At 59.0% G+C, this 54,779-nt stretch carries 59 protein-coding genes and 1 pseudogene; 35 read left to right on the plus strand and 25 right to left on the minus strand.

Annotated elements, in window-relative coordinates; genetic code table 11:
- A pseudogene (locus tag PMI01S_RS31825) lies at positions 1-265 on the plus strand (hypothetical protein); the annotation flags it as partial.
- Between the two features lie 211 nt (positions 266-476).
- Here the strand turns inward: PMI01S_RS31825 and PMI01S_RS00010 are convergent.
- Together PMI01S_RS00010 and PMI01S_RS00015 are read right to left on the minus strand one after the other, a co-directional pair.
- Positions 477-1,697: a CaiB/BaiF CoA transferase family protein gene (locus PMI01S_RS00010; protein ID WP_084317471.1), complete on the minus strand. Its 1,221-nt coding sequence runs from the start codon at positions 1,695-1,697 to the stop codon at positions 477-479.
- Positions 1,698-1,710: 13 nt separating this feature from the next.
- Positions 1,711-2,892, minus strand: coding sequence for an acyl-CoA dehydrogenase (locus tag PMI01S_RS00015; RefSeq protein ID WP_017335809.1), 1,182 nt, complete (start codon positions 2,890-2,892; stop codon positions 1,711-1,713).
- A 157-nt stretch (positions 2,893-3,049) separates the two neighbouring features.
- Here PMI01S_RS00015 and PMI01S_RS00020 point away from each other — a divergent pair, with 157 nt between their 5' ends.
- From PMI01S_RS00020 to PMI01S_RS00070, 11 genes are all read left to right on the plus strand, one after another.
- Positions 3,050-3,949, plus strand: a complete 900-nt coding sequence (locus PMI01S_RS00020) for a LysR family transcriptional regulator (protein ID WP_084317472.1) — start codon at positions 3,050-3,052, stop codon at positions 3,947-3,949.
- A 435-nt stretch (positions 3,950-4,384) separates the two neighbouring features.
- Positions 4,385-5,506 (plus strand): Re/Si-specific NAD(P)(+) transhydrogenase subunit alpha, encoded by a 1,122-nt coding sequence (locus tag PMI01S_RS00025; protein WP_084317473.1) that lies wholly within the window; start codon positions 4,385-4,387, stop codon positions 5,504-5,506.
- Between the two features lie 15 nt (positions 5,507-5,521).
- The gene (locus PMI01S_RS00030) at positions 5,522-5,845 is read left to right on the plus strand and encodes an NAD(P) transhydrogenase subunit alpha part 2 (RefSeq protein WP_017335806.1); all 324 of its coding nucleotides are present in this window, start codon (positions 5,522-5,524) and stop codon (positions 5,843-5,845) included.
- On the plus strand, positions 5,845-7,278 hold the full coding sequence (locus PMI01S_RS00035; protein WP_084317474.1) for an NAD(P)(+) transhydrogenase (Re/Si-specific) subunit beta: 1,434 nt from the start codon (positions 5,845-5,847) through the stop codon (positions 7,276-7,278). The genes PMI01S_RS00030 and PMI01S_RS00035 overlap by 1 nt, the downstream gene beginning before the upstream one ends.
- A gap of 180 nt (positions 7,279-7,458) precedes the next feature.
- Entirely contained in the window at positions 7,459-8,952 is a 1,494-nt protein-coding gene (gene scpC / locus PMI01S_RS00040) for a succinyl-CoA:acetate CoA-transferase ScpC (protein WP_084317475.1), read from the plus strand.
- Positions 8,953-9,271: 319 nt separating this feature from the next.
- Positions 9,272-9,487: a DUF1127 domain-containing protein gene (locus PMI01S_RS00045; RefSeq protein WP_007947887.1), complete on the plus strand. Its 216-nt coding sequence runs from the start codon at positions 9,272-9,274 to the stop codon at positions 9,485-9,487.
- Positions 9,488-9,743: 256 nt separating this feature from the next.
- On the plus strand, positions 9,744-9,953 hold the full coding sequence (locus tag PMI01S_RS00050; protein WP_084317476.1) for a DUF1127 domain-containing protein: 210 nt from the start codon (positions 9,744-9,746) through the stop codon (positions 9,951-9,953).
- 144 nt (positions 9,954-10,097) lie between these two features.
- Positions 10,098-10,415 carry a DUF2388 domain-containing protein gene (locus tag PMI01S_RS00055; RefSeq protein WP_017335802.1) on the plus strand — a complete coding sequence of 106 codons (318 nt, stop codon included), beginning with the start codon at positions 10,098-10,100 and terminating at the stop codon, positions 10,413-10,415.
- 107 nt (positions 10,416-10,522) lie between these two features.
- Positions 10,523-10,831 carry a DUF2388 domain-containing protein gene (locus PMI01S_RS00060; RefSeq protein WP_084317477.1) on the plus strand — a complete coding sequence of 103 codons (309 nt, stop codon included), beginning with the start codon at positions 10,523-10,525 and terminating at the stop codon, positions 10,829-10,831.
- A 27-nt stretch (positions 10,832-10,858) separates the two neighbouring features.
- Positions 10,859-11,179, plus strand: a complete 321-nt coding sequence (locus tag PMI01S_RS00065) for a DUF2388 domain-containing protein (RefSeq protein ID WP_084317478.1) — start codon at positions 10,859-10,861, stop codon at positions 11,177-11,179.
- Positions 11,176-13,137 (plus strand): DUF7844 domain-containing protein, encoded by a 1,962-nt coding sequence (locus PMI01S_RS00070; protein ID WP_084317479.1) that lies wholly within the window; start codon positions 11,176-11,178, stop codon positions 13,135-13,137. Before PMI01S_RS00065 ends, PMI01S_RS00070 begins: the two co-directional genes overlap by 4 nt.
- 122 nt (positions 13,138-13,259) lie before the next feature.
- Here PMI01S_RS00070 and PMI01S_RS00075 read toward each other — a convergent pair whose 3' ends face one another.
- From PMI01S_RS00075 to trpB, 3 genes are all read right to left on the minus strand, one after another.
- Positions 13,260-13,703, minus strand: coding sequence for an anti-virulence regulator CigR family protein (locus tag PMI01S_RS00075; RefSeq protein ID WP_084317480.1), 444 nt, complete (start codon positions 13,701-13,703; stop codon positions 13,260-13,262).
- Between the two features lie 121 nt (positions 13,704-13,824).
- Positions 13,825-14,637, minus strand: a complete 813-nt coding sequence (trpA, locus tag PMI01S_RS00080) for a tryptophan synthase subunit alpha (RefSeq protein WP_084317481.1) — start codon at positions 14,635-14,637, stop codon at positions 13,825-13,827.
- Positions 14,637-15,872: a tryptophan synthase subunit beta gene (gene trpB / locus PMI01S_RS00085; RefSeq protein WP_084317482.1), complete on the minus strand. Its 1,236-nt coding sequence runs from the start codon at positions 15,870-15,872 to the stop codon at positions 14,637-14,639. The genes trpA and trpB overlap by 1 nt, the downstream gene beginning before the upstream one ends.
- A gap of 112 nt (positions 15,873-15,984) precedes the next feature.
- Here trpB and PMI01S_RS00090 point away from each other — a divergent pair, with 112 nt between their 5' ends.
- Entirely contained in the window at positions 15,985-16,878 is an 894-nt protein-coding gene (locus PMI01S_RS00090; RefSeq protein ID WP_084317483.1) for a LysR family transcriptional regulator, read from the plus strand.
- On the opposite strand, the gene PMI01S_RS00095 is transcribed toward PMI01S_RS00090, so the two are convergent.
- Positions 16,875-17,201, minus strand: a complete 327-nt coding sequence (locus PMI01S_RS00095) for an ElaB/YgaM/YqjD family protein (protein WP_084317484.1) — start codon at positions 17,199-17,201, stop codon at positions 16,875-16,877. The genes PMI01S_RS00090 and PMI01S_RS00095 overlap by 4 nt on opposite strands.
- Before the next feature lie 158 nt (positions 17,202-17,359).
- Between PMI01S_RS00095 and PMI01S_RS00100 the strand changes: the two genes are divergently transcribed.
- Both PMI01S_RS00100 and PMI01S_RS00105 read left to right on the plus strand, forming a co-directional pair.
- Positions 17,360-17,575 (plus strand): dodecin, encoded by a 216-nt coding sequence (locus PMI01S_RS00100; protein ID WP_008027736.1) that lies wholly within the window; start codon positions 17,360-17,362, stop codon positions 17,573-17,575.
- Positions 17,576-17,697: 122 nt separating this feature from the next.
- On the plus strand, positions 17,698-17,919 hold the full coding sequence (locus tag PMI01S_RS00105) for a DUF1161 domain-containing protein (protein ID WP_084317485.1): 222 nt from the start codon (positions 17,698-17,700) through the stop codon (positions 17,917-17,919).
- A 64-nt stretch (positions 17,920-17,983) separates the two neighbouring features.
- Here the strand turns inward: PMI01S_RS00105 and PMI01S_RS00110 are convergent, their stop codons facing one another.
- The gene (locus tag PMI01S_RS00110; protein ID WP_084317486.1) at positions 17,984-18,985 is read right to left on the minus strand and encodes an LLM class flavin-dependent oxidoreductase; all 1,002 of its coding nucleotides are present in this window, start codon (positions 18,983-18,985) and stop codon (positions 17,984-17,986) included.
- Positions 18,986-19,229: 244 nt separating this feature from the next.
- Here PMI01S_RS00110 and PMI01S_RS00115 point away from each other — a divergent pair, with 244 nt between their 5' ends.
- Entirely contained in the window at positions 19,230-19,661 is a 432-nt protein-coding gene (locus PMI01S_RS00115; protein WP_008152515.1) for an OsmC family protein, read from the plus strand.
- 189 nt (positions 19,662-19,850) lie between these two features.
- Positions 19,851-20,090 (plus strand): DUF1161 domain-containing protein, encoded by a 240-nt coding sequence (locus PMI01S_RS00120; RefSeq protein ID WP_084317487.1) that lies wholly within the window; start codon positions 19,851-19,853, stop codon positions 20,088-20,090.
- A gap of 6 nt (positions 20,091-20,096) precedes the next feature.
- Here PMI01S_RS00120 and PMI01S_RS00125 read toward each other — a convergent pair whose 3' ends face one another.
- Together PMI01S_RS00125 and PMI01S_RS00130 are read right to left on the minus strand one after the other, a co-directional pair.
- A complete protein-coding gene (locus PMI01S_RS00125; protein WP_084317488.1) occupies positions 20,097-20,519 on the minus strand; it encodes a PA0061/PA0062 family lipoprotein in 423 nt (140 codons plus the stop codon).
- Between the two features lie 41 nt (positions 20,520-20,560).
- Positions 20,561-20,983: a PA0061/PA0062 family lipoprotein gene (locus PMI01S_RS00130; protein ID WP_084317489.1), complete on the minus strand. Its 423-nt coding sequence runs from the start codon at positions 20,981-20,983 to the stop codon at positions 20,561-20,563.
- A 60-nt stretch (positions 20,984-21,043) separates the two neighbouring features.
- Between PMI01S_RS00130 and PMI01S_RS00135 the strand changes: the two genes are divergently transcribed.
- A complete protein-coding gene (locus tag PMI01S_RS00135; protein WP_084317490.1) occupies positions 21,044-22,135 on the plus strand; it encodes an aminopeptidase in 1,092 nt (363 codons plus the stop codon).
- Positions 22,136-22,228: 93 nt separating this feature from the next.
- Here PMI01S_RS00135 and PMI01S_RS00140 read toward each other — a convergent pair whose 3' ends face one another.
- Together PMI01S_RS00140 and PMI01S_RS00145 are read right to left on the minus strand one after the other, a co-directional pair.
- Positions 22,229-22,879 (minus strand): HAD family hydrolase, encoded by a 651-nt coding sequence (locus tag PMI01S_RS00140; protein ID WP_084317491.1) that lies wholly within the window; start codon positions 22,877-22,879, stop codon positions 22,229-22,231.
- Positions 22,880-22,905: 26 nt separating this feature from the next.
- On the minus strand, positions 22,906-23,451 hold the full coding sequence (locus PMI01S_RS00145; protein WP_084317492.1) for a gamma carbonic anhydrase family protein: 546 nt from the start codon (positions 23,449-23,451) through the stop codon (positions 22,906-22,908).
- Between the two features lie 62 nt (positions 23,452-23,513).
- On the opposite strand from PMI01S_RS00145, the gene prlC reads away from it, so the two are divergent.
- Both prlC and PMI01S_RS00155 read left to right on the plus strand, forming a co-directional pair.
- Positions 23,514-25,592, plus strand: a complete 2,079-nt coding sequence (prlC, locus tag PMI01S_RS00150; RefSeq protein WP_167362946.1) for an oligopeptidase A — start codon at positions 23,514-23,516, stop codon at positions 25,590-25,592.
- A complete protein-coding gene (locus tag PMI01S_RS00155) occupies positions 25,589-25,876 on the plus strand; it encodes a YheV family putative zinc ribbon protein (RefSeq protein ID WP_084317493.1) in 288 nt (95 codons plus the stop codon). Before prlC ends, PMI01S_RS00155 begins: the two co-directional genes overlap by 4 nt.
- A gap of 43 nt (positions 25,877-25,919) precedes the next feature.
- Here the strand turns inward: PMI01S_RS00155 and PMI01S_RS00160 are convergent, their stop codons facing one another.
- Together PMI01S_RS00160 and PMI01S_RS00165 are read right to left on the minus strand one after the other, a co-directional pair.
- The gene (locus PMI01S_RS00160; RefSeq protein WP_084317494.1) at positions 25,920-26,561 is read right to left on the minus strand and encodes a phosphatase domain-containing protein; all 642 of its coding nucleotides are present in this window, start codon (positions 26,559-26,561) and stop codon (positions 25,920-25,922) included.
- A gap of 188 nt (positions 26,562-26,749) precedes the next feature.
- Positions 26,750-27,052 (minus strand): hypothetical protein, encoded by a 303-nt coding sequence (locus PMI01S_RS00165; protein WP_084317495.1) that lies wholly within the window; start codon positions 27,050-27,052, stop codon positions 26,750-26,752.
- A 232-nt stretch (positions 27,053-27,284) separates the two neighbouring features.
- On the opposite strand from PMI01S_RS00165, the gene PMI01S_RS00170 reads away from it, so the two are divergent.
- The 3 genes from PMI01S_RS00170 (at position 27,285) to PMI01S_RS00180 (ending at position 30,936) form a co-directional block, all read left to right on the plus strand.
- Positions 27,285-28,343, plus strand: a complete 1,059-nt coding sequence (locus tag PMI01S_RS00170) for a PA0069 family radical SAM protein (protein WP_084317496.1) — start codon at positions 27,285-27,287, stop codon at positions 28,341-28,343.
- Between the two features lie 244 nt (positions 28,344-28,587).
- On the plus strand, positions 28,588-29,319 hold the full coding sequence (locus PMI01S_RS00175) for a carbonic anhydrase (RefSeq protein ID WP_084317497.1): 732 nt from the start codon (positions 28,588-28,590) through the stop codon (positions 29,317-29,319).
- 90 nt (positions 29,320-29,409) lie between these two features.
- Positions 29,410-30,936 carry a SulP family inorganic anion transporter gene (locus PMI01S_RS00180; RefSeq protein ID WP_084317498.1) on the plus strand — a complete coding sequence of 509 codons (1,527 nt, stop codon included), beginning with the start codon at positions 29,410-29,412 and terminating at the stop codon, positions 30,934-30,936.
- A 38-nt stretch (positions 30,937-30,974) separates the two neighbouring features.
- Here the strand turns inward: PMI01S_RS00180 and PMI01S_RS00185 are convergent, their stop codons facing one another.
- Entirely contained in the window at positions 30,975-31,625 is a 651-nt protein-coding gene (locus tag PMI01S_RS00185; protein ID WP_084317499.1) for a hypothetical protein, read from the minus strand.
- A 370-nt stretch (positions 31,626-31,995) separates the two neighbouring features.
- Here PMI01S_RS00185 and coxB point away from each other — a divergent pair, with 370 nt between their 5' ends.
- The 4 genes from coxB (at position 31,996) to PMI01S_RS00205 (ending at position 36,386) form a co-directional block, all read left to right on the plus strand.
- The gene (gene coxB, locus PMI01S_RS00190; RefSeq protein WP_084317500.1) at positions 31,996-33,123 is read left to right on the plus strand and encodes a cytochrome c oxidase subunit II; all 1,128 of its coding nucleotides are present in this window, start codon (positions 31,996-31,998) and stop codon (positions 33,121-33,123) included.
- An 82-nt stretch (positions 33,124-33,205) separates the two neighbouring features.
- Positions 33,206-34,798, plus strand: a complete 1,593-nt coding sequence (gene ctaD, locus PMI01S_RS00195; protein ID WP_084317501.1) for a cytochrome c oxidase subunit I — start codon at positions 33,206-33,208, stop codon at positions 34,796-34,798.
- Between the two features lie 123 nt (positions 34,799-34,921).
- A complete protein-coding gene (locus tag PMI01S_RS00200) occupies positions 34,922-35,473 on the plus strand; it encodes a cytochrome c oxidase assembly protein (protein WP_084317502.1) in 552 nt (183 codons plus the stop codon).
- A gap of 25 nt (positions 35,474-35,498) precedes the next feature.
- The gene (locus PMI01S_RS00205; protein ID WP_084317503.1) at positions 35,499-36,386 is read left to right on the plus strand and encodes a cytochrome c oxidase subunit 3; all 888 of its coding nucleotides are present in this window, start codon (positions 35,499-35,501) and stop codon (positions 36,384-36,386) included.
- A gap of 3 nt (positions 36,387-36,389) precedes the next feature.
- On the opposite strand, the gene PMI01S_RS00210 is transcribed toward PMI01S_RS00205, so the two are convergent.
- Positions 36,390-36,593, minus strand: coding sequence for a twin transmembrane helix small protein (locus PMI01S_RS00210; RefSeq protein ID WP_008064738.1), 204 nt, complete (start codon positions 36,591-36,593; stop codon positions 36,390-36,392).
- A 70-nt stretch (positions 36,594-36,663) separates the two neighbouring features.
- Here PMI01S_RS00210 and PMI01S_RS00215 point away from each other — a divergent pair, with 70 nt between their 5' ends.
- The 5 genes from PMI01S_RS00215 to PMI01S_RS00235 are packed head-to-tail and all read left to right on the plus strand — an operon-like array spanning position 36,664 to position 40,566.
- Complete coding sequence (locus tag PMI01S_RS00215; RefSeq protein WP_084317504.1) at positions 36,664-37,404, plus strand: SURF1 family protein; 741 nt, start codon at positions 36,664-36,666, stop codon at positions 37,402-37,404.
- On the plus strand, positions 37,370-37,963 hold the full coding sequence (locus tag PMI01S_RS00220; RefSeq protein ID WP_084317805.1) for a PA_0111/PP_0108 family redox-active disulfide protein: 594 nt from the start codon (positions 37,370-37,372) through the stop codon (positions 37,961-37,963). The genes PMI01S_RS00215 and PMI01S_RS00220 overlap by 35 nt, the downstream gene beginning before the upstream one ends.
- A 10-nt stretch (positions 37,964-37,973) precedes the next feature.
- Entirely contained in the window at positions 37,974-39,047 is a 1,074-nt protein-coding gene (locus tag PMI01S_RS00225; RefSeq protein ID WP_084317505.1) for a COX15/CtaA family protein, read from the plus strand.
- Positions 39,035-39,934, plus strand: a complete 900-nt coding sequence (cyoE, locus tag PMI01S_RS00230) for a heme o synthase (protein WP_084317506.1) — start codon at positions 39,035-39,037, stop codon at positions 39,932-39,934. The genes PMI01S_RS00225 and cyoE overlap by 13 nt, the downstream gene beginning before the upstream one ends.
- On the plus strand, positions 39,931-40,566 hold the full coding sequence (locus tag PMI01S_RS00235) for an SCO family protein (protein WP_084317507.1): 636 nt from the start codon (positions 39,931-39,933) through the stop codon (positions 40,564-40,566). The genes cyoE and PMI01S_RS00235 overlap by 4 nt, the downstream gene beginning before the upstream one ends.
- A gap of 145 nt (positions 40,567-40,711) precedes the next feature.
- Here PMI01S_RS00235 and PMI01S_RS00240 read toward each other — a convergent pair whose 3' ends face one another.
- Genes PMI01S_RS00240 through PMI01S_RS00250 form a run of 3 tightly spaced genes read right to left on the minus strand, consistent with a single transcriptional unit; the run spans position 40,712 to position 43,220 of the window.
- The gene (locus PMI01S_RS00240; protein WP_084317508.1) at positions 40,712-41,482 is read right to left on the minus strand and encodes a MetQ/NlpA family ABC transporter substrate-binding protein; all 771 of its coding nucleotides are present in this window, start codon (positions 41,480-41,482) and stop codon (positions 40,712-40,714) included.
- 56 nt (positions 41,483-41,538) lie between these two features.
- Positions 41,539-42,213, minus strand: coding sequence for a methionine ABC transporter permease (locus tag PMI01S_RS00245; protein WP_008002212.1), 675 nt, complete (start codon positions 42,211-42,213; stop codon positions 41,539-41,541).
- Positions 42,213-43,220 (minus strand): methionine ABC transporter ATP-binding protein, encoded by a 1,008-nt coding sequence (locus PMI01S_RS00250; protein ID WP_017341768.1) that lies wholly within the window; start codon positions 43,218-43,220, stop codon positions 42,213-42,215. The genes PMI01S_RS00245 and PMI01S_RS00250 overlap by 1 nt, the downstream gene beginning before the upstream one ends.
- A gap of 264 nt (positions 43,221-43,484) precedes the next feature.
- Between PMI01S_RS00250 and katE the strand changes: the two genes are divergently transcribed.
- Positions 43,485-45,623, plus strand: coding sequence for a catalase HPII (gene katE, locus PMI01S_RS00255; RefSeq protein WP_084317509.1), 2,139 nt, complete (start codon positions 43,485-43,487; stop codon positions 45,621-45,623).
- Between the two features lie 119 nt (positions 45,624-45,742).
- Here katE and PMI01S_RS00260 read toward each other — a convergent pair whose 3' ends face one another.
- From PMI01S_RS00260 to zur, 4 genes are read right to left on the minus strand one after another with little or no spacing between them, the layout of a single operon-like run.
- Positions 45,743-46,459 (minus strand): PA5502 family lipoprotein, encoded by a 717-nt coding sequence (locus PMI01S_RS00260; protein ID WP_084317510.1) that lies wholly within the window; start codon positions 46,457-46,459, stop codon positions 45,743-45,745.
- Between the two features lie 37 nt (positions 46,460-46,496).
- Entirely contained in the window at positions 46,497-47,285 is a 789-nt protein-coding gene (gene znuB, locus PMI01S_RS00265) for a zinc ABC transporter permease subunit ZnuB (protein WP_084317511.1), read from the minus strand.
- Positions 47,278-48,063, minus strand: coding sequence for a zinc ABC transporter ATP-binding protein ZnuC (gene znuC / locus PMI01S_RS00270; protein ID WP_084317512.1), 786 nt, complete (start codon positions 48,061-48,063; stop codon positions 47,278-47,280). The genes znuB and znuC overlap by 8 nt, the downstream gene beginning before the upstream one ends.
- Entirely contained in the window at positions 48,063-48,545 is a 483-nt protein-coding gene (gene zur, locus PMI01S_RS00275; protein ID WP_017341763.1) for a zinc uptake transcriptional repressor Zur, read from the minus strand. The genes znuC and zur overlap by 1 nt, the downstream gene beginning before the upstream one ends.
- Positions 48,546-48,611: 66 nt before the next feature.
- Between zur and PMI01S_RS00280 the strand changes: the two genes are divergently transcribed.
- Positions 48,612-49,532 (plus strand): zinc ABC transporter substrate-binding protein, encoded by a 921-nt coding sequence (locus tag PMI01S_RS00280; protein ID WP_084317806.1) that lies wholly within the window; start codon positions 48,612-48,614, stop codon positions 49,530-49,532.
- 80 nt (positions 49,533-49,612) lie between these two features.
- Here PMI01S_RS00280 and PMI01S_RS00285 read toward each other — a convergent pair whose 3' ends face one another.
- Complete coding sequence (locus PMI01S_RS00285; RefSeq protein WP_084317513.1) at positions 49,613-50,563, minus strand: homoserine kinase; 951 nt, start codon at positions 50,561-50,563, stop codon at positions 49,613-49,615.
- 60 nt (positions 50,564-50,623) lie between these two features.
- Positions 50,624-50,911: a DUF2782 domain-containing protein gene (locus PMI01S_RS00290; protein WP_084317514.1), complete on the minus strand. Its 288-nt coding sequence runs from the start codon at positions 50,909-50,911 to the stop codon at positions 50,624-50,626.
- 74 nt (positions 50,912-50,985) lie between these two features.
- Between PMI01S_RS00290 and polA the strand changes: the two genes are divergently transcribed.
- Positions 50,986-53,757 (plus strand): DNA polymerase I, encoded by a 2,772-nt coding sequence (gene polA / locus PMI01S_RS00295; protein ID WP_084317515.1) that lies wholly within the window; start codon positions 50,986-50,988, stop codon positions 53,755-53,757.
- Positions 53,758-54,080: 323 nt separating this feature from the next.
- Here polA and yihA read toward each other — a convergent pair whose 3' ends face one another.
- On the minus strand, positions 54,081-54,722 hold the full coding sequence (yihA, locus tag PMI01S_RS00300; RefSeq protein WP_017341758.1) for a ribosome biogenesis GTP-binding protein YihA/YsxC: 642 nt from the start codon (positions 54,720-54,722) through the stop codon (positions 54,081-54,083).
- Between the last annotated feature and the right edge of the window lie 57 nt (positions 54,723-54,779).

The following is a 54,779-nucleotide window of genomic DNA, read 5'->3' on the forward strand; positions in this document are numbered from 1 at the left end:
GGTTAAGATCTTTCGTCTCAACCGAGGCGCGCATTCTACAGCGTCCTCTGTATCTGTCAAGCGGTTATTTTCAGAAGTTTTCAAAGTTTCCTTTGCAACTTCAACCACTTGCGCTTCCGATCTCTCGTTAGCGGGAGGCGAATTCTACAGCGTTGTTCGCTGCTGTCAACACCTCTTTTTCTCCGCTTTCGACCGAGAAGATCGAACCGTCAATCAAGCGAAAACACACTGCCTGACCAACTCCTTCTGGGCTTCGATGAACTGAAGCAACTCGCTGCCTAAAACTGCGTAACTCTTTGTTTACCAAGGAGTTTTCCGTTTCGACTGCGCCGGAAGTGGGGCGAATTATAGACTTCCAGAATCTGCCGTCAACCCCTGATTTGGCTTTTCTATCAATAACTTGCAGAAAGCCAGAAAACAGCCTGTTTTCCTCTATATAGGATAGGGAAACCACTCCTTCTATATAGAGGAAATCCTCAGAGCACCCCAGCCTCTCTGAGAGCAGCTACCGCACCAGCGTCCAGACCCAACACCCGCAGCAATACCTCCGACGTATGCTCGCCCAGCAAAGGAGGCGCATTGCGGTACTCCACCGGCGTCTCGGACAGACGAATCGGGCTTGCAACCTGCGGCACCCTCCCCGCCAGGGCATGAGGCAGCTCGATCGCCAAACCGCGCGCCTTTACCTGAGGGTCGGCAAACACCTGAGCCAGATCATTGATCGGACCACACGGCACCCCTGCCTGCTCCAGCTGCGACACCCACTCAGCAGTGGTCTTGAACACCGTAGCCTGGCGGATCAACGGAATCAGCAACGCCCGATTCGCCACCCGCAACTTGTTGGTCGCAAATCGCGGATCATCCGCCCACTGCGGCTGCCCGGCCACTTCCGCAAATTTGCGGAACTGCCCGTCGTTACCCACCGTAAGGATGAAATCGCCATCTGCCGTAGGAAAGTCCTGATAAGGCACGATGTTCGGATGCGCATTGCCAAGACGCTTAGGCGCATTGCCCGTCGTCAGGTAATTCATCGCCTGGTTAGCCAGACAGGCCACCTGAACATCCAACAACGCCATATCAATATGTTGACCGCCACCGTCATGATCCCGGTGCGCAAGCGCAGCGAGAATAGCCACTGTCGAATAGAGCCCGGTCAAAATATCCGTCAGCGCCACGCCGACTTTCACCGGCCCGGCCCCCTCATCTCCTTCCGGCCGACCTGTAAGGCTCATCAGGCCGCCCAAGCCTTGGATCATGAAGTCATAACCCGCGCGCTTGGCGTAAGGGCCGGTCTGACCAAACCCCGTGATCGAGCAGTAGATCAGATTCGGATTGGCATCCTTGAGTGATTCATAATCCAGCCCATAAGCCGCCAAGCCACCGACCTTGAAGTTCTCGATCAGAATGTCCGACTTGGCCGCCAGCTCACGCACCAGCTTCTGCCCCTCCGGGCGCGTGAAGTCGATGGTTACGGATTGCTTGTTGCGATTGGCTGACAAGTAATAGGCAGCCTCGCTGGTGTTCTCGCCATAGGCGTCTTTAAGGAACGGAGGCCCCCAGGCGCGCGTGTCATCGCCATTGCCGGGACGCTCGACCTTGATCACCTCGGCGCCAAGGTCCGCCAATATCTGCCCGGACCAGGGCCCGGCCAGCACCCGCGATAAATCCAGTACCCGTAGATGCGAAAGCGCGCCCATGGCCGTTCTCCTATTAATAGAACGCTTGAAGACCGGTCTGCGCACGACCGAGGATCAGCGCGTGAACGTCATGCGTACCTTCATAGGTATTCACCACTTCCAGGTTGACCAGGTGACGAGCCACGCCGAACTCGTCGGAGATACCATTGCCACCCAGCATGTCGCGCGCCATACGAGCAATGTCCAAGGACTTGCCGCAGGAGTTGCGCTTCATCATCGAAGTGATCTCTACCGCCGCCGTGCCTTCATCTTTCATGCGACCCAAACGCAGGCAACCTTGCAGCGCCATGGTGATTTCGGTCTGCATGTCGGCCAGTTTCTTCTGGATCAATTGAGTAGCAGCCAACGGGCGACCGAACTGCTGACGATCCAGGGTGTATTGGCGAGCGGTGTGCCAGCAGAATTCCGCAGCACCCAAGGCGCCCCAGGAAATGCCGTAACGCGCAGAGTTGAGGCAAGTGAAAGGGCCTTTCAATCCGCGGACGTCAGGGAAGATGTTTTCTTCAGGGACAAACACGTTGTCCATGACGATCTCACCGGTGATGGACGCACGCAGGCCGACCTTGCCGTGGATCGCCGGAGCGCTCAGGCCTTTCCAGCCTTTTTCCAGGACGAAGCCACGGATGTCGCCCGCATCGTCCTTGCCCCAAACCACAAACACGTCAGCGATCGGGCTGTTGGTGATCCACATCTTGCTGCCGGTCAGGCTGTAGCCGCCTTCCACCTTGCGTGCACGAGTAATCATCGAGCCCGGGTCAGAACCGTGGTCAGGCTCGGTCAGACCGAAGCAACCGATCCACTCGCCCGTTGCAAGTTTTGGCAGGTACTTCTGCTTTTGCGCTTCAGTACCGAACTCATTGATCGGCACCATCACCAAAGAGGACTGCACGCTCATCATCGAGCGATAACCTGAGTCGACGCGCTCGACTTCACGGGCGATCAAGCCGTAGCTGACGTAGTTCAGGCCGCTGCCGCCGTACTGTTCAGGAATGGTTGCGCCCAGCAGGCCGACTTCACCCATCTCGCGGAAGATTGCCGGATCGGTTTTCTCATGACGGAATGCTTCAAGAACACGCGGCGCGAGCTTTTGCTGAGCGAATTGCTCGGCGGTGTCGCGGATCATGCGTTCTTCTTCAGTGAGCTGTTGATCCAGCAGCAGGGGATCGATCCAGTTGAAGCTAGCTTTACCGCCCATGAGTGTGTCCTCTCGAATCGGGTCAAATAACGTGGACTGATCCTAGGCCCGGTTCGGCGTGACGGCAAACGAGGATTTTGCATACTGTTGTGCTAATTTCTCACTCCGAAACGTTGCGATACAGCTTTAATGCGATGCATTAGTGAGGTTGACGTACATGCGCAGAAAGATTCCCAGCACAACGGCCCTGATCAGCTTTGAAGCAGCCGCTCGCCACGAGAGTTTTACCAAGGCAGCCCAGGAACTTTCACTCACCCAGGGAGCGATTTGCCGACAGATCGCCAGCCTCGAGGAGTTCCTCGGTGTGGAACTGTTCCGACGCTCCCGGCGCGGGGTCAAGCTGACGGAAGCAGGACTTTCCTACAGCCGCAGGGTCGCCACCCAACTGGACGCCGTTGAGCGCGACACGCTGTCGGTCATGGGCCAGCAAGGCGCCAACGTGATCGAACTGGCCGTCGTGCCCACCTTCGGCACCCAATGGCTGCTGCCAAGACTCAAGGATTTCCAGCAAAGACACCCAGAAGTGACGGTCAATCTCACCAACCGCACCCGCCCCTTCCTGTTTGCCGACACCGATTTCGATGCGGCGATCTATTTTGGCGATGCGGACTGGTCAGGCACTGAATCCCACAGACTGATGGGCGAAAATCCGATGCCTGTGTGCAGCCCCACCCTACTGGGCCAAAAGACAAATCTCACACCCGCTGAAATTGCCGAACTGCCCCTGCTACAACAGACCACCCGCCCCTATGCCTGGCGTCAATGGTTCGACTCGCAGAACCTTAATATCCCGCGAGACATGACAGGACCGCGCTACGAGCTATTCTCCATGCTTGCCCAAGCGGCGATGCACGACATGGGAATAGCCTTGATCCCGCCGTTCCTGATTCAGCGTGAACTGGCGGAGAAGCGACTGGTGATTGCCAACGTCCAGGCTCTGTCCAGTATCAAGGCGTATTACTTGATGATTCCTGAGCGAAAGGTCGAATCTGCGTCTTTGAAGGCATTTCGCGACTGGCTGGTAAATCAGGCGCAGAGCTACAGCCTAGAAGGATAGGGCTTAACACCATTAGTTGACCCCGTAGTCAGCAAATTCAAAGCCCTACAGATATAAGTATTTGTCGCATATTCGCAGACTGTACCGAGAAGCGGTACAAACGTCCCACAAGCGCCTGAAGACGTGGCCTTGAGCCGCTATCCGACAGCAATACCACCTCATTCACCGTGCCGATGTGTAAATTCTTGAAATTCGGCCAGAATCCTTGCAAGGCACGGCCTGCAAGGGACCGAGGCGGTCGGTTGCGACATTCGGTCACGGGGTGACTTGTAGTTAATTTTCCGTCACCCGTCATAATCCCTTGAAGGGCACAAAGTTCGCCTGCAAAATGCCGCGCCCCGCCCAGATTTGGCGGGATCGTGCTGATCGGCCGCCCCCAGCCGCACCATCCGAAGTGCCTGGGTTTACTCAATAAGATCACGCAGGAGATTTGACGTGCACATTGGTGTTCCTCTCGAAACCCAGACCGGTGAAACACGGGTTGCTGCAACCCCGGAAACCATCAAGAAGCTGATCGGCCAGGGTCATAAGGTCATTGTGCAAAGCGGCGCCGGCATAAACGCCAGCGTTGTCGACAGTGCTTATGAAGCGGCAGGCGCAATTATTGGCAGCGCCAGTGATGCGTTCGGTGCCGAACTGATTCTCAAGGTGGTCGCCCCCAGCGACAGCGAGCTGACGCTGATTAAAAGCGGCACCGTTGTGGTGGGCATGCTCAACCCGTTCAGCAATGAAACCATTGCCAAGCTGGCTGAGTGCGGCATTACCGCGTTCGCACTGGAAGCGGCCCCGCGCACCTCCCGCGCCCAGAGCCTGGATGTGCTGTCCTCCCAGGCCAACATCGCCGGTTACAAAGCCGTGTTGCTGGCCGCTCACCATTACCCACGCTTCATGCCGATGCTGATGACGGCGGCGGGCACCGTGAAAGCGGCACGCGTGCTGATTCTCGGCGCCGGTGTTGCCGGTTTGCAGGCAATCGCTACCGCGAAACGCCTGGGTGCAGTGATCGAAGCGTCTGACGTACGTCCTGCGGTTAAAGAACAGATCGAATCCCTTGGCGCCAAGTTCGTCGACGTGCCTTACGAGACCGATGAAGAGCGTGAATGCGCCGTCGGTGTTGGCGGCTACGCACGCCCAATGCCTGCGAGCTGGATGCAGCGACAGGCCCTGGCTGTGCACGAGCGCGCCAAGCAAGCTGACATCGTCATCACCACCGCACTGATTCCCGGCCGCAAGGCACCGACTCTGTTGAGCGCGGAAACCGTCGCGCAAATGAAGCCAGGTTCCGTGGTCATCGACCTCGCAGCGGCTCAGGGCGGCAACTGCCCGCTGACCGTAGCCGATCAGGTGGTGGTGGAGAATGGCGTGACCATTTGCGGTCCGACCAATCTGGCCGGAGCGGTCGCGGCAGATGCTTCAGCCCTGTACGCACGCAACCTGCTGGACTTCCTGAAGCTGGTCTTCAACAAAGAAGGCCAGTTCGAAGTGAACCTCGAAGACGACATCGTCGCCGCGTGCCTGATGTGCCGCGACGGCCAAGTCATCCGCAAAAACGCCTAAGCAGGGATTCAGACGATGGAAGAGCTTATCTCCCCCGGTATCTACAACCTGATCATCTTCGTGCTGGCGATTTATGTCGGTTATCACGTGGTCTGGAACGTTACGCCTGCACTGCACACGCCGTTGATGGCCGTGACCAACGCCATCTCGGCGATCGTAATCGTCGGTGCCATGCTGGCCGCGGCGTTGACCGTCACGCCTCTGGGCAAAACCATGGGCACCCTCGCGGTGGCTCTGGCGGCGGTGAACGTTTTTGGTGGCTTCCTGGTGACTCGCAGGATGCTTGAGATGTTCAAGAAGAAAGCCCCGAAAGCGGTAAAAGAAGAGGCGTCCAAGTAATGAGCATGAACCTTGTAACGACGCTCTACTTGATCGCGTCCATCTGCTTCATCCAGGCCCTGAAAGGGCTGTCGCACCCGACCACGTCGCGGCGCGGCAATCTGTACGGCATGCTCGGCATGGCGCTGGCGATCCTCACTACCGTGGGGCTCATCTATAAGCTGGGCGCAGAGCTTGCCACCGCAGGCATCGGTTACGTCATCGTCGGCCTGCTGGTCGGCGGCACGGCCGGTTCGATCATGGCCAAGCGCGTAGAAATGACCAAGATGCCGGAACTGGTCGCTTTCATGCACAGCATGATCGGTATGGCCGCGGTATTCATTGCCATTGCGGCGGTGGTCGAGCCGCAATCGCTGGGCATCGTCAAACAACTGGGCGATTCGATTCCTGCCGGTAACCGCCTGGAGCTGTTCCTCGGCGCGGCCATCGGTGCAATCACCTTCTCCGGTTCGGTGATCGCGTTCGGCAAGCTCTCGGGCAAGTACAAGTTTCGTCTGTTCCAAGGCGCACCGGTACAGTTTAGTGGTCAACACAAGCTGAACCTGCTGCTGGGTCTGGCGACGCTCGCGTTGGGCATCACCTTCATGATGACCGGCAACCTCGCCGCTTTCGCGCTGATGCTGGCGCTGGCCTTCGTGATGGGCGTGCTGATCATCATCCCGATCGGCGGCGCGGACATGCCGGTGGTGGTATCGATGCTCAACAGCTATTCCGGCTGGGCAGCAGCGGGTATCGGCTTCTCGCTGAACAACTCGATGCTGATCATCGCGGGCTCGCTGGTGGGTTCGTCCGGTGCAATCCTCTCGTACATCATGTGCAAGGCGATGAACCGCTCCTTCTTTAATGTACTGCTCGGCGGTTTCGGCAATACGGCCGATGCCGGTCCTGCAGGCGCCAAGGAAGCCCGCCCGGTGAAATCCGGTTCGGCTGACGATGCGACTTTCCTGCTGACCAACGCCGATACCGTGATCATCGTTCCGGGTTACGGCCTGGCGGTAGCGCGGGCACAACACGCGCTGAAAGAGCTGACCGAGAAGTTGACCCACCGCGGTGTAACCGTGAAATACGCGATCCACCCGGTTGCCGGTCGGATGCCTGGCCACATGAACGTCTTGCTGGCCGAGGCCGAAGTGCCTTATGACCAGGTATTCGAGATGGAAGACATCAACTCCGAGTTCGGCCAGGCCGACGTGGTGCTGGTGCTCGGCGCGAACGACGTGGTCAACCCGGCCGCGAAGAACGATCCGAAATCGCCGATTGCCGGCATGCCGATTCTCGAAGCGTTCAAGGCCAAGACCATCATCGTCAACAAGCGTTCGATGGCCAGCGGTTATGCCGGCCTGGACAACGAACTGTTTTACCTCGACAAAACCATGATGGTCTTCGGCGACGCCAAGAAGGTTATCGAAGACATGGTCAAAGCCGTCGAGTAAAACCTGCTCCAACGCAATACCCAAAACCTCAGCCTTTAGTAGGCTGGGGTTTTTTTATTGCCCGTGAAACCCGACCAAAGGCTCTAAATCAGGGCTCGGCATTCGACCATGGTAGCGGGACGGATTTTTTTCAAGCCACTAGACTGCACACCTTGCTTCCGTTACCCGAGATAACAATCCATGTACCGTGATCGTATTCGCTTGCCTTCGTTGTTGAATAAGGTGATGAGCGCCGCCGATGCTGCCGCTCTGATTGAGGACGGCATGACCGTCGGCATGAGTGGTTTCACTCGTGCCGGTGAAGCCAAGGCCGTGCCTCATGCATTGGCTGAACGCGCCAAAGTCACCCCGCTGAAAATCACATTGATGACCGGCGCCAGCCTGGGCAACGACCTCGATAAGCAGCTCACCGAAGCCGGCGTTCTTTCGCGACGCATGCCTTTCCAGGTCGATAGCACTTTGCGCAAGGCGATCAACGCTGGCGAGGTCATGTTCATCGACCAGCACCTCTCGGAAACCGTGGAGCAATTGCGCAACCAGCAGCTGAAACTGCCGGACATTGCCGTTATCGAGGCCGTGGCGATTACCGAACAAGGCCACATCGTACCGACCACTTCCGTGGGCAACTCGGCCAGCTTCGCGATTTTCGCCAAACACGTGATCGTCGAGATCAACCTGGCGCACAACCCGAACCTCGAGGGTTTGCACGACATCTATATACCGACGTACCGCCCGACCCGTACGCCAATTCCGTTAGTGAAGGTCGACGATCGCATTGGCAGCACCGCCATTGCGATCCCGCCGGAAAAGATCGTCGCGATCGTGATCACCAACCAGTCCGACTCACCTTCGACCGTGCTGCCGCCGGACGTCGACACTCAGGCCATTGCCGACCACCTGATCGACTTCTTCAAGCAGGAAGTGGCGGCCGGGCGCATGACCAACAAACTCGGCCCACTGCAGGCCGGCATCGGCACCATCGCCAACTCCGTGATGTGCGGACTGATCGACTCGCCGTTCGAAGACCTGACCATGTACTCCGAAGTGTTGCAGGACTCGACCTTCGACTTGATCGACGCCGGCAAGCTGAGTTTTGCCTCAGGCAGCTCGATCACCTTGTCGAGCCGTCGCAACGCCGATGTGTTCGGCAACCTGGAGCGCTACAAGGACAAACTGGTCCTGCGTCCGCAGGAAATTTCCAACCACCCGGAAGTGGTGCGACGGCTCGGTATCATTGGCATCAACACCGCGCTGGAGTTTGACCTGTACGGCAACGTCAACTCCACCCATGTCTGCGGCACGCGGATGATGAACGGTATCGGCGGCTCGGGCGACTTTGCGCGTAACGCGCACCTGGCCATTTTCGTGACCAAGTCGATCGCCAAGGGCGGCGCGATCTCCAGCGTGGTGCCGATGGTCAGCCACGTCGATCACACAGAGCATGACGTCGACATTCTCGTGACCGAGGTGGGGCTGGCGGACTTGCGCGGTTTGGCACCGCGGGAGCGGGCTCGAGTCATCATCGACAACTGCGTGCACCCCGATTACCGCCAAGCCCTGGATGACTACTTCACCGCTGCCTGCGCACTCGGCGGGCACACTCCGCATCTCCTGCGTGACGCACTGAGCTGGCACATGAATCTGGAAGAAACCGGGCGGATGCTCGCCGTGTAATTGGTACAGATAGCGGCTGACGCAAACACAGTTTCGTCAGCTTGCTATTGCCAAACAGAAATGTGTTTAAAACTGTACTGCTGTACCGGTCATTTCCTACCGTAATTGCCTACTTTTCCGACCTGAATGTCATAATATGCACCATATAGGTGCAGATAGGTACAGTTGCCTCAATTTTGACCAGTACACCGCTCTTTAACAGTTAACTGGTCCCTCACAATACAGGTGAACTGTATCTAGAGAGACTGGCCAAACGAGAGGATCATTGGCATCAGTTAAACCACTACCTAATCCCGCCACAAGCGGAAGGATGAAAACCATGGAACGTACACTCAGTTCCGATCTGTTCTTCGAAGACACCGCTGCAAAAACCCAGGCTTCCATGCCTCTTCGCGTTATCGCCAACCTGATGCTGTGGCAGCGCCGCATCTCCAGCCGCCACCAACTGGCTCGTCTGGATTCGCGTCTGCTGGCTGACGCCGGGATTAGCGAAGCACAACGCTACGAAGAGCTGAGCAAGCCGTTCTGGCGCTAAGTTAGCGTCGCTGGCTCTGATCCTTAAGGTCAACCGCCAGCACCCGAATTGAACAAACAAAACCCGTCGTGGGAAACCACGACGGGTTTTGTCGTTTTGGGCCGGAAAATCCTCAAAACAATAGTTGCCGGCATTAATAGGTACAGTTAACAAACAATCACAACTGAACCAGTACAATTTCAATGGAGTGTGTCTGTTCCGGGAAATCGGGCGGGATCATCATGAAATCCCGACCTGCCAGCAAAAGGATTGCACCATGGATCACCTACTGGATCTTGCCGCTACATCCCCGAAATCAAGGCCTCGGATTACCTGGCCAAGAAGATTGCTCAGAGCCCTCGCCGACACCCTCGAGAGAGCCAGAACCCGGCGTTTACTGGCGCAACTCGATGGCCGGCAGCTGTCTGACTTGGGCATCAGTCATTCAGATCGAGTCAGAGAATTGGACAAGCCGTTCTGGCGCTGACATACACTTGAACAGACGGGACTGTGCGAACCGACACCTACAGGCCTAATATCAGATCAGAACGTGGCGATGACTGCGCGACAGGCGTCTGACTCAACAGATACCGCGCCACCTCTCAATCGGTTTACCCAAAGGAGTTACACCATGTCCCGTCTTCGTCTGCTCAGCGCTGCAGCCCTGCTTGCCGTGGCTGCCAATTCCCACGCCACCAGCTTCATCGTCACCACCGATGCCGTCGTCGGTGCACTCAAGGCAACGTCCGACGCCACTTCCGATGTCACGTCGTCCTTTCGCGATGACAAGATCGTCCGGGCAGCCCGTGATGACGCCGCCAGTTTTGTCGCCAGCGAAGGCGCCATTCGCGGCGTGAAACTGGAAAGCGCACTCGACCACATTCGCCATCAGGCGCCGGGGTTGAACGCTACGGACGCTCAACTGGCTCAGGCTATTCTGACTATCTAAAACGTCATCTCCTCATGGGACACGCCCAACGTGTCCCAATGTTTCGGCACTGGCTCTAAACCGGGCGTTGCGCTAGCCTTTGGACTCGCCTTCAACTGTCGAGTCTCATGCGTTTTCCTACACATCTATTGATTACACCGGTTTTCATGGCGGCCTGCTGGGCTGGCTCAGCCCAGGCCTTTGACCTGACGACACAGGGTCTCGTGGCCACTGGCTACGCCACCAGCATGGTGACCTCCGCCCCCTTCGACCGTAAGCTGCTGCTGGCCGCCCGGGATGACGCCGCGTCATTCATTGCCAGCGACGGCCAATTGCGAGGAGCACAACTGGAATCCGCGCTGGTTTACCTGCGTCGGGCCCAGCCAAAACTTCATGCAAGCGATCTTGAACTGGCGCAGGCTATTCTCGTCCAATAGTTATCCTCGTTCCTCCGGAGTCGTTCCATGCGTAGCCCGCTGATTATCGCCACCCTTGGCCTGCTGTTATTGGCCGATCTGGCCCAGGCGCACACCCTGGTAGCCACCAGTAACATCATCATCAATGCCACCCAACGCACACTCGATTTCACGTCCGACACCACCACGTCAATTCGTGATTCGAAAATCGTCCGTGAAGCCCACGACGATGCGGCCAGTTTCGTCGCCAGCGAGGGTGAAATCCGTGGGGCGCACCTGGAAGCGGCCTTCAATACATTGCGCACCCGCGTGCCGGAAGCCCGGGATGCCAGTGATCAGGTACTCGCAGAAGCCATCCTCGCACTGTGAAGTCGTTAAGTGCCTGGCTCCTGGCCGGGGTCGTGTTGCTGCTCGGCAATACGGCCCAGGCCGGCCTGCAATTACAGCTCAAGACAGAAGGTTTGAGCCCTGCGCAACAGCAGGCCAGCCAGGCGCTGCTTGATGAAGCCATGCAGGCATTGCCGCCGAGGTTCATCGAACAACTCGACCGGCGCATCGACGTTGGCTGGACCGATGACATGCCGAGCAACGCCTACGGCCAGGCGTCACTGGTGTCCGAGCTCGATCTCAACCGCAACTTGCTTGCCAGCCTCACCGACGGCAGCGCTGCAACCAAAAAGACTTATCGCCCTCACGGCACCGTCCGCCGCGAAATGCTGGCCACGGTGCTGCACGAACTCACCCACATTTATGATCGCTCGCGTTTTTGGCCAGCTGCCGAACGCACGCTGATCCAGCGTTGTACCCGACGCAACAACAGCTCCGGCCTGATCGGCATTCCGGATGAATGCCGTGGCCAATCCTCCCGACGCTTTACGCTGAGCGATGACCCGCGCCTGCTCGACCTAGCTGGCTGGCCGCAATACGTCGGTCGTCGCGGCGAACGCGAACAGCACAACCGACAGATCGCCCGCAGCCCGGACATCTACGAAACGAGCAGCCCCAAAGAGTTCGTCGCGGTGAACATGGAGTATTTCCTCCTCGACCCGAGCTACGCTTGTCGCCGCCCTGCGCTGTACCGCTACTACAAAGAACATTTTGGCTGGGCACCCGCCGCCAAAGACACCTGCGGCAAATCCTTCGCCTTCCTCAACGCCGGCAATGACTTCGCCAAACAGCCCTTGGGGCAGGTCGATCCGGAACGGGTGTATGCCGTGGACTATCTGCTGGCCGAAGCCAACCAGAACTGGGTCAGCCGCTGGGGCCACAGCATGTTGCGCCTGGTGATCTGCGCACCGGGCCGGCCACGTGGACCGGATTGTCGGCTGGATCTGGATCAGCACCTGGTCTTGTCCTACCGAGCCTTCGTGGGTGACGTACAGCTGTCGAGCTGGGACGGATTAGTCGGCAAGTACCCGTCGCGCCTGTTCGTCCTGCCGCTGGCCCAAGTGATCGACGAGTACACCAAGACCGAACTGCGCAGCCTCGCCTCGGTGCCGCTGAATTTGTCGCGCAACGAAATTGAGGACGTGGTGGAACACGCCGCCGAGATGCACTGGAGCTACGACGGCAATTACTTTTTCCTGTCCAACAACTGCGCGGTGGAAGGTCTGAAGTTGCTACGCAGCGGCACCAACAACGCGAAGCTGGTCGGGCTGGACAACATCATGCCCAACGGCTTGCTGGAAGTGCTCAAGGGACGCGGACTGGCGGATACCAGCGTGCTGGATGATCCTCGCGAAGCGCTGCGGCTTGGCTATCGCTTCGACTCTTTCCGTGATCGTTATCAAGCGATGTTCGAAGTGCTGAAGAAGCACCTGCCGATCAAACAGGACAAGGTCGAAGACTGGCTGGCACTGAAGGCCGAAGAGCGCCGCACATGGATCGACCAAGCCGATCTGCGAACCAGCGCGGCGTTGCTCTTGTTGGAACAGGCAGCCTTCCGACAACAATTGGTGCTGGCCCAGGACGAAGTGAAGCAACGCTATCTCGGTGCTCGGGAGCTGAAGAACGGCGGCATGGACAAAGCCAACGCGACCTTGCAGCAGATTCTCGCCAACAGCGGCTTCCTCAGCCGGCCGGCGGAGTTGCTCGGCACCGGCGGTTATGGATTGCCGCAACCCAGCGAATGGCAACGCCTGGAATCGGAAAGCAGCTTGCGGCAGAAACAGCTTCAAGCATTGACCGGCGATCTGGACAAGGAAGTGAGAGCGTTGCTCGAACCAAGCCGAGCCGCGGAAATGGCCGCCAACGAAGCCAACCTGAAACAGGTCGGCGAACATTTGCGCAAACTGCATAAAGCGTCGGGCGGGTTGGAGTTGCCTTAGTGAATGCCCCCTGCAGGAGCGAGCTTGCTCGCGATGGTCGTTAACGATAACGCGTGTTTCACGACGAAACCCGACGCACTCAAGTCCATCGCGAGCAAGCTCGCTCCTGGAGTTCCCTCACGTCAAAGAACCCCTTCCAGAATTTCATAGACGATCCCGGAGCCCACGGCGATCAGCACAATGTCGCCACCCGCGCGCCGCCATTCATAACCCGGGTAATACGGCAGCCGACTCAACGCGCGATTATCCAGGCGTTCTCCGTAATAACCGTGCGGCAACGGCCGACCACGTTCCAGATGAATGCCCGGAGGTGGCGGCGCGCCGCGTACGAAATAACCATGGTTGTCACGGATCGTCTGGCGCACCGGGCCGAAGTCCCGTGGCGGAGGGCCGCCGCGATGATTGTCCTGCGGGCCGCCGTGATCATCGCCGTGGTTGTCGTAATGGCCTTGCTGCTGGCCGCCGCGATCGTGATCGTCGCGCTGATCGGCGCTGGCGTGCAGCAACGGAGTGGCACTGAGCATCAGCACGCTCAGGCTGGCAATCAGACGTTTCGGCATTTTCATCAGGTCTTTCCTCACTGCACCTACAGCAAAAAGGGCTTCAGAACGTAGTCCTGAAGCCCTCGGTCTTGCTGTTTAGTCTGTGCCGCGAGGCTCTAATTCCTCTGTATCAGGATCTTTACCTTCAGCTGACGCGGGCCTTACGCACGCCATCGGCCAGCGCCGAGCAAAGGCTCAACACGCCATCAATCGCCTGCTCCGGCGTCGATGCATTGGCGATGTGATCGATCAATGCCGAACCCACCACCACGCCGTCAGCCAGACGCGCGATAGACGCCGCTTGCTCCGGTGTACGAATACCGAAACCGATGCTGATCGGCAAATCGGTGTGACGACGCAGACGCGCAACCGCCTCTTCAACGTGCTCCAGCGTTGCCGCCCCAGCACCGGTCACACCGGCCACAGACACGTAGTAGACGAAGCCGGAGCTTCCGTTCAGGACGGTCGGCAGGCGCACATCATCGGTTGTCGGGGTGGTCAGACGAATGAAGTCCAGACCGGCAGCCTGGGCCGGATCGCACAGTTCGCCGTTATGCTCGGGCGGCAAGTCGACCACGATAAGACCGTCGACACCGGCCTCTTTGGCGTCGGCGATGAAACGTGGCACGCCGTACATGTGGATCGGGTTGAAGTAGCCCATCAGTACCAGCGGCGTTTCGCTGTTGCCTTCACGGAACTCACGAACCATTTGCAGGGTTTTCGCCAGGTTCTGTTTGGCGGCCAGTGCCCGAATGTTGGCCAGCTGGATCGCCGGGCCGTCGGCCATTGGATCGGTGAACGGCATACCCAGCTCGATCACGTCGGCGCCAGCACCGGGCAAGCCTTTGAGGATTGCCAGCGAAGTGTCATAGCTCGGGTCGCCGGCGGTGACGAAAGTCACCAGGGCGGCGCGGTTCTGTTCCTTGAGTTCGGCAAAACGCGTTTGCAGGCGGCTCATCAGTGTTTCTCCTGCTTGGACTGCACTTGTTGAGAGTTTTCCATGTGGTGCATCACGGTTTGCATGTCTTTGTCGCCACGACCGGACAGGTTGACCACCATCAGGTGATCTTTCGGCAAGCTCGGGGCGCGCTTGAATACTTCGGCCAGGGCGTGGGCGCTTTCCAATGCAGGAATAATCCCTTCCAGGCGGCAGCATTTATGGAATGCGTCGAGGGCTTCGTCATCGGTCACCGAGGTGTATTGAACGCGACCGATGTCATGCAACCAGGCGTGCTCCGGGCCGATCCCCGGGTAGTCGAGGCCGGCGGAGATCGAGTGAGCGTCGATGATCTGGCCATCGTCATCCTGCAGCAGGAAAGTACGGTTGCCGTGCAGCACACCCGGTACGCCGCCGTTCAGGCTGGCGGCGTGCTTGCCGGTTTCGATGCCGTGACCGGCCGCTTCAACACCGATGATCTCGACGCTTTTGTCGTCGAGGAACGGATGGAACAGGCCCATGGCGTTGGAACCACCGCCGATGCATGCGACCAGGCTGTCTGGCAGACGACCTTCCTGAGCCTGCAGTTGATCGCGGGTTTCCTTGCCGATGACGGCCTGGAAGTCGCGGACCATCGCCGGATAAGGGTGCGGGCCGGCAACAGTGCCGATCAGGTAGAACGTGCTGTCGACGTTGGTCACCCAGTCACGCAGGGCTTCGTTCATCGCATCTTTCAGGGTGCCGGTGCCGGCGACCACCGGGATCACTTCGGCGCCCAGCAGTTTCATGCGGAACACGTTGGCTTGCTGACGCTCGATGTCGGTGGTGCCCATGTAGATCACGCAGTCGAGGCCAAAACGCGCGGCCACGGTGGCGGTCGCCACACCGTGCATGCCGGCGCCGGTCTCGGCGATGATGCGTTTCTTGCCCATGCGCCGGGCCAGCAGGATCTGGCCGATGCAGTTGTTGATCTTGTGCGCGCCGGTATGGTTCAGCTCTTCACGCTTCAGATAAATCTTCGCGCCGCCGCAGAATTCGGTCAGGCGTTCGGCGTAATACAGCGGGCTGGGACGTCCGACGTAGTCACGCTGGAAGTAGGCCAATTCCTCTTTGAATGCAGGATCTTCCTTGGCTGCTTCGTACTCGCGGGCCAGATCGAGGATCAACGGCATCAGGGTTTCGGCGACGTAGCGGCCACCGAACGCGCCAAACAGGCCGTTGGCGTCGGGGCCGTTGCGCAGATTAGTCTGGGTCATGGGTCGCTCCGGTTGAATGCGTAAGATGACAATGGGCTTAACTCTACCCCTGACACCCTGAGCTGAAAACCGATAAGATCGCCGCAACCTGTCAGGAAAACTCACAGATCCTATGAGCCATGACCTTCCCCCGTTGAATGCCCTACGCGCCTTCGAAGCCACTGCCCGCTTGAATAGCGTCAGTCAGGCCGCCGAACAGCTGCATGTCACCCACGGCGCAGTCAGTCGACAACTGAAAGTGCTCGAAGAGCATCTGGGCGTGAGTCTGTTCATCAAGGATGGACGCGGCCTTAAACTCACAGATGCCGGCGTGCGATTGCGCGACGCCAGCGGTGAAGCGTTCGAACGGTTGCGTACCGTCTGCGCCGAATTGACGCAAAGCACGGCCGACGCACCGTTCGTGCTCGGCTGCTCGGGGAGTCTTTTGGCTCGCTGGTTCATTCCGCGCCTGGGCCGGTTGAATGCTGATTTGCCGGACCTGCGCCTGCACCTGTCGGCCGGTGAAGGCGATCTCGATCCTCGTCGACCGGGGCTAGACGCGTTACTGGTGTTTGCCGAGCCACCATGGCCAGCGGACATGCAGGTCTACGAATTGGCCAGCGAACGCATCGGCCCGGTCATGAGCCCGCGCATCGCCGGTTACGACCGACTGGAAAAGGCACCGGCAAGCGCGCTGTTGAACGAGCCGTTGCTGCACACCACCTCACGTCCGCAGGCCTGGCCAAGCTGGGCGCAGCAAAGCGGCCTCGACGCCAATGCGTTGAAGTACGGGCAGGGTTTCGAGCATTTGTATTATTTGCTGGAGGCGGCGGTCGCCGGGCTGGGTGTGGCGATTGCCCCTGAACCGCTGGTGGCCGAAGACTTGAAGGCCGGTCGCCTGGTTGCGCCGTGGGGCTTCAGTGAAACCCCGGCGCAACTGGCGTTGTGGCTACCCAAGCGCGCCGCGGATGGGCGCGCCCGGCAACTGGCGCAGTGGCTCAAAAACGAGCTGCGCCAAGCAGATTAGTCGCCGCGTTTGAACAGCAGGTACGCCGCAAGCAAACCCAGCGCACCCACAGCGACACCGGCTGTAGTCCAAGGGTGTTCCTGAGCGTAGTCCCGGGTGGCGATACCGGTTTCACGGGTTTTGACTTTGACTTCTTCATACGCATCGCTGAGCAGATGACGCGAATGTTTCAGGGCGCTCTCAGCGTTGGCTTTCAAAGCCTTGAGGGTTTTACGCGACTCGTCCGAGGCGTCGTCCTTCAGGTTTTCCAAAGACTTCAGCAGACTCTCGATCTCGGCTTCCATGCTTTGCAATGAGGCTTTACGTAAAGAGGTGTTGGCCATGGTGGCTCTCCTGCATTGATGATGAGTGGCGTGTGTTGGTTGGGACTTCAGGGGTTCGAGAAAGTGCAGTAAATCTGAACTTCTGTGTCGGACAGACCGACAGAAGTAATACGAAAAATCACTGCTAGGCTGTATTTCACACCCTGAGGAGAACGCCCATGACTGACCATCACACTTACAAGAAAGTCGAGCTTGTCGGCTCATCCACCAGCAGCATTGAAGACGCCATCAACAACGCGCTGGCCGAAGCCAGTAAAAGTCTGAAGTACATGGAATGGTTCGAAGTGACGGAAACCCGCGGGCACATCAAGGACGGCAAGGCTGCACACTTCCAGGTAACGCTCAAAGTCGGGTTCCGGATTGCCAGCAGCTGAGTTTGAGCGAGTCTTCTGAACTTGCGCGCCGGCCGAATGCCATAGGGAATGGCAAAGCGCTACATGAGTGCATCCGGCTGATGGCTGGATGCTCCCTTTTATCCGACCAGGGAGTGCGACCAATGAAGAAGTTTATGTTGGCGGTAGGTTTGTTGAGCCTTGCGGGTGCTGCCTTTGCTAAAGGCAAGCCGTGCGAAGAACTGAAAGCCGAAATCGCCGCGAAACTGGATGCCAAGGGCGTTTCCAATTACTCACTGGAGATCGTCGACAAAGACGCTGCTGACGGAAAAGTCGTCGGCACCTGTGAAAAAGGCACCAAGAAAATCGTCTACAAGCAGGGCTGACCTCCCTCGAATATGAAAAAGCCGACGCAATGGCGTCGGCTTTTTTGTGCGCGCTGTTTCAGCGTCAGCCCTTCATGACCTGCGCCAGCAGCTCGTAGGAGTGCACGCGATCGGCATGTTCGTACAGGTCGCAGGTAAAAATCAGCTCGTCTGCCTGGGTCTGCTCAATCAGAACGTCCAGCTTGGCGCGGATCTTCTGTGGGCTCCCCACCATCGCCAGCCCCAGGAAATCATGGACCGCGTCTTTCTCATGGGGCAGCCACAGGCCATCCATGGTTTTCACCGGCGGACGCTGCACCAGGCTTTGGCCACGCATCAACGCGAGAATGCGCTGATAGACCGACGTTGCCAGATACTCGGCCTGCTCGTCGGTGTCAGCCGCTACCAGCGGAACGCCCAGCATCACGTAAGGCTTATCCAATACCGCTGAAGGCTTGAAGTGATTGCGATAGACGCGAATCGCCTCATGCATGAAACGTGGTGCAAAATGGGAAGCGAAGGCGTAGGGCAAACCGCGCTCACCAGCCAGTTGTGCACTGAACAGGCTCGAACCCAGCAACCAGACCGGAACGTTGGTGCCGGTACCCGGCATTGCGATGATCCGTTGGTCCGGCGTGCGCGGGCCGAGGTAGCGCATCAACTCCGCGACGTCTTCAGGAAAATCGTCGGCGCTGCCCGAGCGCTCACGCCGCAGGGCGCGGGCGGTCATCTGATCGGAACCGGGGGCGCGTCCCAGGCCGAGGTCAATCCGGCCCGGATAAAGGCTTTCGAGCGTACCGAACTGCTCGGCGATCACCAGCGGCGCGTGGTTGGGCAACATCACGCCACCCGAGCCAACCCGAATGGTGGACGTGCCGCCGGCCAGATAACCAAGCAACACCGAGGTCGCCGAACTGGCGATGCCGTCCATGTTGTGGTGTTCGGCGACCCAGAAACGGTTGTAGCCGAATTTTTCGACGTGCTGCGCCAGGTCCAGAGAGTTGCGCAGCGACTGGGCAGCGCTGCCGTTCTCGCGCACAGGCACCAGATCAAGGGTCGAGAATTTGATATCGGACAGTCGTTTCATAAACCTGCTTCTCCAATTTGAGGACGCAGGTTTTTTCTTGAAAACGAAAACCTGCCGAATCCATAGGCGTGTTTCATGCAATGAGGGCATATACCCGAGTTTCAATAGCCAAGGCAAAAAAACCTACGAAAACGGTAGGATTAATGAGATCAGGTGAACTTTGCACCACCGTCTATCCTCAGAACCCTAGCAACCGAAAACCACGAAGGCGCGACGCTTCGCGCCGGATTCTGAGGAGGCAGACATGGCTATTACCAAGAAAGCATCGGCGCATTGGGAAGGTGATCTGAAAACCGGCATCGGCTCGATTTCCACGGAAACCGGTGTTCTCAGAGAAGCGCCCTACGGCTTCAAGGCCCGTTTCGAAGGCGGTAAAGGCACCAATCCGGAAGAGCTGATCGGCGCGGCCCACGCGGGCTGTTTCTCCATGGCTTTTTCGATGATTCTCGGCGATGCCGGTCTCAAGGCTGACAGCATCGATACCAATGCCGAGGTCACACTGGACCAGGTGGACGGCGGGTTCGCGATCACGGCGGTGAAATTGATCCTCAAGGCAAAAATTCCTGGCGCGACTCAGGCGCAGTTCGAGGAGCTGAGCAATAAAGCCAAAGAAGGCTGCCCAGTGTCCAAAGTGCTGAATGCGAAGATCAGTCTGGATGCCACATTGGTCAGCTAAATTTTGTGTTGAAACGGAAAGATCGCAGCCTGCGGCAGCGCCTACAGGGTTCGAGTCAATCTGTAGGAGCGGCCTCAGGCCGCGATCTTTTTTGCATGGAAACAAAACCCGGCTGGCGTGACTGTGGTCGAATAAATGACAGCAGCGAAAACGCATCAACCTGCGTGCTGCATCAAAGGAGCTTCAACCATGAAACGTTTTGCCCTGGTGATCATCTGCAGTGTGCTGGCCACTTCGGCGTTTGCAGCGCCCAAGGATTGCGAAGAACTCAAGAATGAGATCGAAGTGAAGATTCAGGCGAATGCCGTGCCCTCCTACACGCTGGAAATCGTGTCGAAGGAAGAAGCCGACAAGCATGACACCGCGATGGTCGTAGGCACTTGCGACAACGGCACCAAAGCCATCATTTACCAGAAGAACGACAGCTGATACGCCTCACATGAGGCAATAGGACTCTCGGTCTTCAGCGACGATTTCCCGCTTGGCGTTGTACAACCGGGCGCCGGGAGTGAACGCTATCGAACGGCCTTCCAGCACATAACGCTGGCCTGCTTCGAAATGATCGTAGTTGATGGTCAGGTAGCACAAACGCTCCGAGGGACCGTTCATCACACCCAAGCCTCCGCCACCGGGCACTTCAAAGTCGAAACGAACGATCAGCTCATGACTGCCGGGCGTCACCTGGAAGAAACGCCCATCGCGCAATCGCTGATTGTCCAGTCGCTCGGCCATCAGCAACTTATCGTTGGGGAAGGGCGTAGAAAATTCGATCCACGCCATTTGTGGATTGACCGCCGGCAACGGACTCTGGCAACCGGCGACGGCGCCTGCCGCGAGCAATAGCAACAACCTGCGCATGATGAATGTCCCAAGGATTGGTCATTTCAGCATAACGCCGATCAAGTGCGTTGGCAGCCCGCCGGTGTGCCTTGGCCTATGACTTTTCGCTGTTGATCATAGAGCTTGGCCCACGGCCGAAATCCGATATTCCCTGCTTGCAGCTGATATTTCTCACCCGCGTTGAAGCCGTTGAATTTCACATTCAGTTGGCAATCGCGCCATAGCGGCTCGGCGTCGGGCCCGATGTTGCCCGGCTCGACCGGGAATTGATAACGCACCGTCAACTCATGGCTGCCGGGCTGAACCTCGAAATAGCGCTTGTCGGTAGAGGCCTTGTTATCGACTTCCAGCGCTTGCAGCGCAGTGTCTTGTTGCTGTGTATGAAGATCGATCCACGCTTGAGCGGGATCAGGGTGAGGTAATCCGAATCCTGCACAGCCTGTCAGCATCAACAGGCCTCCCGTCAGCATCATCTTGCGCATAGCGGAGCTCCAGTCAGGCGGGATAGTCTTGCGGGCAGACTCTCCAGGGATGATTTTATTTTGATCAGGCCGCTTCCAAGCCTTGGGTTACTTGATCGCGTTTTGCGCGTTTTGTTTCCGGGTGTGTTGTTTTTGTTGCTCCATGGTTGCGCCAGCGTCAGCTATTACGGCCAATTGACCAGTGGTCAGCTGCAATTGCTGCGGGCGCGGGAGCCGGTTTCCGAGGTGATTGCCGACCCTGCTCGCGATCAGAAACTGCGTGCACATCTGGCCCAATCGCAGAAGGCACGAGCGTTCGCCAGCCAGCAGCTGCATCTGCCGGATAACCAAAGCTACCGTTTGTACGCTGACATTGGCCGACCGTTCGTAGTCTGGAACGTGTTTGCCACGCCGGAATTCTCCCTCACACCACAAAACCATTGTTTCCCCGTCGCCGGTTGCGTGGCCTATCGCGGCTATTACAGCCAGAGCGCGGCCCGTGGCGAGGCAGCATTGCTGCGACTGCAAGGTATGGACGTGTCGATCGGCGGTGTCGAGGCTTATTCGACGCTCGGCTGGTTCAACGATCCGATCATCAGTTCGATGATGAGTTGGGGGGATGAACGGTTGGCGACCTTGATCTTCCATGAGTTGGCGCACCAGCGCTTTTATGTGAAGGACGACACTGAATTCAACGAGTCTTTCGCCACGTTCGTGGAACAGGAAGGCACTCGGCAGTGGCGAGCGTATCGCGGGTTGGCGCCGGACAATGGCGCCGAAGCGCAGCGGCGGGATCAGTTTGTTCAACTGGTTCTGGACACGCGCACGCGATTGGAAAAGCTATACGCTCAGCCGCTCGCCACCGATCAGATGCGTCAACGCAAAGCCGCTGAGTTTGAGCGGTTGCGCGTTGAATACCGGCAGTTGCGCGACAACCAATGGGCCGGAGACAAACGCTATGACACTTGGATCAACGCCCCGATGAACAACGCCCGGTTGTTGCCGTTTGGTTTGTACGACCAGTGGGTGCCGGCGTTTGCGGCGTTGTTCCGACAGGAGGGCGGGGATTGGGTGAAGTTTTATACGGCGGTGGAAAGGCTGGGCGCGTTGCCTGTAAAGGAGCGGAAGGCGGCATTGAAAGCCTTGGCGGAATCGGACATTTCCGGTGACTGAATTTACCTCTTCGCGGGCAAGCCCGCTCCCACATTGGATCTGCGGTATACAGAAATCCCTGTGGGAGCGGGCCTGCCCGCGAAAGCTATTTAACTAACGCCGCAAAAACGCCTGATGCATCTCCTCCAGCGTTTCAAAGTGATACGTCGGCGCTTCTGCGCTCAACTCTTCACGGCTGCCAAAACCATAACCCACCGCGGCGGCATCCAGGCCGTTGCTGCGCGCACCGATGAGGTCATGTTTACGGTCGCCGATCATCAGGGTGTTGGCCGGGTCCAGGTTTTCTTCGGCCATCAGGTGGGCAATCAGCTCGACCTTGTTGGTCCGTGTGCCATCCAGTTCGCTGCCGTAAATGACTTTAAAGTGTTTGGCGAAATCGAAGTGCCGGGCGATTTCCCGGGCGAAGATCCAGGGCTTGGAAGTCGCGATGTACAGATGACGGCCTTGCACGCCGAGGGTTTCCAGCAGCGGCGTAACGCCATCGAACACGCGATTCTCATACAGGCCGGTGACCTTGAAGCGCTCGCGATAGAAATTCACCGCCTCCCAGGCTTTGGGTTCGTCGAAGTCGTAGAACTGCATGAACGCCTGTAACAACGGCGGGCCGATGAAGTGTTCCAGTTTGGTCAGGTCGGGTTCATCGATCCCCAGTTTGCCCAGGGCGAACTGGATCGAGCGGGTGATGCCCTCGCGCGGGTCGGTCAGGGTGCCATCGAGGTCGAACAATACGGTTTGGTAATGCATGTTGAATCCTGAATAAGGGCGCAGGGTCAGAGCTGGTCGTAGCCTTCGGCCAGATGCAGATCCTTGAGCTTCACGTAATTCGCCGCGCTGTAGGTGAAAAAGGCTTGTTCCTTGTCAGTCAGCGGACGGATCTGTTTCACCGGGCTGCCGACATACAGAAAGCCGCTTGCCAGGCGTTTGCCCGGCGGCACCAGGCTGCCGGCGCCGATGATCACGTCGTCCTCGACCACAGCGCCGTCCATGACGATGCTGCCCATGCCGATCAGCACCCGGCTGCCCACGCTGCACCCGTGAAGCATGACTTTGTGCGCGATGGTCACGTCATCGCCGATCAAACACGCAAAGCCATCAGGATTGAACGGTCCGGCGTGGGTGATGTGCAACACACAGCCGTCCTGCACGCTGGTGCGCGCGCCAATCCGGATGCGGTGCATGTCGCCACGGATCACCGTCAGCGGCCAAACGGAGCTGTCATCGCCGATTTCGACGTCGCCGATCACCACCGCCGAACTGTCGACAAAAGCGCCTTTGCCCAGCAGTGGCGTATGGTTCTGATACTTGCGAAGGGTCACGATAGGGTTTCTCTCTGTTGCCGATAGCTGCGGTGAGCGTCGATTGTAATTAAGATGGCCGCATGTTTCTTCCAGCCAAGGTGCCAACCGTGAGCGTGAACAACCCTCTTCTGCAGTCCTACGACCTGCCGCCATTCTCGGCGATCCGTGCCGAACACGTGCAACCGGCCATTGAACAGATCCTGGCTGACAACCGCGCCGCGATTAACGAGATCCTCAAAACCCAGGGCAAACAACCGACCTGGGCCGGCCTGGTGCTGGCGATGGACGAACTCAACGATCGTCTGGGCGCGGCCTGGAGCCCGGTCAGCCACCTGAATGCCGTGTGCAACAGCGCCGAATTGCGCGAAGCCTACGAGTCCTGCCTGCCCGCCCTGAGTGCCTACTCTACCGAGCTGGGCCAGAACCGCGAATTGTTCGAGGCCTTCGAAGCCCTGGCCAGCAGTCCGCAAGCCGCCGGTTTCGACGTGGCGCAGAAAACTATCCTGGAACACTCCCTGCGTGACTTCCGTCTGTCGGGTATCGACCTGCCTGAAGCCGAGCAAAAACGTTACGCCGAAGTGCAAAGCAAATTGTCCGAGCTGGGCAGCCGCTTTTCCAACCAGTTGCTCGATGCGACCCAAGCCTGGACCAAACACGTTACCGACGAAGCCGCCCTCGCCGGCCTGACCGATTCCGCCAAGGCGCAAATGGCCGCCGCAGCCCAGGCCAAGGGTCTGGAGGGCTTCCTGATCACTCTGGAATTCCCGAGTTACTACGCGGTGATGACCTACGCCCAGGACCGAGCCCTGCGCGAAGAAGTCTACGCCGCCTACTGCACCCGTGCGTCGGACCAGGGCCCGAATGCCGGTCAGAACGATAATGGTCCGGTGATGGAAGAAATCCTCGACCTGCGTCAGGAGCTGGCAAAACTGCTGGGTTTCGGCAGCTTCTCGGAGCTGAGTCTGGCCACCAAAATGGCTGAATCCAGTGATCAGGTGCTGAGTTTCCTGCGCGATCTGGCCAAGCGCAGCAAGCCCTTCGCCACCCAGGATCTGGAACAGCTCAAGGCCTACGCCGCCGAACAAGGCTGCCCGGACCTGCAAAGCTGGGACAGCGGTTTCTACGGTGAAAAACTCCGCGAACAACGGTACAGCGTTGCCCAGGAAGCCCTGCGCGCCTATTTCCCGATTGATAAAGTGTTGAGCGGTCTGTTCGCCATCGTTCAACGTCTGTACGGCATCGAAATTGCCGAGCAGACAGGCTTCGATACCTGGCACCCTGACGTTCGCCTGTTCGAAATCAAGGAAAACGGCCAGCATGTCGGCCGCTTCTTCTTCGACCTTTACGCCCGCGCCAACAAGCGCGGCGGTGCCTGGATGGACGGCGCCCGCGACCGTCGCCGCACCGCTGAAGGCACACTGCAAAACCCGGTGGCCAATCTGGTGTGCAACTTCACACCGGCCGACAGCGGCAAGCCTGCGCTGCTGACCCACGACGAAGTGACTACCCTGTTCCACGAATTCGGTCACGGCCTGCATCACCTGCTGACTCGCGTCGAATACGCTGGCGTATCCGGCATCAACGGCGTGGCATGGGATGCGGTCGAGCTGCCAAGTCAGTTCATGGAAAACTGGTGCTGGGAGCCAGAAGGTCTGGCGCTGATTTCCGGTCATTACGAAACCGGTGAGCCACTGCCCCAGGATCTGCTGGAAAAAATGCTCGCAGCGAAGAACTTCCAGTCCGGCCTGATGATGGTGCGTCAGCTGGAGTTTTCATTGTTCGACTTCGAACTGCATGCCACCCACGGCGATGGCCGCAGCGTGCTGCAAGTGCTCGAAGGCATACGCGATGAGGTCTCGGTCATGCGCCCTCCGGCTTACAACCGCTTCCCGAACAGCTTCGCGCACATTTTCGCCGGTGGTTACGCCGCGGGTTACTACAGCTACAAATGGGCAGAGGTTCTGTCCGCCGACGCTTTCTCGAAGTTCGAAGAGGACGGCGTGCTCAACGCCCAAACCGGTCGAGCCTTCCGCGAAGCGATCCTGGCGCGAGGTGGTTCGCAGGAGCCGATGGTGCTGTTCGTCGACTTCCGTGGCCGTGCCCCGTCGATTGACGCACTCTTGCGCCACAGCGGCCTGAGTGAGGACGCAGCAGCATGAGCGAGGGGCCTGTGAAGACGAAAAAACGCTTCATCGCCGGGGCTGTCTGCCCGGCCTGTAGTGAGCCGGACAAGTTGATGATGTGGAGCGAAGACGATGTCCCGCATCGCGAATGCGTGGGCTGCGGCTATTCCGATACGCTCAATGAACAAGGCCTGTCCGTCCCCAAGGAGTTGGGGACGCGGGTCAATGTTTCAGCGCTGAAGGTACCGGACGCCAAGGTTCAGGCCGTACAGTTTTTCCCGAACCCGAAGTTGAAGAAAAAGCCTGACGAACAGCACTGAGTTCAGTGATCACCTCCCATGGCGCAATGCCGTGGGGGGCTGTTTATTCGACGTGGGCGGACTTGAACCAGCTTTTCATCGAGCACGCGGCGAACGGGCTTGTGCTGCAGTCGCCGTTGGCCAGCGCAGTGCGCAGCTTCTCGGCATCGGCCTGCATCATGTAACGAACACCGTCCCTGAAGTGCGTGCTGTCACCAAAGCCGCCCTGAGTCATCTCGTTCAGGGCGTCCTCCTTGCTCCACCCCTGCACGACCACCCGGTACATGGCGGCCATCAGGCCAGTCCGGTCCGAGCCGTGTTTGCAGTGCATCAGCACCGGGCCTTTGGCTTCGGCACTCTGAATGGCACGAAGGGCTGTGAGGACTTGCGCATCATCCACGTGATTGGTGCGGTAGGGCAGTTGAACCTGTTCGATACCGGGCGAGACCAGCCAGCTTGAATCGGGCTCGGGCAGGAAGTTGATCACTGTGGCGACCTTGAGTTTTTCCAGCAAGGGAACCACGCCGCGGTCGGGTAATGCGCTGCGGTAGAGGGTCGGGGACATCTGGAAAAGGTTGTACTGAACCTCGACCGGTTGAGCCCACTCCGCAGGACGGGGCACGACTGTCTCGTCAGCATGGGCGAACGTCAGGTTGAACAGTGCAACCAGCGACAAACACATCGCAGGGATAAGACGTGAGGACATGCGGGGCAACCATATTGAGAGGCGGGGTGACGACGCCACAATGAGCCTTGAACGGTCAAAGACCCGTGAGCCATCTGTCAAAGAATCGTGAATCAACTCCTTTTGAAATCCTGCGATTCCTTATCCGAATCCCCGCTCACAACTAAACCTGCATGAACACCCACACAGGCTTAGTTAGAAAAACATACTTATGGATTGACGATACTGAAATAAGCTTTTGCCAGAGCCAACAGTTTCTCCTTGTCGTCGTTGTCGATATCGCCATCACCGTCCACATCACTTTTGACGAGTTTGATGTTGAAAGAACGACCACCGTCAACCGAGGTTGCCGTCATATAGACGGAGTCCACCAGAGCCTCGGTCTGCGCTTCGTTTGCGGCATCCCAACCCGATTCCTTGCGGGCAAGCTGCATTGAAACGAGCGTATTGGGTTCTGAAGGGCCTGGCTGCATAAGTTGTAAAAAGATACCGCGCTGATTAAAAAACGACATTGTATAAATTCCATTTAAAGAGTGAATACACGAAACTTCGTGCGAGACGAATACTACTGACCAAGTTAGCTTCAACGCTATTCGCCAACTGTTTCCCAGCATGTCATCCAGTTGCACTTGTCGATCAACTTCATTGCAAAGAATTTTCGTGCCGTGCCAAAGTGCCGAACGGCACTGGCCGGCTCGCGCAACCTCCGATACTGTATGCACATACAGCAACGAGTATTGATCGATGAGCACTCCCTTGCCACCTCGCGGGCGCGGCACCGCCACCAACCCGCACAACCGCTTCGCGCCAAATCGTTCGGTGGCAGAGGATGACGGCTGGTATCAGGAAGCGCCGATGACCCAGGGCACCGAGGTGCGCATCGAGACCGCGAAAACCATCATCACCCGCAACAACTCGCCGGACCTGCCCTTCGATCGCTCGATCAATCCCTATCGCGGCTGCGAGCACGGCTGCATTTATTGCTATGCACGGCCCAGCCACGCTTACTGGGACATGTCACCAGGGCTGGATTTCGAAACAAAACTGATTGCCAAGACCAACGCCGCCGATGTGCTGGAGGAGCAACTGTCCAAACGCGGCTATCAATGCGCACCGATCAACCTGGGTTCCAACACCGATCCGTACCAGCCCATCGAACGCGAACACAAGATCACCCGCAAAACATTGGAAGTGCTGCTGCGTTACCGTCACCCGGTGACGATCATCACCAAGGGCTCGCTGATCCTGCGCGATCTGGACCTGTTGGCCGAACTCGCCGAACAACGGCTGGTAGCGGTGATGATCAGCCTTACCACCCTGGACGATGAACTCAAGCGCATCCTCGAACCACGCGCCGCTGCCCCCAAGGCCCGCCTGAGGGCGATCCGGGTGATGCGTGAGGCCGGGGTTCCGGTGGGCGTGCTGTGTTCGCCGATGATTCCGATGATCAACGACAGCGAACTCGAAAGCCTGCTGACCGAGGCGCAGGCGGCCGGCGCACAAAGTGCGGCCTACATGATGTTGCGCCTGCCACTGGAAGTGGCACCGTTGTTCGAAGAATGGCTGGCGGCCCACTATCCTCAACGCGCCGCTCATGTATTGAGCCTGATCCGCCAGAGCCGCGGCGGTGAGCTCTACGACAGTCGGTTTGGTAGCCGGATGCGGGGCGAAGGTCCGTTTGCCGACTTGCTGGCACAACGATTTGCCAAGACCATCAAACGCCTGGGACTGAATCGACGGGAGGGTTTCAATCTGGATTGCGACGCCTTTTGTCCGCCGGGTCGCCAGATGTCGTTGATTTGAGGACAATTGGCCTATGGTTGAGTAGGCGCACTGGTGCGACCTATTTAGGCTGGTCACGTTTTTTGTGACCTGGAACACACGGTCTAGAGCAGTTGATTCAGTTTGAGTTAAGTTTCGGCAGCTACCTTGTTCATCGAGTGACTGACGGGTCGAGATTCATGACCTGGATGTTTTTTAACCAGCCACTGGCTTCACACCGGACAAAACGGGAAAATTCCCTGACTCCGCCAATGAGGATGAATTCATGAGTGACAAGGATAAACAGCCGTTGGCTGCGTCGGCTTCAGCCCCAACCGAGGCGGAAACCGCCGATGCAGCGTTGAAGCATATTGTTGATGGTTTTTTGCATTTTCATCATGAGATCTTTCCGCAGCAGGAAGAGCTCTTCAAAAAACTCGCCACCGCCCAACAGCCAAGGGCGATGTTCATTACCTGCGCCGATTCGCGCATCGTGCCCGAATTGATCACCCACAGTTCGCCCGGCGATCTGTTCGTGACACGCAACGTTGGCAACGTCGTACCGCCTTACGGTCAGATGAACGGTGGCGTTTCCACGGCCATCGAATACGCGGTGCTGGCGCTGGGCGTGCAACACATCATCATCTGCGGCCACTCCGATTGTGGCGCGATGCGTGCGGTGCTCAATCCCGATAGCCTGGAAAAGATGCCCACGGTCAAAGCCTGGCTGCGGCATGCGGAAGTCGCGAAAACCATGGTGCACGAGAACTGCAACTGCACCGACGAAAACGAGACAATGCACATCCTCACCGAAGAGAATGTCATTGCCCAATTGCAGCATTTGCGTACTCATCCCTCGGTAGCCTCGCGCATGGCGAACGGTCATCTGTTCATCCATGGCTGGGTCTACGACATCGAAACCAGCGCAATCAAGGCTTATGACGCCGATCAGGGTCGTTTCCTGCCCCTCGATGGCAGCCATCCGATACCGGTGGCAACGCCCAAAGCGCGCTTCTAAATCTTCCTAAAAATCTGTGTGGTTTGACCCCGGCCGCTGTTTCAGCGGCCCGGCCTTGCCATGCCTGAAGAAAACTTCGGGAGAGTCACCATGCGTGCTGCTCAACTCAAAGCTGTTCTGCCACGGGAGCTGCTCGCTTCAGTGGTTGTGTTTCTCGTCGCCCTGCCCTTGTGCATGGGCATCGCCATTGCTTCGGGATTACCGCCGGCCAAAGGCCTGATCACCGGGATCATCGGTGGTCTGGTCGTGGGTTGGCTCGCGGGTTCACCCCTGCAAGTCAGCGGTCCGGCGGCGGGTCTGGCCGTTCTGGTGTTCGAACTGGTGCGCCAGCACGGCATCGCCATGCTCGGGCCAATCCTGCTGCTGGCGGGTTTTCTGCAATTGGTCGCCGGACGTTTGAAGCTGGGCTGCTGGTTTCGGGTAACAGCGCCGGCGGTGGTTTACGGCATGCTCGCCGGGATTGGCGTGTTGATCGTGTTGTCACAAGTACATGTGATGCTCGACGCCGTGCCCAAACCGTCGGGGCTGGATAACCTGGCGGCCTTCCCCGCTGCCGTGGCGCAAGCCTTGCCTTCTTTTGGTTGGCAGGCCGGCCTGCTCGGACTCGCAACCATAGCGGTGATGTACCTGTGGGAAAAACTCCGCCCACATTCCCTGCGCTTCATTCCGGGAGCGCTACTGGGCGTAGGCCTGGCGACGGGCGCCAGCCTGATGCTCGCCTTGCAGGTCAAACGCGTGGAGGTCCCGGCCAATCTGGCGGAAGCCATCGACTGGCTGAAACCGGCGGACTTGCTCAATCTCGCCGACCCGACGTTGCTGATCGCCGCCTTCGCTGTCGCGTTTATCGCCAGCGCCGAAACCCTGCTCTCGGCCGCCGCGGTGGACCGGATGCACAGCGGTCAACGCTCGGACTTCGACCGGGAGCTCTCGGCGCAAGGCGTCGGCAACATGCTCTGCGGCCTGCTCGGTGCATTGCCCATGACCGGCGTGATCGTGCGCAGCTCGGCCAATGTGCAGGCTGGCGCCACCACACGACTGTCGACGATATTCCATGGCCTATGGCTGCTGGCGTTCGTGTTGCTGCTGTCCAGCGTGCTGCAGAGCATTCCGGTGGCAAGTTTGGCGGGTGTGCTGGTTTACACCGGTTTCAAACTGGTCGACCTCAAGGCCTTCCGCAGTCTGGGCCGTTATGGCCGGATGCCGATGTTCACCTACGCCGCGACAGCACTGGCGATTGTCTTCACCGACTTGTTGACCGGCGTACTGATCGGCTTCGGCCTGACCCTGGCCAAACTGGCGTGGAAAGCCTCGCGGTTGAAGATCAGCCTGATCGATCTGCCCAAGGACGGTGAAATGGAGTTGCGCTTGATCGGGGCTGCGACCTTTCTCAAGGTGCCGGCGTTGACTCAAGTGCTGGGGACCATTCCTGCCGGTGCAACGGTGCATGTGCCGCTCAATAACCTGAGCTACATCGATCACTCGTGCCTGGAGTTGCTTGAAGAATGGGGTCGGGCCAATGCGGCCAAGGGGTCGACGCTATTGATTGAAGCGCGAGGGTTGAAGCGCAGGCTGGAGGGGCGGTTGCGGACTACCACCGGTGTAGGCTCCACCGCATAACCTGTAGGAGCCGGCTTGCTGGCTCCTACAGGGGGGGGTTATGCGGCGGGTTGATCCAGCTCCAGCCCTACGCCCAACCGGCGTGACATGCACGGCCAGCGCTTCCATGCCGCGCCGGTATCGGGGCTGCTGAGTTTCTCGCGGTAGGCTTCCACCGACTCCAGCGCAAAGCTTTCATCGTTGAGCATCTCGTCCACGGCGTGATGCACCGCCTCATCCAGTTGGTTGGCAAATTCCTCACCGATCAGTTGGTGAGCAATCAGGTTGGCGACAGTCATGTCCAATGGGATCAGTGGCTGGCCAAAGTGCTTGATGTACAGGTCGTTGACCTCTTCGACAAACCGATGCGCCAGATAGGCTTCGTCCAGCAGGCTGTCGAGCCCGATGTGACCGGCCATAAGCGCCGGCGGCTGAAGGAAGTACTGCTCGGCAATTGTCAGCACCGGTTTGATCTGTGACTCGATACCCGCTTCCCTGGCGACTTCATTGGCTGCATCCAGCAGATCAGGAACTTCATCGATGTAGGCGGCGACAAAACGCGTCAACACGCCGTTGGCATCCGCTTCCGGCAATTGGATCGATGGGTGTAGATGAGGCAGTTTGCTTTCCAGCTGACGCGTCAACAGGCCGGTCTCGGCCTCGTGTTGTTGGGCTTTTTGGATCTGCTCGCGCAATGCGGCGGTGTTCATGAAAACTCCAGGAAACAAAGGCAATGAAATAGGGAATACATAACTTAGCTTGCATACGAAAAAGGCTAAGACGCATTTGTCATAATTGTTTCATCCTTGAGACGGCACAGTTATATCCATTTGCCACCACTCGTCTGCATCCTTCTCCATTCGGGACCTTGAACGCAAGTCCCAGCTGTTTCAGATCATTTACGCCGTCACGTTGCGAGGTCGCAGTCGCTGTCTATACTCGGGTGGGAATGGAGTTAGCTGATGACGCCCGACTGCACACGCAGCAAGGCCCGGCGATTCAAGTTCGTAGTCTGAAATGCCGCTCCCTTGCCGCAGGTGAAAGCCGGCGGGATAACAAGAACGATAAGGGGAACCCGCAATGATGCGACATCCACACGTCTGGATGGGCCTCCTGTTGTGGTCGATTTTCGGTCAGGCGCACGCCGCCTGGACTGTGAATATGGCGCCGGGAGCGACTGAAATCAGTCACGCAGTATTTGACCTGCACATGACCATTTTCTGGATCTGTGTAGTGATCGGCATCATCGTCTTCGGCGCCATGTTCTGGTCGATGATCCTCCACCGTCGCTCGACCGGGCAGGTGGCCGCAAAATTTCATGAAAGCACCACCGTCGAAATCCTCTGGACCATCGTGCCCTTCGTGATCCTCGTGGCCATGGCGGTTCCTGCCACGGCGACCCTGATCAAGATGTATGACGCCAGTGAGCCGGATATCGATATCCAGGTCACCGGTTATCAGTGGAAGTGGCATTACAAATACCTGGGCCAGGACGTCGAGTTCTTCAGCAACCTGGCCACGCCCGCCGACCAGATTCACAACAAGGAAGCCAAGGGCGAGCACTACCTGCTGGAGGTCGACAAGCCGCTGGTGTTGCCGATTGGCGCCAAGGTGCGCTTCCTGGTGACCTCCGCCGACGTTATCCACTCCTGGTGGGTGCCGGCCTTCGCGGTCAAGCGCGATGCGATTCCGGGATTCGTCAATGAAGCCTGGACCCGCGTCGACAAGCCTGGCCTCTACCGTGGGCAGTGCGCCGAATTGTGCGGCAAGGACCACGGCTTCATGCCAATCGTGGTCGAGGTCAAGGAGAAGGCCGATTACGAAAAATGGCTGGGCGAGCGCAAGGCCGAGGCCATGCAACTCAAAGAGCTGACCAGCAAGGAATGGACCCTCGACGAGCTTAAAGAGCGTGGCGACAAGGTCTATCACACCACTTGCGTGGCCTGTCACCAGGCCGAAGGCCAGGGCTTGCCGCCGATGTTCCCGGCACTCAAGGGCTCGAAAATCGCCACCGGCCCGATCAAGGATCACTTGAGCATTGTCTTCCACGGCAAGCCTGGCACCGCCATGGCGGCGTTCGGCAAGCAGCTCTCGGAGGTCGATATCGCGGCGGTCGTGACCTACGAACGTAACGCCTGGGGCAACAACAAAGGCGACATGGTCACGCCTAAAGAAGTGCTGGAGCTGAAACAGGCGGAAAGCAAATGACCCGGTCTATTGCGTGCACCAGGAACCGGTCGGGGCAATGCGCCCCGGCCCGCCCAGCCCATCTGTTTACAGGAGACAGGACATGACTGCTGTAGTCGATGACCATGTTCAGACCCACACCGATCACGCCCATGGCCCGGCCAAAGGTCTGATGCGCTGGGTGCTGACCACTAACCACAAGGATATCGGCACGCTGTACCTGTGGTTTGCGTTCTCCATGTTCCTCTTGGGCGGTACGTTCGCGATGGTGATTCGCGCCGAACTGTTCCAGCCGGGGCTGCAGATCGTCCAGCCGGAATTCTTCAACCAGATGACCACCATGCACGGTCTGGTGATGGTGTTCGGTGCGGTGATGCCGGCGTTCGTCGGCCTCGCCAACTGGATGATCCCGCTGATGATCGGCGCGCCGGACATGGCCCTGCCACGGATGAACAACTTCAGCTTCTGGCTGTTGCCGGCGGCGTTCATCCTGCTGGTGTCGACCCTGTTCACCCCCGGCGGCGGACCGAACTTCGGCTGGACGTTCTACGCCCCGCTGTCGACGACCTACGCGCCGGAAAGCGTGACGTTCTTCATCTTCGCCATCCACTTGATGGGGATCAGTTCGATCATGGGCGCGATCAACGTGATCGCCACCATCCTCAACCTGCGCGCCCCCGGCATGACGCTGATGAAAATGCCGCTGTTCGTCTGGACCTGGCTGATCACCGCGTTCCTGCTGATTGCGGTGATGCCGGTGCTGGCCGGTTGCGTGACGATGATGCTGATGGACATCCACTTCGGCACGAGCTTCTTCAGTGCCGCCGGTGGCGGTGACCCGGTGTTGTTCCAGCATGTGTTCTGGTTCTTCGGTCACCCTGAGGTGTACATCATGATCCTGCCGGCCTTCGGTGCCGTCAGCTCGATCATTCCGGCCTTTTCGCGCAAGCCGCTGTTTGGCTACACCTCGATGGTCTATGCCACGGCGAGTATCGCGTTCCTGTCCTTCATCGTTTGGGCGCACCACATGTTCGTGGTCGGCATCCCGCTGGTGGGCGAGCTGTTCTTCATGTACGCCACGCTGCTGATCGCGGTGCCCACCGGCGTGAAGGTGTTCAACTGGGCGAGCACCATGTGGCAAGGCTCGCTGACCTTCGAGACGCCGATGCTGTTCGCGGTGGCGTTCGTGATCCTGTTCTCCATTGGCGGGTTCTCAGGGTTGATGCTGGCCATCGCCCCGGCAGACTTCCAGTACCAGGACACCTACTTCGTGGTCGCGCATTTCCACTATGTGCTGGTGCCAGGGGCAATCTTCGGGATCTTCGCGTCGGCTTACTACTGGCTGCCGAAATGGACCGGCCACATGTACGACGAAACCCTCGGCAAGCTGCACTTCTGGCTCTCGTTCATCGGCATGAACATGGCGTTCTTCCCGATGCACTTCGTGGGGCTGGCGGGTATGCCGCGGCGGATTCCGGACTACAACCTGCAATTCGCCGACTTCAACATGGTGTCGTCGATCGGCGCGTTCATGTTTGGCGCCACGCAGATCTTCTTCCTGTTCATCGTGATCAAGACCATCCGCGGCGGCCCGCCAGCACCGGCCAAACCGTGGGATGGGGCCGAAGGCCTGGAGTGGAGCATCCCGTCACCGGCGCCGTATCACACCTTCACCACACCGCCGGAAGTGAAATGAACACCGCCCTTGCAGGAGCCGGCTTGCTGGCGATGAACGATAACGCGGTGCGCCTGATGCACCGCGGTGTTTGGATCGCCAGCAAGCCGGCTCCTACAGGGGTTGGCGTAGAGGTAGGAAACCATGGCTGACTCGATTTCGATGAAAAAGCTGGTCACCCGCCTGTTACTGGTGGTGGTAGCGATGTTTATTTTCGGGTTTGCCCTGGTGCCGATCTACGACGTGATGTGCAAGGCGTTCGGCATCAATGGCAAGACCGCCGGGCAGTATGAAGGCGAGCAGGCCGTCGATACCTCACGGCAGGTACGCGTGCAGTTTCTGTCGACCAACTCGGCTGACATGTCCTGGGATTTCTACCCCAAGAGCGACGAGCTGACGGCCAACCCTGGCGCAGTGAACGAGATGATCTTCATCGCGCACAACCCCACTGACAAGCCGATGAGCGCGCAAGCGGTGCCGAGCATCGCGCCGAGCAACGCGGCGGCGTATTTCCACAAGACCGAATGTTTCTGCTTTACCCAGCAAGTGCTGCAGCCCGGTCAACGGATCGAGATGCCGGTACGTTTCATCGTTGACCGTGACATGCCCAAGGATGTGAAGCACCTGACGCTGTCCTACACGCTGTTCGATATCACCGCCCGACATCCACCGGTGGCTGTAAATACTGGCGGCTGAGCGTGCCCGATAAGGAGAACAATAAATGGCAACTCATGAACATTATTACGTACCGGCCCAGAGCAAGTGGCCGATCATCGCTACGGTCGGCATGTTCGTCACCGTGTTCGGCCTGGCCACCTGGTTCAACGATCTGAAAGCGGCGCGGCCGGAATCCCACGGCCCGCTGATCTTTTTCGTCGGCGGCCTGCTGTTGGCCTACATGCTGTTCGGCTGGTTCGGTACGGTGATCAAGGAAAGTCGTCAGGGGTTATATAGCGCCCAGATGGATCGCTCGTTTCGCTGGGGCATGAGCTGGTTCATCTTCTCGGAGGTGATGTTCTTCATCGCCTTCTTCGGTGCGCTGTTTTACGTGCGCCACGTTTCTGGTCCGGCACTCGGCGGTGAAGGGACCAAAGGCATCGCGCATATGCTCTGGCCGAACTTCGAATTCGTCTGGCCTTTGCTGAACAACCCCGACTCGAAACTGTTTCCGCCACCGAAGGAAGTCATCAGCCCCTGGGGTCTGCCACTGCTCAATACCGTGCTGCTGGTGAGCTCCAGCGTCACCATCACCATCGCCCACCACGCGTTGAAAAAAGGCCATCGCGGCGCGCTGAAAATCTGGCTGGCGATCACCGTTTTACTGGGTTGTGCCTTCCTCGGCTTCCAGGCCGAAGAGTACCTGCACGCCTACCAAGAACTGGGCCTGACCCTGGGCTCCGGCATCTACGGCGCGACCTTTTTCATGCTCACCGGTTTCCACGGCGCCCACGTGACCATCGGCACGATCATCCTGTTCGTGATGCTGATGCGGATCCTGCGCGGGCACTTCGACAACGAGCACCAGTTCGGCTTCGAAGCGGCGAGCTGGTATTGGCACTTCGTGGACGTGGTGTGGATCGGGCTGTTCGTTTTCGTCTACGTGCTCTGAGGCTTACCAAGGCGCATGCGACACCAGCTGGCCGCTGAAAAAACCCCAGGCGATCAAGCCGACGGTGATGGCGGCCAGAGCAACACGAACACTCAAGGCAATGACGAGGCGGTTCGAGCTGCTGTCGTCCTTGACCAGAAAAAACAGGCCGCTGAACAGGCTGACAACCGTGGCAATCAGCATCAGGACGATGGCTGCTTTGAGCATGGTGGAACTCCGGGGGAAAGGCGATGCACTTGAGTATAGCTATCGCGACTACCGACTTTCTGGCGACGCCATGAAGCGCTTTCGGCCGGGCATCGTGCCGACGCTGGTGGTCGCATTATTGCTGCCCACGCTGGTGTCACTCGGGTTCTGGCAACTGAGCCGGGGCGCGGAGAAAAGCGCGCTGTTGCACACCTACGCCGAGCGCCGCGCCGCTGCATCGATGGCCAGCACCGAACTGCGACACACCGAGGACCCGGCCTTTCGCCGGGTTCGCTTGCACGGCCACTTCGATGCGGCGCACAGCCTGTTGCTGGACAACCGCCAGCGCGACGGCAAGGTTGGGGTCGAGCTGCTGCAACCGTTTCAGGATCAGGCGACCGGACTGTGGCTGCTGGTCAATCGCGGCTGGCTGCCTTGGCCGGACCGGCGCACACCGCCGCAATTCACCACGCCGACTCAGGCATTGAGCCTGGATGCGTGGGTCTACGTTTCACCCGGCGCGACCTTTCAACTGCAGGCCGATCCGAGCACTACAACCTGGCCTCGGTTAGTGACTGCCGTCGAGCCTTCAAAGCTCTGGAAGGCGCTGGACCGTGAAGGTTTTGCCTACGAATTACGCGCAGAAACCGGCCCCGCGTCCTACCAGGCCGATTGGCCGGTGGTGGCTACAGGGCCGGAAAAACACATCGCTTATGCCGTGCAGTGGTTCGCCATGTCGATCGCCCTGCTCGGCCTCTATGCCTATCTCGGCTGGCACAACGCAAAGGAGAAACACCATGGGAGCGGCCATGAATCCACCCAGCATGTCTGAGGCAAAAACGCCGGCGAACCGGCGCAAGGGTCGCTTGCAGTTGCTGCTGATCCTGCTTGGGGTGATCGGTCCGATGATCCTCGCCACCGGCATGTACAAATTGCAGTTCTGGGTGCCGGAAGGTCGCAGCTATCACGGCGAGCTGATCGGCACCGGCCAGACCCGCGCCGACCTTGGCGTGCAGGCGCAGGAGGACCGCTGGCAATTGCTGGTCACCGCGCCCAAGGAGTGTTCGGTGGACTGCCAGCAACTGGTGTACCTGGCGCGACAAATCCAGATCGGCCTCGGTCGCGATGCGTCCCGCGCCAGTCATGCCATCGCCACCGCGCAGCCGCTGAACAGCGATTACGAGACTAAACTTCAACGCGAGTACCCGCAGTTGCAGCGTTACTCACTGGACCTGCCGACCTACACCAAAGGCGCTCAGAGCAATGACACGCCGCACCTGTGGATCATCGACCCCCACGGCAATCTGGTGCTGCGCTACGACCCGTCGATCAAGGGCAAGGAGCTGCTTAACGACCTGCGCCATCTGCTGAAACTGTCGAACATCGGATAAGGGCATCGTCATGGCCAAACCAGGATTTCGCCTCGCGCTGTTTGCCACCTTGCTGGCACTGATTGTGGTGTTGCTCGGCGCCTACACTCGCCTGACTCACGCCGGCCTCGGCTGCCCGGACTGGCCGGGTTGCTACGGCTTTATCAGCGTGCCGAAAAGCGAAGCTCAACTGGCCCATGCCGAACTGCATTTTCCCGATACGCCCGTCGAAGCACACAAGGGCTGGAACGAAATGGTCCACCGCTACTTCGCCGGCACGCTGGGCTTGCTGATTTCAGTACTGGCCGGTCGCGCCTGGGTGCATCGTCGGCATCCGGGGCAACCGGTGAAGCTGCCGTTGTTCCTGCTGGCGGTGGTCATCGCCCAAGCGGCATTCGGCATGTGGACGGTGACGCTCAAGCTTTGGCCGCAAGTGGTGACCGGGCATTTGCTCGGAGGGTTCGCGACGTTGAGCCTGTTGTTTCTGTTGACCTTGCGTCTGTCGGGCGTCTTACCGGCGCTGACTGTGCCCCGGCGTTTGCAGTACTGGGCGACGGCCGGATTGCTGTTGGTGATCCTGCAAATCGCCCTCGGCGGCTGGGTCAGTTCCAACTACGCCGCGGTGGCTTGTATCGACTTCCCGACCTGTCACGGGCAGTGGCTGCCCCCGGCGGACTTCGCCAACGGCTTTCACCTGACCCAACACATCGGCCCCAATTACCTGGGCGGGCAACTGGATAGCGATGCTCGCACGGCGATTCACCTGACTCACCGCATTGGCGCATTGCTGGTCACGCTGGTGCTGCTCGGTCTGGCGTGGCAACTCAAAATCGTCGGCATGACACGCCTGGCGGGGCTGGTGCTGATTGCTCTCGCCGCACAGATCACCCTCGGCATCAGCAACGTGCTGTTTCACCTGCCGCTGCCGGTGGCCGTCGCGCATAACGCCGGCGGCGCAGCGCTGCTGCTGACGATGGTGTTGGTCAATTATCACGCGCGAACCAGTCTGGTTCGGGTCAAACAACCAACACGCTGGCGCTTCAGCTCGCGCAAACATTCAGCCGGGCCCATAACAATAAAAGGAGAGATGCCATGGCGACTCTGATCGGCGCACGTCACAGCCAGGCGATCTGGCGTGACTACCTGGAACTGACCAAGCCGAAAGTGGTGGTGCTGATGCTCATCACCTCGCTGGTCGGCATGTTCCTCGCAACCCGCGCAGGGGTGCCGTGGACGGTGCTGGTGTTCGGCAATCTGGGGATTGCGTTGTGTGCCGGCGGGGCGGCGGCGGTCAACCATGTGGTGGACCGGCGGATCGATGCGGTGATGGCGCGCACCCATAAGCGTCCCTTGGCCGAAGGCCGGGTTTCACCGACGGCTGCGCTGACGTTCGCATTGGTGCTGGCGGTGTTGGGCCAGGCGTTATTGCTGGCGTTCACCAATCCACTGACAGCGTGGCTGACCCTGGCTTCGCTGCTCGGTTACGCCGTGGTCTATACCGGATTCCTCAAACGCGCGACGCCGCAGAACATCGTCATCGGCGGCCTGGCCGGTGCCGCCCCGCCGCTGCTCGGCTGGACCGCTGCCACCGGTCACGTCAGTGCCGAACCGCTGCTGCTGGTGCTGATCATCTTCGCCTGGACCCCGCCGCACTTCTGGGCGCTGGCGATCCATCGCAAAGAGGAATACGCCAAGGCCGATATTCCGATGCTGCCGGTGACCCACGGCGAGCACTACACCAAAATCCATATCCTGCTTTACACCTTCGCGTTGCTGGCCGTCAGCCTGATGCCGTACGTGATTCACATGAGCGGCGTGCTCTACCTGATTTGCGCCGTCGGACTGGGTGCGAGGTTTCTGCAATGGGCCGTCGTGCTGTACCGTGGCACTCGGCCGCACGCGGCGATCAACACGTTCAAGTACTCTATCTGGTACTTGTTCCTGCTGTTTATCGCGCTGCTCGTAGACCACTACTTACTGTTGAACCTATGACTCGAACCCAGAAAACCGTCTTCATCCTTGTCGCCCTGATCGCGCTGGTCCTGGGCCTGACCATCAACAAAGTGCTGTCCGGCAAAGGCCAGGGCGACCCGACTGCGTTGATTGACGCCGGGATCATCCTGTTGCCGCAAAGCCGTAACCTGCCAGACGTGACGATGACCGATCAGGACGGCAAACCGGTGGCGGTCAATGCGCTGAAAGACAAGTGGAGTCTGTTGTTCTTCGGTTACACCTTCTGCCCGGACATCTGCCCGACCACCCTCGCCCAGCTGCGCCAGATCAAGAGCGAACTGCCGCCGGAGGCTGTGGATAAATTGCAGGTCATCCTGGTGAGCGTCGATCCGAACCGCGATACACCCAAGCAGCTCAAGCAATACCTGGGTTACTTCGATCCGCAGTTTCAGGGACTGACGGCGACCTCGGTCGAGGACATTCAGAAGCTGGCCAACGCGGTGAGCATTCCGTTCATTCCGGCGGACACCAGCAAGCCAAACTACACGGTTGATCACAGCGGCAACCTGGCGGTGATCGGGCCGGATGGAACGCAGCGCGGGTTTATCCGGGCGCCGTTGAACAACGCCAAGCTGGTGGCGCAGTTACCGGTGATGCTCAAACGCAAATAACACACAAACCTTGTAGGAGCCGGCTTGCTGGCGATGGCAATCTCACGGACGCCATCGCCAGCAAGCCGGCCCCAGCAGGGTCAGTGTTTCAGGCATAAAAAGTGGGGCGCATTCAATGCGCCCCATTTTTCGTTACAGCTTCAGATCAGAACGCCGGCACCACCGCGCCTTTGTACTTCTCGAGAATGAAGGCTTTCACTTCCGGGCTGTGCAGCGCGGCAACCAGCTTCTTCATGTCTTCACTGTCCTTGTCGTCCGGACGGGCAACGAGGATGTTCACGTACGGCGAATCGCTGCCTTCGATGACCAGCGCATCCTTGGCCGGATCAAGCTTGGCTTCCAGCGCGTAGTTGGTGTTGATCAGCGCCAGGTCGACCTGGGTCAGCACCCGCGGGAGAGTCGCGGCTTCCAGTTCGCGGAATTTCAGGTCCTTGGTGTTCTCGGTGATGTCCTTGACGGTCGACAGGATATTGTTCGAATCCTTCAACTTGATCAGGCCAGCCTTCGCCAGCAGCAACAGCGCGCGGCCGCCGTTGGTGGCGTCGTTCGGGATCACCACGTTGGCGCCGCCCGGCAGTTCGGTCAGCGCTTTGTATTTGCTGGAGTAAGCGCCCAGCGGTTCCAGGTGCACACCGGCCACGGAAATCAGGTTAGTGCCCTTGGCCTTGTTGAACTCGTCGAGGTACGGCTGGTGCTGGAAGAAGTTGGCATCCAGGCGTTTCTCGGCCACTTGCACGTTCGGCTGGATGTAGTCGGTGAAGACTTTGACCTTAAGGTCCACGCCTTCCTTGGCCAGGGCCGGTTTCACGAATTCGAGGATTTCTGCGTGCGGGACCGGGGAGGCCGCAACGGTCAGGGTGCCGGCGTGGGCGGAAAAAGCTGCAACAGCAGCAAACGCGACGAGTAATTTTTTCATTCAGCTAACTCCTTGTGAGGCGCATCGCGCCTGCCAGCGAATGGCCGGCTCATGACTTATTTACGCGAGAAGTGTACGACCAGCTTGTCGCCAACGGTTTGTAGCACTTGAACCAGGACCAGCAGCAACACCACGGTGACGACCATCACATCGGTCTGGAAACGCTGGTAACCAAAACGGATCGCCAGGTCACCCAGACCACCCGCGCCCACCACACCGGCCATCGCCGTGTAGGACACCAGTGTAATAGCTGTCACCGTAATCGCCGCGAAGATGCCCGGGCGGGCTTCTGGCAGCAAGGCATTGGTGATGATCTGACGCGTCGTCGCGCCCATGGCCTGTGTCGCTTCGATGATGCCGCGATCCACTTCACGCAGGGCGGTTTCCACCAGTCGTGCGAAGAACGGCGTGGCACCCACCACCAGCGGCGGGATTGCACCGGCAACACCCAGCGAAGTGCCGGTGATCAACACGGTGAACGGAATCATCACGATCAGCAGAATGATGAAGGGCAGCGAACGCAGGATGTTCACCACCAGCGACAACATCGCATACACGCCTTTGGCTTCCAGCAACTGACGCGGGCTGCAAAGGAACAACAGCACGCCGAGCGGAAGGCCCAGCAGCACGGTGAACAACAGCGAACCGCCGAGCATCAGCAGGGTATCGCCAGTGGCCAGCCAGATTTCGAACCAGTCGATATTGGCGAAGAAACTTGTCAGGGCTTCCATCAGCGCAGCACCTCCATGTGGACATCCGCCGCGGTGAAGCGGGCAAACGCCGCCTCCATATCGCCGCCGGTGACCGCCAGGGTCAATTGCCCGTAGGGGATGTCTTTGATGCGGTCGATACGACCGGCCAGGATGCTGTAGTCCACGCCCGTTTCCCGAGCGACGGTTCCCAGCAAAGGCGCGTAGGTCGCTTCGCCCTGGAAGGTCAGACGCACGATACGGCCCGGCACATGAGCAAAATCGTCGCGCTGTTCGCTTTCGTCGATCTGCTCGTCTTCCTGCACGAAACGCTTGGTAGTCGGGTGCTTTGGATGCAGGAACACCTCGGCCACCGAACCTTGCTCGACGATCACACCCGCGTCCATGACCGCCACCTGGTCACAGACGCGACGGATCACATCCATCTCGTGGGTGATCAGGACGATGGTCAGCTTCAGCTCGCGGTTGATCTCGGCCAGCAGTTGCAGGACCGACGCCGTGGTCTGCGGGTCCAGGGCGCTGGTGGCTTCATCGCACAGCAGGATTTTTGGCTTGGTCGCCAGCGCGCGGGCAATGCCGACGCGCTGCTTTTGGCCGCCGGACAACTGCGCCGGGTATTTTTTGGCGTGGTCGGACAAGCCCACCCGCGCCAGCAACTCGGCCACACGCTGGTCGATCTCACTGCGCGACAGTTCGCCCGCAAGGGTCAGCGGCAACGCGACGTTGTCGGCAACGGTCTTGGACGCCAGCAGGTTGAAGTGCTGGAAAATCATCCCGACCTGCTGCCGGAAGCGTCGCAGGCTGTTGGCGTCGAGCGCCGTGACTTCTTCGCCGTCGACGATGATCTTGCCGCCACTGGAGTTCTCCAGGCGATTGATCAGACGCAGCAGGGTACTTTTTCCCGCACCGGAATGACCGATCAGGCCGAAGACCTGGCCGTTCTCAATCGTCAGACTGGTCGGGTGCAGGGCGGGAATATCCTTACCGGCGACGCGGTAGGTTTTGTGGACGTTTTGAAACTCGATCACGTAGCGAACCTTGTGGGGCGCGTTAGAAAAGGATCAGCGGTTAGCCGGGCGCGCATTTTAGCCTGTCCGTATAGAGGTTATTAGCATTTATTCCGCATTCAACCTTTCATTTGGCAATAACACGATCAAAGGTCATAAAAAAGGAACGGCTAAAAAGCCCATCAGTCACTAATAAGGCAACTCGAAAACGCCCCCGGTGCCGTGCCTGGGGAATGCATAAGAATCCTGACTACGGCAGGAATCGCTACGAGGAGTTAACGACTGATGAGTACTAAAAAGCCTGCCGCACCCAAAAGCGCCCTGGCCGGGACCGACACACTGGACCGCGGCAACACCAATGCCAAGCTCGACAGCCTCGAAAAATTTCGCTCCGACGCCACCGAACAGGCCCTGCGCACCAACCAGGGCGTGAAGGTTTCGGACAACCAGAACACATTGAAGGTCGGCGCCCGCGGCCCGTCGTTGCTGGAAGATTTCATCATGCGTGAAAAGATCACGCATTTTGACCATGAGCGCATCCCGGAGCGCATCGTCCATGCCCGGGGCACTGGCGCTCATGGTTTTTTCCAGACCTATGAAAACCATTCCGTGCTGACCAAGGCCGGTTTCTTACAGGACCCGGGCAAGAAAACTCCGGTCTTCGTACGATTTTCCACGGTCCAAGGCCCGCGCGGTTCGGGCGATACCGTGCGCGACGTACGCGGTTTCGCCGTGAAGTTCTTCACCGACGAAGGCAACTTCGACCTGGTGGGCAACAACATGCCAGTGTTTTTCATACAGGATGCGATCAAGTTTCCTGACTTCGTTCACGCGGTAAAACCCGAGCCACATAACGAGATACCTACGGGCGGTTCGGCGCACGACACCTTCTGGGACTTTGTCTCGCTGGTTCCGGAATCAGCGCACATGGTGATGTGGGCAATGTCCGACCGGGCGATCCCGAAAAGCTTGCGCAGCATGCAGGGTTTCGGCGTGCATACATTCCGCCTGATCAACGCCGAGGGCAAATCGCGCTTCGTCAAATTCCATTGGCGCCCTGCCGCCGGGACGTGCTCGCTGGTCTGGGATGAAGCCCAGAAACTCGCCGGTAAAGACACCGACTACCACCGCCGCGATCTCTGGGAATCGATCGAGATGGGCGATTACCCAGAGTGGGAATTGGGCGTACAGGTCGTCGAAGAGGAAAACGAACATTCCTTCGACTTCGACATTCTCGACCCGACCAAAATCATTCCCGAGGAAATCGTGCCCATCACGCCGCTGGGCAAGATGGTGCTCAACCGCAACCCGGACAACTTCTTCGCCGAAACCGAGCAGGTCGCTTTCTGTCCGGGGCATATCGTGCCGGGCATCGATTTTTCCAACGATCCGTTGCTGCAAGGTCGGTTGTTTTCCTACACCGATACGCAAATCAGCCGACTCGGTGGACCGAATTTTCACGAGATCCCGATCAACCGTCCGGTGGCCCCCTTCCATAATGGCCAGCGGGATGCGATGCACCGCACCACGATCGACAAGGGGCGCGCGTCCTACGAACCGAATTCCATCGACGGTGGCTGGCCCAAAGAAACGCCGCCCGCCGCGCAGGATGGCGGCTTCGAGACCTATCCAGAGCGCATCGACGCCAACAAGATCCGCCAGCGCAGCGAGTCGTTCAGCGATCACTTCTCGCAGGCGCGGCTGTTCTTTCACAGCATGAGCAAACACGAGCAGGAACACATCATCTCGGCCTACAGCTTTGAGCTGGGCAAGGTTGAGCGAGCGTTTATCCGTGCGCGCGAAGTGAATGAGATCCTCGCCAACATCGACCTGGAACTGGCCAAACGTGTGGCGCAGAACCTCGGCTTGCCGGCACCGAAGGCCGGGACGGTCGATGTGCCGAAAATCTCCCTGGAACGTTCGCCGGCCCTGAGCCAGGCCAATTTGTTGCCGGGCGATATAAAAACCCGAAAAGTCGCGATTCTGGCGGCCAACGGGGTCGATGGCGCTGCAATCGATGCCATGAAAAAAGCGCTGAAAGCAGAAGGCGCCCACGCCAAACTGCTCGGCCCGACGTCCGCCCCGGTGACAACCGCCGATGGCAAGATGCTGCCGGTGGATGCCTCCATGGAAGGCATGCCATCCATCGCTTTCGATGCGGTCTTTGTGCCGGGTGGTGCGACATCCATCAAAGCGTTGAGCGGTGATGGCGTGGCGCTGCATTACGTGCTGGAGGCGTTCAAGCACTTGAAGGCGATCGCGTTGCAAGGCGAGGCGAAGCAATTGCTGGAGGTGTTGAAGCTGGAGGCTGATGCGGGGTTGATCGTGGGGACGGACGCGAAGTTGATCAAGGCGTTTTTTGCGGCGATCGGGCAGCATCGGGTGTGGGAACGGGAGCCTAAGGCCAAGGCGATTCCGGCTTAAGGCACTGTATTGCTAGGTAGGGCGCCTTCGCGGGCAAGCCCGCTCCCACAGGATTTGTGTCGTTCGCCAACTATGTGAACGACACTGGACCTGTGGGAGCGAGCTTGCTCACGATGCTTTTAGGGTTTACGCGGACTCAAGACCATCTGCGCCGGAACATTGCGCAGAATCTGCTTCTGCAGATTCAGATCAAACCCCGAATCCAGCTTCTTTACCCGTTTGGTCAACAACGTAGCCAACCACGGATAATCCTGCGTACGCGGCGCCTGAATGCTCACGTCGCACTTGTAATTCACCACATCAGCCGCGATCGCATCCAGTTGCCGACGAAGTTTGCTCATATCGGCGAGGTTCAATGCGACGGTAGTGCTCTCAGCGGTCGGATCAATCACTTTCGCCTGTGGTTTGGCCTCGGCCGCCAACAGCGCCGCTTCAGCTCTATCGAGCTCAGCCTTGCGCGCATTGACGATAGCGTTATTGACCCCACCGGTCAGCGCCGGAGCCTTGGGCATCAGTGCCCGCGCACGGCTCAGGGCAGTGGCAGCAGCATTCACATCGCCTTTTTGCAGCACGATCTGGCTGCGTTGCAGATAGGCTTCGGCGAGTTGTCGTTGGTACTGCACAAGGGAAGGGTCGTTTGGCGACCCGGCCTGCAAGGCAGCCAGTTGATCTTCAGCAGTGGCCAGCTCGCTGCTGGCGAGGCTTTGCTCGAGCTGTGCGATGGCCGAGGCTCGCGCATCAGTGGCCTCGGTGGCCGCCGGTGGCGTGCTTTGACATGCGCCCAGTAGCAGCGAAAATGCAACAAGGAGCAGATAACGGGAGGCTAACAGCTTCATTCCTGCGACTCTCTATTTGCGCAAAAAACGAGCAAGTCTACACCCCTCGACGGGGCAGGACAAAACTCAGCAGAAACAGCGCGGCGGCCGCCACCACGATCGACGGGCCTGCCGGGGTGTCCTTGAACCAGGACAATGCCAACCCGCCACACACCGCGAGCATGCCCAGCAGGCTCGCGCCCAGTGCCATCTGTTCCGGCGACCGGGCGTGACGTTGTGCCGCAGCCGCCGGGATGATCAGCAGCGACGTAATCAACAACACACCGACGATTTTCATCGCCACGGCGATCACAACGGCGATCAGCAGCATCAGGGTCAGACGCAGCGCCGGCACCGGCAAGCCTTCCACCCTGGCCAGCTCTTCATGCACCGTGATTGCCAGCAATGGCCGCCACAATGTCACCAGCAAGGCCATGACAGCTGCGCTGCCGCCGAGAATCCAGGCCAGATCGGTCGGACTGATCGCCAGCAAATCGCCGAACAGATAGGCCATCAGGTCGATCCGCACTTCGTGCATGAAGCTTAGTACGACAAGGCCTAAAGAGAGCGTGCTCGGTGCGAGAATTCCCAAAAGCGTGTCGGATGCCAGCGGCTGACGCTGTTGCAAGGTCACCAGCAACACCGCCAATAACAGACAGCCTACGGTGACCGCCACTGTCGGGCTGACATCCAGCAGAAAGCCCAACGCCACGCCAAGCAAGGCCGCGTGGGACAGGGTGTCGCCGAAATACGCCATGCGCCGCCAGACCACGAAAGATCCCAACGGCCCCGCCACCAGCGCCAGGGCCAGGCCTGCAAGCAGGGCGTAAAGCAGAAAATCAGCCATGCTTGCAGCTATCTCCATGAACGTGAGGTTGGGCCGTCGGGGCCGTGGTGACCACCGAACCATGCAAATCATGGGCGTGGTCGTGATGGTGGTGATAAATCGCCAGGCTTTGTGCGTTCTTTCCGAACAACTCGACGAAAGCAGGATCGCCGCTGACCTGCTCGGGATGACCGGAACAGCAGACGTGACGGTTGAGGCAGACCACTTGATCGGTGGTGCTCATGACCAGATGCAAATCGTGGGAAACCATCAGCACGCCGCAGCCGTGACGGTCACGCAGGCGAGTGATCAGGCTGTACAGCTCGGCCTGCCCCGCTACGTCGACGCCTTGCACCGGCTCATCAAGCACCAGCAATTCTGGCTCGCGCAACAGCGCCCGGGCCAGCAGCACGCGCTGCATTTCACCACCGGAAACGCTTTGCACCGGGCTGTCGATCACCTGTTCGGCGCCCACTTCCTTGAGGGCCGCCAACGCGCGAGTGCGATCCACACCGGGCACCAGCCGCAAGAAGCGCAGCACCGACAGCGGGAGCGTCGGATCGACGTGAAGTTTTTGCGGCATGTAACCGACCCGCAGTTTCGGCTTGCGCCACACGCTGCCGCTGTCCGGCTTCAACAGGCCGAGCACCGCCCGCACAAGGGTGGTTTTGCCGGCACCGTTGGGACCGATCAGCGTGACGATCTGCCCGGGCTCGACGCTTAGCTCGATGTTATCCAGCACGTTTTGCCCGGCAAAGGTGACGGCAACCTGCTTGAGGCGGATCAGCGCGTTGCTCATCAAGCCCCCTGGCAACCCGAACAGACGCCGACCACTTCGACAGTCTGGCTTTCGACGACGAATCCGACGTCCCTGGCGCTGCCGATGATCGCGTCGCTGATGGACTTCTGCTCAAGCTCGATGGCGGCGTGGCACTCGCGGCAAATCAGGAACTGGCCCTGGTGAGCGTGTTCCGGATGATTGCAACCGACGAAGGCGTTCAGCGAGGAGATGCGGTGCACCAGGCCGTTTTCCAGCAGGAAATCCAGTGCGCGGTACACGGTCGGCGGCGCAGCACGGCGACCATCCTGCTCGCTGAGCACGGCAAGAATGTCATAGGCACCCAGCGGCTTGTGGCTTTGCCACACCAGTTCCAGCACCCGCCGGCGCAAGGCAGTCAGGCGCAGGCCTTGACGCGCGCACAGGGCATCGGCCTCAGACAGTGCGCTGTGAACGCAATGAGAGTGGTCGTGGGGACGGCTGGCAATCGGTGTTTTAGGCATGAGCGGCGACGAGTTTTGTGAGAGACGTTATTATGTTACCCGTTCTCGCCTCTTCGAGTGGTCATCGTGTCCCGACTTTTTTCTACCTTTGTCGCATTTGTCGCCAGTTTTCTGTTGATCGGTTCTGCTCACGCCGAAGTCAAAGTCCTTACCAGCATCAAGCCGCTGCAGTTGATTGCCGCTGCGGTGCAGGACGGCGTGGCAATCCCGGAAGTGCTGCTTCCGCCCGGCGCTTCCCCGCATAACTATGCCCTGCGCCCTTCCGACGTACGGAAGGTGCAATCGGTGGATCTGCTTTACTGGATCGGTCCGGACATGGAAGGTTTCCTGCCTCGCGTGCTGAACGGTCGCACGCTGCCGAGCGTTGCCGTGCAGGATCTGCCGGGGCTGAAATTGCGTCGCTTCGCCGAAGACAGTCACTCCCACGCCGAAGAAGCCGACGAACATGATCACGATCACCGTCCGGGCAGCCTGGATGCGCATTTGTGGTTATCACCGGTCAACGCTCGGGTGATCGCGACAAAAATGGCCGCAGATCTGGGTGCCGTCGATCCGGCCAATGCGGCGCGTTATCAAAGCAACCTCAAAGCGTTCGATGAGCGCCTGGATGCGCTGGACCTGCGCTTGAAGGCTCGACTGGCAGGCATCGCGGGCAAACCGTACTTTGTGTTCCATGAGGCGTTCGACTACTTCGAAGAGGCTTATGGTCTGAAGCACGCTGGCGTATTCAGCGTCGCCGCCGAAGTTCAGCCGGGTGCCCAGCATGTATCGGCAATGCGTACGCGGTTGCAGGAAGTGGGCAAGACCTGTGTGTTCAGCGAACCGCCGTTGCGTCCGCGGCTGGCGGAAACGCTGGTGGCGGGGTTGCCTGTGAAACTGGCGGAACTGGATGCGTTGGGCGGGTACACGCCGGCGACTGCTCAGGGGTATGAGCAGGTGCTGGAGAAGTTGGGGAATGATTTGGCGGGGTGTCTGGAGTCGTTGTAGTCCCATAAAAAAGATCGCAGCCTTCGGCAGCGCCTACGTAGATCGGTGTAGGAGCTGCCGAAGGCTGCGATCTTTTGACTTTAAAGGGCGAACGGTAGGGGTGTACTGACCTTCTGCCGCTGCGCCAACCGCTGCTGAAATTCCATCGGGTCGTGAATCAACACGTCTTGCCCGGCGAAAGACTCTGCGGCAATCAACCGCGACAACCAGAACCGCACACACGCCACACGCAACATGGTCGGCCACAACTCCGCCTCGGCCGCCGTGAATGGCCGCAACGCTGCATACGCCCCCAGCAACGCCCGCGCCCGCGGCCCGTCAATCAACCCGTCGTCGTCCGAACACCAATCGTTCAAGGCAATCGCCACGTCGTAGAGCATGGGTCCCGAACAGGCATTGTAGAAGTCGATCAACCCGGTCAGGTGCGTGCCTTCGAACATCGCGTTGTCGCGAAACAGGTCCGCGTGGATGTTGGCCCGTGGCAACGCCAGGATTTTTTCTTTCTGTTGAGTGATTTCATCCAGCGCCCGTTGCAGCAAATCGCTCTGCTCTGCATTCAGGTGCGACAACAGCTGCGTGCCCTCTTCCAGCATCCAGTCCAGCCCACGATCGGTCTTGCGCTTGATCATGTTGGGCTGGGTTGCCAGATGCAGGTGCGCGAGCAACTCGCCCACTTGGGCACAATGCTGTGCGTTGGCGATCTTGATGTGCTTGCCGGCCAGACGCGGCTGCAACAGCGCAGGCTTGCCCGCCAGCTCGCGCAAGGCAACGCCATCGGTGGTGCGCAAGGCGTAAGGCACCGGCAGGTCGGCTTCATGCAGCACATCCAGCAGTTCGATGAAGAACGGCATCTCCTGAACCGGACCACGCTCAACCAGGGTCAGTACAAACTCGCCCTGCTCCAGGCTGATAAAGAAATTGGTGTTTTCGCTACCGGCGGCAATCCCCTGGAAATCAAGCAGGCGGCCGAGCCCGTATGGGGCGAGAAAGGTTTCCAGCTCGGGCCGAGCCAGCGGGGTGAACACAGACATGTTTTAACTGCCAGTACGGGCGCCGCCACTCTGCCGGCGCCGATTTAAGTTAGGAACGGCTTACCATTCGAAGATTTTCCATGCCGGGATCAGCATATCCGGCTGATCCGAGCGAATGAAGTTACCGTCCGATCCATCCGCGCGCACCAGAAAGTACGGCTTGCCGCCCTTTGGGGTGACCTTGATGGCATACAAAAAGCCATTTTGCCGATATTCCTGGATAGTTTTATCGCCTTCCGTGCGGATCGTGACATCCGGGTCTGCCGAGGGTGCGTCATCTGCGGCCATCACGGCCAATGGTGTGATTGCAAACAAGCCAGCCAGCAACAGGCGATTTAGTGTGCGCATGATAACCTTGTCCCTTTGTCGTCAACGGTCCCGCTATTCTAGCGCCGGACCCGCCGAAAAGGTTGATCCTGCTCATGAGCCAAGCCCCCCTCGTCCTGGTGGACGGTTCTTCTTACCTGTACCGCGCCTTTCACGCCCTGCCACCGCTGACCACTTCCAAAGGTCTGCCGACCGGAGCGGTCAAAGGCGTGTTGAACATGCTCAAGAGTCTACGCAAGCAGTACCCGGACAGTCCGTTCGCCGTGGTGTTCGATGCCAAGGGCGGGACATTCCGTGACGAAATGTTCGCCGAGTACAAGGCCAACCGTCCGAGCATGCCCGACGACATGCGCCTACAGATCGAGCCACTGCACCAGAGCGTGATGGCGCTGGGCTTCCCGCTGCTGTGCGTCGAAGGCGTGGAGGCCGATGACGTGATCGGTACCCTGGCCCGCAGCAGCGCGGCGGCCGACCGTCCGGTGATTATCTCCACCGGCGACAAGGACATGGCGCAACTGGTCGACGGCCACATTACCTTGGTCAATACCATGACCGGTAGCGCGCTGGACGTGGAAGGCGTGAAGGAGAAATTCGGCGTCGCTCCCGAGCAGATCATCGATTATCTGGCGCTGATGGGCGATTCTTCCGACAACATCCCGGGCGTTCCGGGCATCGGTCCCAAGACCGCTTCCGGCCTGTTGGTCGGCGTAAACGGCGGCCTGACCGAGCTCTATGCGCAGCTCGACATCGTTCCGACCCTGCCGATTCGCGGCGCGAAAACCCTGCCGGCCAAACTTGAAGAGCACAAGGAAATGGCCTTCCTCTCCTACCAACTGGCGACGATCAAGATCGACGTGCCGCTGGATATCGGCCTCGACGACCTGCAAATGGGCAAGCCGGATCACGACAAACTGGCCGAGCTCTACACGCTGCTGGAATTCAAGAGCTGGTTCGAAGAAAACCAGCGCGACGCCAAGCGTTCCGGCCAGGAAGTCAGTGCGCCGGTGATTGAAGAAGCCGCCGTCGAGACTGAACTCAAGTACACGACGATCCTCACTCAGGCCGATTTCGACCTGTGGCTGAAGAAGCTCAACGACGCCACGCTGATCGCCTTTGATACCGAAACCACCGGCATCGATGCGCAGCAGGCGCAACTGGTCGGTCTGTCGTTCGCTGTACAGGCCAACGAAGCGGCCTACATTCCGCTGACCCATTCCTACATGGGCGTGCCGGATCAGCTCGATCGCGACACCGTGCTGCGCGCACTGAAACCGATCCTGGAAGACCCGAACAAACTCAAGGTCGGCCAGCACGCCAAGTTCGACATGAACATCCTGGCCAACTGCGCCATCGGTGGCGACCAGAGCTGCGGCATCACCGTGCGAGGCATCGCGTTCGACACCATGCTCGAATCCTACGTGCTGGATTCCACCGCGACCCGCCACGACATGGACAGCCTGGCGCTGAAGTACCTGAATCACACCACCACCAGCTTTCAGGACATTGCCGGCAAAGGTGCCAAACAGCTGACTTTTGACCAGATCTCCCTCGAACTGGCCGGGCCTTACGCCGCTGAAGACGCCGACGTAACGCTGCGCCTGCATCAGGCCTTGCACGAAAAGCTCAATGCCATCCCTAGCTTGAGCAAAGTCCTGAGCGAAATTGAAATGCCATTGGTGCCGGTACTCGCGCGAATCGAACGCCAGGGCGCGCTGGTCGATGCCAACCTGCTGGGCATTCAAAGCGTTGAGCTAGGCGACAAGATGGTCGCACTGGAGCGCGAGGCGTTTGCCATCGCCGGCGAAGAATTCAACCTGGGTTCGCCGAAGCAATTGGGCGTGATCCTGTACGAAAAACTTGGCCTGCCGATCCTCAGCAAAACCGCCAAGGGCCAGGCGTCCACCGCCGAAGCCGTGCTGGCGGAACTGGCCGAGCAGGACTACCCGCTGCCCAAAGTGCTGATGCAGTACCGCTCGATGAGCAAGCTGAAAAGCACCTACACCGATCGTCTGCCGGAGCAGATCAACCCGCGCACCGGGCGAATTCACACCTCTTATCATCAGGCTGTCGCGGCGACCGGGCGTTTGTCGTCCAGTGATCCGAACCTGCAGAACATCCCGATCCGCACCGCCGAAGGGCGGCGGATTCGTCAGGCGTTCATTGCGCCAAAAGGCTATAAGCTGCTGGCCGCGGACTACTCGCAAATCGAGCTGCGCATCATGGCCCACCTGGCCAAGGACGAAGGTTTGCTGCACGCCTTCCGCAATGACCTGGACGTGCACAAAGCCACTGCCGCCGAAGTGTTCGGCGTCGATCTGGCAGAGGTCACCACTGATCAGCGTCGTAGCGCCAAAGCGATCAACTTCGGCTTGATCTATGGCATGAGCGCGTTTGGCCTGGCCAAGCAGATCGGCGTCGATCGCAAACAGTCGCAGGCGTACATCGACCGCTATTTCGCCCGCTATCCAGGCGTCCTGGACTACATGGAGCGCACCCGCGCCCAGGCGGCCGAGCAAGGTTTTGTCGAGACCCTCTTCGGTCGCCGCCTGTACCTGCCGGAAATCAATGCAAAAAACCCAGCCCTGCGCAAAGGCGCCGAACGCACGGCGATCAACGCACCGATGCAAGGCACTGCGGCGGACATCATCAAGAAAGCCATGGTGGCTGTGGATAACTGGCTGACCTCGTCGGGTCTGGACGCCAAAGTCATCCTGCAGGTGCACGATGAATTGGTGCTTGAGGTGCGGGAAGACCTGGTCGATCAGGTTCGCGAGGAGATTCGCGCCCACATGGCTGACGCCGCGAAGCTTGATGTCCCGCTACTGGTCGAAGTTGGCGTAGGCAATAACTGGGATGAGGCTCACTAACCCGTCTTCTGTGGGAGCGTGCAAGCTCGCTCCCACAGGGATTTTGGTGCGGCATAGTGCCGCGGCAGAGGGGGCGAAGAGCGCTTATTTCAGTTAGCGATTCGACTTATTTCAAATGGTTTTTGAAGCGCCGGAACTAAACCTGTGAACTGCCACTCAGAGTAACTGAATGGCTGGTGAAGCCCTTCGATGCTCCTATGTTGTGTTAAGTGTTGGCAGATAATCTGGACCCCGCCCTAGCGGTCCGGAACTTGAACCCCGGAACTTCCCCCTCCCCATAAGAAGTCCGGGGTTTTTTTTGCCCGCGTTTTTTGTAAATGAGCTTACTCCGCGAGTTCCGAGCCTTTGTCCGCCAGTTCCATCCAGCCGGCCAATACAGTGTAGGCGTCTTCCAGGCCCATGCGTTTTGGCGCCGAAAACAGCTGGATGCTGATCGCATCACCCCAGCCTTTGCGGATGTCCGACTGAACCTTGAGCAGCACGTTTTTCGCAGCGCCGTAAGTCAGCTTGTCCGCTTTGGTCAGCAGAATGTGCATCGGCATGCCGCTGGCGACGGCCCAATCAAGCATCAACAGGTCGAAATCGGTCATTGGATGACGGATGTCCATCATCAGAATCAGACCTTTCAAACTCTCGCGACCACCCAGATAAGCTTCGAGGTGACGCTGCCAGTGCAGCTTCAACGGGATCGGCACTTTCGCGTAACCGTAGCCCGGCAGGTCGACCAGACGACGATCATCGTCTAGCTTGAAGAAGTTCAAGAGTTGCGTGCGACCCGGTGTTTTCGAGGTCCGCGCCAGGCTGGCATGCGTCAGAGTGTTCAACGCGCTGGATTTACCGGCGTTGGAACGCCCGGCGAAGGCCACTTCAAAGCCTTCGTCGTCGGGGCATTGGTCGACTTTGGCAGCGCTGAGCATGAAGGTGGACTGTTGGCACAGGCCGAGGATGGGGTTCTTGAGTTGCATGGGATTTCCGATGTGGGCGGCGCCGGGAATGGACGCGGCAAGCGGTGTCGTTTCCGT

Source organism: Pseudomonas migulae NBRC 103157 (assembly GCF_002091715.1).
In the GTDB taxonomy this organism is placed as follows: domain Bacteria; phylum Pseudomonadota; class Gammaproteobacteria; order Pseudomonadales; family Pseudomonadaceae; genus Aquipseudomonas; species Aquipseudomonas migulae_A.

Coding starts and splice junctions, on each gene's coding strand:
- PMI01S_RS00010 (WP_084317471.1), bottom strand. CDS start 1,697: ATGGGCGCGCTTTCGCATCTACGGGTACTGGATTTATCGCGGGTGCTG.
- PMI01S_RS00015 (WP_017335809.1), bottom strand. CDS start 2,892: ATGGGCGGTAAAGCTAGCTTCAACTGGATCGATCCCCTGCTGCTGGAT.
- PMI01S_RS00020 (WP_084317472.1), top strand. CDS start 3,050: ATGCGCAGAAAGATTCCCAGCACAACGGCCCTGATCAGCTTTGAAGCA.
- PMI01S_RS00030 (WP_017335806.1), top strand. CDS start 5,522: ATGGAAGAGCTTATCTCCCCCGGTATCTACAACCTGATCATCTTCGTG.
- PMI01S_RS00035 (WP_084317474.1), top strand. CDS start 5,845: ATGAGCATGAACCTTGTAACGACGCTCTACTTGATCGCGTCCATCTGC.
- scpC (WP_084317475.1), top strand. CDS start 7,459: ATGTACCGTGATCGTATTCGCTTGCCTTCGTTGTTGAATAAGGTGATG.
- PMI01S_RS00045 (WP_007947887.1), top strand. CDS start 9,272: ATGGAACGTACACTCAGTTCCGATCTGTTCTTCGAAGACACCGCTGCA.
- PMI01S_RS00050 (WP_084317476.1), top strand. CDS start 9,744: ATGGATCACCTACTGGATCTTGCCGCTACATCCCCGAAATCAAGGCCT.
- PMI01S_RS00055 (WP_017335802.1), top strand. CDS start 10,098: ATGTCCCGTCTTCGTCTGCTCAGCGCTGCAGCCCTGCTTGCCGTGGCT.
- PMI01S_RS00060 (WP_084317477.1), top strand. CDS start 10,523: ATGCGTTTTCCTACACATCTATTGATTACACCGGTTTTCATGGCGGCC.
- PMI01S_RS00065 (WP_084317478.1), top strand. CDS start 10,859: ATGCGTAGCCCGCTGATTATCGCCACCCTTGGCCTGCTGTTATTGGCC.
- PMI01S_RS00075 (WP_084317480.1), bottom strand. CDS start 13,703: ATGAAAATGCCGAAACGTCTGATTGCCAGCCTGAGCGTGCTGATGCTC.
- trpA (WP_084317481.1), bottom strand. CDS start 14,637: ATGAGCCGCCTGCAAACGCGTTTTGCCGAACTCAAGGAACAGAACCGC.
- trpB (WP_084317482.1), bottom strand. CDS start 15,872: ATGACCCAGACTAATCTGCGCAACGGCCCCGACGCCAACGGCCTGTTT.
- PMI01S_RS00090 (WP_084317483.1), top strand. CDS start 15,985: ATGAGCCATGACCTTCCCCCGTTGAATGCCCTACGCGCCTTCGAAGCC.
- PMI01S_RS00095 (WP_084317484.1), bottom strand. CDS start 17,201: ATGGCCAACACCTCTTTACGTAAAGCCTCATTGCAAAGCATGGAAGCC.
- PMI01S_RS00100 (WP_008027736.1), top strand. CDS start 17,360: ATGACTGACCATCACACTTACAAGAAAGTCGAGCTTGTCGGCTCATCC.
- PMI01S_RS00105 (WP_084317485.1), top strand. CDS start 17,698: ATGAAGAAGTTTATGTTGGCGGTAGGTTTGTTGAGCCTTGCGGGTGCT.
- PMI01S_RS00110 (WP_084317486.1), bottom strand. CDS start 18,985: ATGAAACGACTGTCCGATATCAAATTCTCGACCCTTGATCTGGTGCCT.
- PMI01S_RS00115 (WP_008152515.1), top strand. CDS start 19,230: ATGGCTATTACCAAGAAAGCATCGGCGCATTGGGAAGGTGATCTGAAA.
- PMI01S_RS00120 (WP_084317487.1), top strand. CDS start 19,851: ATGAAACGTTTTGCCCTGGTGATCATCTGCAGTGTGCTGGCCACTTCG.
- PMI01S_RS00125 (WP_084317488.1), bottom strand. CDS start 20,519: ATGCGCAGGTTGTTGCTATTGCTCGCGGCAGGCGCCGTCGCCGGTTGC.
- PMI01S_RS00130 (WP_084317489.1), bottom strand. CDS start 20,983: ATGCGCAAGATGATGCTGACGGGAGGCCTGTTGATGCTGACAGGCTGT.
- PMI01S_RS00140 (WP_084317491.1), bottom strand. CDS start 22,879: ATGCATTACCAAACCGTATTGTTCGACCTCGATGGCACCCTGACCGAC.
- prlC (WP_167362946.1), top strand. CDS start 23,514: ATGTTTCTTCCAGCCAAGGTGCCAACCGTGAGCGTGAACAACCCTCTT.
- PMI01S_RS00155 (WP_084317493.1), top strand. CDS start 25,589: ATGAGCGAGGGGCCTGTGAAGACGAAAAAACGCTTCATCGCCGGGGCT.
- PMI01S_RS00160 (WP_084317494.1), bottom strand. CDS start 26,561: ATGTCCTCACGTCTTATCCCTGCGATGTGTTTGTCGCTGGTTGCACTG.
- PMI01S_RS00165 (WP_084317495.1), bottom strand. CDS start 27,052: ATGTCGTTTTTTAATCAGCGCGGTATCTTTTTACAACTTATGCAGCCA.
- PMI01S_RS00170 (WP_084317496.1), top strand. CDS start 27,285: ATGAGCACTCCCTTGCCACCTCGCGGGCGCGGCACCGCCACCAACCCG.
- PMI01S_RS00175 (WP_084317497.1), top strand. CDS start 28,588: ATGAGTGACAAGGATAAACAGCCGTTGGCTGCGTCGGCTTCAGCCCCA.
- PMI01S_RS00180 (WP_084317498.1), top strand. CDS start 29,410: ATGCGTGCTGCTCAACTCAAAGCTGTTCTGCCACGGGAGCTGCTCGCT.
- PMI01S_RS00185 (WP_084317499.1), bottom strand. CDS start 31,625: ATGAACACCGCCGCATTGCGCGAGCAGATCCAAAAAGCCCAACAACAC.
- coxB (WP_084317500.1), top strand. CDS start 31,996: ATGATGCGACATCCACACGTCTGGATGGGCCTCCTGTTGTGGTCGATT.
- ctaD (WP_084317501.1), top strand. CDS start 33,206: ATGACTGCTGTAGTCGATGACCATGTTCAGACCCACACCGATCACGCC.
- PMI01S_RS00200 (WP_084317502.1), top strand. CDS start 34,922: ATGGCTGACTCGATTTCGATGAAAAAGCTGGTCACCCGCCTGTTACTG.
- PMI01S_RS00205 (WP_084317503.1), top strand. CDS start 35,499: ATGGCAACTCATGAACATTATTACGTACCGGCCCAGAGCAAGTGGCCG.
- PMI01S_RS00210 (WP_008064738.1), bottom strand. CDS start 36,593: ATGCTCAAAGCAGCCATCGTCCTGATGCTGATTGCCACGGTTGTCAGC.
- PMI01S_RS00215 (WP_084317504.1), top strand. CDS start 36,664: ATGAAGCGCTTTCGGCCGGGCATCGTGCCGACGCTGGTGGTCGCATTA.
- PMI01S_RS00220 (WP_084317805.1), top strand. CDS start 37,370: ATGGGAGCGGCCATGAATCCACCCAGCATGTCTGAGGCAAAAACGCCG.
- PMI01S_RS00225 (WP_084317505.1), top strand. CDS start 37,974: ATGGCCAAACCAGGATTTCGCCTCGCGCTGTTTGCCACCTTGCTGGCA.
- cyoE (WP_084317506.1), top strand. CDS start 39,035: ATGGCGACTCTGATCGGCGCACGTCACAGCCAGGCGATCTGGCGTGAC.
- PMI01S_RS00235 (WP_084317507.1), top strand. CDS start 39,931: ATGACTCGAACCCAGAAAACCGTCTTCATCCTTGTCGCCCTGATCGCG.
- PMI01S_RS00240 (WP_084317508.1), bottom strand. CDS start 41,482: ATGAAAAAATTACTCGTCGCGTTTGCTGCTGTTGCAGCTTTTTCCGCC.
- PMI01S_RS00245 (WP_008002212.1), bottom strand. CDS start 42,213: ATGGAAGCCCTGACAAGTTTCTTCGCCAATATCGACTGGTTCGAAATC.
- katE (WP_084317509.1), top strand. CDS start 43,485: ATGAGTACTAAAAAGCCTGCCGCACCCAAAAGCGCCCTGGCCGGGACC.
- PMI01S_RS00260 (WP_084317510.1), bottom strand. CDS start 46,459: ATGAAGCTGTTAGCCTCCCGTTATCTGCTCCTTGTTGCATTTTCGCTG.
- znuB (WP_084317511.1), bottom strand. CDS start 47,285: ATGGCTGATTTTCTGCTTTACGCCCTGCTTGCAGGCCTGGCCCTGGCG.
- znuC (WP_084317512.1), bottom strand. CDS start 48,063: ATGAGCAACGCGCTGATCCGCCTCAAGCAGGTTGCCGTCACCTTTGCC.
- zur (WP_017341763.1), bottom strand. CDS start 48,545: ATGCCTAAAACACCGATTGCCAGCCGTCCCCACGACCACTCTCATTGC.
- PMI01S_RS00285 (WP_084317513.1), bottom strand. CDS start 50,563: ATGTCTGTGTTCACCCCGCTGGCTCGGCCCGAGCTGGAAACCTTTCTC.
- PMI01S_RS00290 (WP_084317514.1), bottom strand. CDS start 50,911: ATGCGCACACTAAATCGCCTGTTGCTGGCTGGCTTGTTTGCAATCACA.
- polA (WP_084317515.1), top strand. CDS start 50,986: ATGAGCCAAGCCCCCCTCGTCCTGGTGGACGGTTCTTCTTACCTGTAC.
- yihA (WP_017341758.1), bottom strand. CDS start 54,722: ATGCAACTCAAGAACCCCATCCTCGGCCTGTGCCAACAGTCCACCTTC.